The organism is Rhizobium sp. SG_E_25_P2, assembly GCF_029892285.1.
Taxonomy (GTDB): domain Bacteria; phylum Pseudomonadota; class Alphaproteobacteria; order Rhizobiales; family Rhizobiaceae; genus Rhizobium_E.
Map to the genome: position 1 here is coordinate 1 of NZ_JARXVM010000013.1, position 57,026 is coordinate 57,026.

The 57,026-nt window shown below is 59.8% G+C and carries 50 protein-coding genes and 6 pseudogenes (1 of these 56 running past the window's edge); 15 read left to right on the forward strand and 41 right to left on the reverse strand.

Translation table 11 applies throughout. The annotated features are described in order from the left end of the window. Nucleotides 1-102: 102 nt before the first annotated feature. A pseudogene (locus M2360_RS17510) lies at nt 103-252 on the reverse strand (DUF736 family protein); the annotation flags it as partial. 459 nt (nt 253-711) lie between these two features. Between M2360_RS17510 and M2360_RS17515 the strand changes: the two are divergent. Beyond that, nucleotides 712-888 (forward strand): hypothetical protein, encoded by a 177-nt coding sequence (locus M2360_RS17515; protein ID WP_280776557.1) that lies wholly within the window; start codon nt 712-714, stop codon nt 886-888. A gap of 6 nt (nt 889-894) precedes the next feature. Here M2360_RS17515 and M2360_RS17520 read toward each other — a convergent pair whose 3' ends face one another. From M2360_RS17520 to M2360_RS17545, 6 genes are all read right to left on the reverse strand, one after another. Then, nucleotides 895-1,821, reverse strand: coding sequence for a zincin-like metallopeptidase domain-containing protein (locus M2360_RS17520; protein WP_280776688.1), 927 nt, complete (start codon nt 1,819-1,821; stop codon nt 895-897). Nucleotides 1,822-2,123: 302 nt separating this feature from the next. After that, the gene (locus tag M2360_RS17525) at nt 2,124-2,708 is read right to left on the reverse strand and encodes a hypothetical protein (protein ID WP_280776558.1); all 585 of its coding nucleotides are present in this window, start codon (nt 2,706-2,708) and stop codon (nt 2,124-2,126) included. Between the two features lie 389 nt (nt 2,709-3,097). Further along, nucleotides 3,098-3,427, reverse strand: a complete 330-nt coding sequence (locus M2360_RS17530) for a hypothetical protein (RefSeq protein WP_280776559.1) — start codon at nt 3,425-3,427, stop codon at nt 3,098-3,100. Next, a complete protein-coding gene (locus M2360_RS17535; RefSeq protein WP_280776560.1) occupies nt 3,424-4,314 on the reverse strand; it encodes a hypothetical protein in 891 nt (296 codons plus the stop codon). Before M2360_RS17535 ends, M2360_RS17530 begins: the two co-directional genes overlap by 4 nt. After that, nucleotides 4,311-4,787, reverse strand: coding sequence for a hypothetical protein (locus tag M2360_RS17540; RefSeq protein WP_280776561.1), 477 nt, complete (start codon nt 4,785-4,787; stop codon nt 4,311-4,313). Before M2360_RS17540 ends, M2360_RS17535 begins: the two co-directional genes overlap by 4 nt. 89 nt (nt 4,788-4,876) lie before the next feature. Next, complete coding sequence (locus tag M2360_RS17545) at nt 4,877-6,700, reverse strand: ParB N-terminal domain-containing protein (RefSeq protein ID WP_280776562.1); 1,824 nt, start codon at nt 6,698-6,700, stop codon at nt 4,877-4,879. Between the two features lie 481 nt (nt 6,701-7,181). On the opposite strand from M2360_RS17545, the gene M2360_RS17550 reads away from it, so the two are divergent. Continuing rightward, nucleotides 7,182-8,117 (forward strand): hypothetical protein, encoded by a 936-nt coding sequence (locus M2360_RS17550; protein ID WP_280776563.1) that lies wholly within the window; start codon nt 7,182-7,184, stop codon nt 8,115-8,117. A 247-nt stretch (nt 8,118-8,364) separates the two neighbouring features. Here M2360_RS17550 and M2360_RS17555 read toward each other — a convergent pair whose 3' ends face one another. Next, on the reverse strand, nt 8,365-13,086 hold the full coding sequence (locus tag M2360_RS17555) for a DEAD/DEAH box helicase family protein (RefSeq protein ID WP_280776564.1): 4,722 nt from the start codon (nt 13,084-13,086) through the stop codon (nt 8,365-8,367). A gap of 69 nt (nt 13,087-13,155) precedes the next feature. On the opposite strand from M2360_RS17555, the gene M2360_RS17560 reads away from it, so the two are divergent. Further along, on the forward strand, nt 13,156-13,437 hold the full coding sequence (locus tag M2360_RS17560; protein WP_280776565.1) for a hypothetical protein: 282 nt from the start codon (nt 13,156-13,158) through the stop codon (nt 13,435-13,437). 150 nt (nt 13,438-13,587) lie between these two features. Here the strand turns inward: M2360_RS17560 and M2360_RS17565 are convergent, their stop codons facing one another. The 5 genes from M2360_RS17565 to M2360_RS17585 form a co-directional block, all read right to left on the reverse strand. Further along, a complete protein-coding gene (locus M2360_RS17565; RefSeq protein WP_280776566.1) occupies nt 13,588-13,989 on the reverse strand; it encodes a DUF3085 domain-containing protein in 402 nt (133 codons plus the stop codon). 10 nt (nt 13,990-13,999) lie between these two features. Further along, entirely contained in the window at nt 14,000-14,605 is a 606-nt protein-coding gene (locus M2360_RS17570) for a DUF1419 domain-containing protein (RefSeq protein ID WP_280776689.1), read from the reverse strand. A 64-nt stretch (nt 14,606-14,669) separates the two neighbouring features. Further along, nucleotides 14,670-15,698 (reverse strand): DUF3991 and toprim domain-containing protein, encoded by a 1,029-nt coding sequence (locus M2360_RS17575; protein WP_280776567.1) that lies wholly within the window; start codon nt 15,696-15,698, stop codon nt 14,670-14,672. A gap of 195 nt (nt 15,699-15,893) precedes the next feature. Then, complete coding sequence (locus M2360_RS17580; RefSeq protein ID WP_165505568.1) at nt 15,894-16,070, reverse strand: hypothetical protein; 177 nt, start codon at nt 16,068-16,070, stop codon at nt 15,894-15,896. Nucleotides 16,071-16,384: 314 nt separating this feature from the next. After that, a complete protein-coding gene (locus tag M2360_RS17585; protein ID WP_280776568.1) occupies nt 16,385-16,579 on the reverse strand; it encodes a LuxR family transcriptional regulator in 195 nt (64 codons plus the stop codon). 130 nt (nt 16,580-16,709) lie between these two features. Here M2360_RS17585 and M2360_RS17590 point away from each other — a divergent pair. Beyond that, nucleotides 16,710-16,844 (forward strand): annotated as a pseudogene (locus M2360_RS17590) (transposase domain-containing protein); the annotation flags it as partial. 74 nt (nt 16,845-16,918) lie between these two features. Here the strand turns inward: M2360_RS17590 and M2360_RS17595 are convergent. From M2360_RS17595 to M2360_RS17635, 7 genes and pseudogenes are all read right to left on the reverse strand, one after another. Then, complete coding sequence (locus M2360_RS17595) at nt 16,919-19,225, reverse strand: HAMP domain-containing methyl-accepting chemotaxis protein (RefSeq protein WP_280776569.1); 2,307 nt, start codon at nt 19,223-19,225, stop codon at nt 16,919-16,921. A 44-nt stretch (nt 19,226-19,269) separates the two neighbouring features. Then, nucleotides 19,270-21,000 carry a PAS domain-containing methyl-accepting chemotaxis protein gene (locus M2360_RS17600; RefSeq protein ID WP_280776570.1) on the reverse strand — a complete coding sequence of 577 codons (1,731 nt, stop codon included), beginning with the start codon at nt 20,998-21,000 and terminating at the stop codon, nt 19,270-19,272. A 595-nt stretch (nt 21,001-21,595) separates the two neighbouring features. Then, nucleotides 21,596-23,347 (reverse strand): diguanylate cyclase, encoded by a 1,752-nt coding sequence (locus M2360_RS17605; RefSeq protein ID WP_280776571.1) that lies wholly within the window; start codon nt 23,345-23,347, stop codon nt 21,596-21,598. A gap of 64 nt (nt 23,348-23,411) precedes the next feature. Further along, nucleotides 23,412-23,651, reverse strand: a pseudogene (locus M2360_RS17610) (chemotaxis protein CheW); the annotation flags it as partial. A gap of 267 nt (nt 23,652-23,918) precedes the next feature. After that, nucleotides 23,919-24,854: an AraC family transcriptional regulator gene (locus M2360_RS17615; RefSeq protein WP_280776572.1), complete on the reverse strand. Its 936-nt coding sequence runs from the start codon at nt 24,852-24,854 to the stop codon at nt 23,919-23,921. A gap of 342 nt (nt 24,855-25,196) precedes the next feature. After that, nucleotides 25,197-26,626: pseudogene (locus tag M2360_RS26795) on the reverse strand (arabinose isomerase). A gap of 31 nt (nt 26,627-26,657) precedes the next feature. After that, nucleotides 26,658-26,903 (reverse strand): hypothetical protein, encoded by a 246-nt coding sequence (locus M2360_RS17635; RefSeq protein ID WP_280776576.1) that lies wholly within the window; start codon nt 26,901-26,903, stop codon nt 26,658-26,660. A gap of 108 nt (nt 26,904-27,011) precedes the next feature. On the opposite strand from M2360_RS17635, the gene M2360_RS17640 reads away from it, so the two are divergent. Next, entirely contained in the window at nt 27,012-28,736 is a 1,725-nt protein-coding gene (locus tag M2360_RS17640; protein ID WP_280776577.1) for an EAL domain-containing protein, read from the forward strand. Between the two features lie 119 nt (nt 28,737-28,855). Here the strand turns inward: M2360_RS17640 and M2360_RS17645 are convergent, their stop codons facing one another. Continuing rightward, the gene (locus tag M2360_RS17645; RefSeq protein ID WP_280776578.1) at nt 28,856-29,908 is read right to left on the reverse strand and encodes a TIGR03032 family protein; all 1,053 of its coding nucleotides are present in this window, start codon (nt 29,906-29,908) and stop codon (nt 28,856-28,858) included. A 142-nt stretch (nt 29,909-30,050) separates the two neighbouring features. Further along, nucleotides 30,051-33,491, reverse strand: a complete 3,441-nt coding sequence (locus tag M2360_RS17650) for a hypothetical protein (protein ID WP_280776579.1) — start codon at nt 33,489-33,491, stop codon at nt 30,051-30,053. A gap of 410 nt (nt 33,492-33,901) precedes the next feature. On the opposite strand from M2360_RS17650, the gene M2360_RS17655 reads away from it, so the two are divergent. Both M2360_RS17655 and M2360_RS17660 read left to right on the forward strand, forming a co-directional pair. Further along, nucleotides 33,902-35,509 carry a winged helix-turn-helix domain-containing protein gene (locus M2360_RS17655; protein WP_280776580.1) on the forward strand — a complete coding sequence of 536 codons (1,608 nt, stop codon included), beginning with the start codon at nt 33,902-33,904 and terminating at the stop codon, nt 35,507-35,509. A 79-nt stretch (nt 35,510-35,588) separates the two neighbouring features. Continuing rightward, nucleotides 35,589-36,200, forward strand: a pseudogene (locus M2360_RS17660) (IS6 family transposase); the annotation flags it as partial. 125 nt (nt 36,201-36,325) lie between these two features. Here the strand turns inward: M2360_RS17660 and M2360_RS17665 are convergent. From M2360_RS17665 to M2360_RS17710, 10 genes are all read right to left on the reverse strand, one after another. Continuing rightward, the gene (locus M2360_RS17665; protein WP_280776581.1) at nt 36,326-37,051 is read right to left on the reverse strand and encodes an amino acid ABC transporter ATP-binding protein; all 726 of its coding nucleotides are present in this window, start codon (nt 37,049-37,051) and stop codon (nt 36,326-36,328) included. Then, nucleotides 37,029-37,688 (reverse strand): amino acid ABC transporter permease, encoded by a 660-nt coding sequence (locus M2360_RS17670; RefSeq protein ID WP_280776582.1) that lies wholly within the window; start codon nt 37,686-37,688, stop codon nt 37,029-37,031. The genes M2360_RS17665 and M2360_RS17670 overlap by 23 nt, the downstream gene beginning before the upstream one ends. After that, nucleotides 37,685-38,356, reverse strand: a complete 672-nt coding sequence (locus tag M2360_RS17675; RefSeq protein WP_280776583.1) for an amino acid ABC transporter permease — start codon at nt 38,354-38,356, stop codon at nt 37,685-37,687. Before M2360_RS17675 ends, M2360_RS17670 begins: the two co-directional genes overlap by 4 nt. Before the next feature lie 72 nt (nt 38,357-38,428). Then, on the reverse strand, nt 38,429-39,187 hold the full coding sequence (locus tag M2360_RS17680) for a transporter substrate-binding domain-containing protein (protein ID WP_280776690.1): 759 nt from the start codon (nt 39,185-39,187) through the stop codon (nt 38,429-38,431). Between the two features lie 32 nt (nt 39,188-39,219). After that, nucleotides 39,220-39,978, reverse strand: coding sequence for a GntR family transcriptional regulator (locus M2360_RS17685; protein WP_280776691.1), 759 nt, complete (start codon nt 39,976-39,978; stop codon nt 39,220-39,222). 557 nt (nt 39,979-40,535) lie between these two features. After that, nucleotides 40,536-40,826 (reverse strand): CRISPR-associated endonuclease Cas2, encoded by a 291-nt coding sequence (gene cas2, locus M2360_RS17690; RefSeq protein WP_280776584.1) that lies wholly within the window; start codon nt 40,824-40,826, stop codon nt 40,536-40,538. Between the two features lie 9 nt (nt 40,827-40,835). Continuing rightward, entirely contained in the window at nt 40,836-41,870 is a 1,035-nt protein-coding gene (gene cas1c / locus M2360_RS17695) for a type I-C CRISPR-associated endonuclease Cas1c (RefSeq protein WP_280776585.1), read from the reverse strand. After that, entirely contained in the window at nt 41,867-42,184 is a 318-nt protein-coding gene (locus tag M2360_RS17700; RefSeq protein WP_280776586.1) for a Dna2/Cas4 domain-containing protein, read from the reverse strand. Before M2360_RS17700 ends, cas1c begins: the two co-directional genes overlap by 4 nt. 242 nt (nt 42,185-42,426) lie before the next feature. After that, entirely contained in the window at nt 42,427-42,795 is a 369-nt protein-coding gene (locus M2360_RS17705) for a hypothetical protein (protein ID WP_280776587.1), read from the reverse strand. Nucleotides 42,796-43,039: 244 nt separating this feature from the next. Further along, nucleotides 43,040-43,723 (reverse strand): hypothetical protein, encoded by a 684-nt coding sequence (locus M2360_RS17710; RefSeq protein WP_280776588.1) that lies wholly within the window; start codon nt 43,721-43,723, stop codon nt 43,040-43,042. A gap of 307 nt (nt 43,724-44,030) precedes the next feature. Here M2360_RS17710 and M2360_RS17715 point away from each other — a divergent pair, with 307 nt between their 5' ends. The 4 genes from M2360_RS17715 (at nt 44,031) to M2360_RS17730 (ending at nt 47,216) form a co-directional block, all read left to right on the forward strand. Then, nucleotides 44,031-44,786 carry a response regulator transcription factor gene (locus M2360_RS17715; protein WP_280776692.1) on the forward strand — a complete coding sequence of 252 codons (756 nt, stop codon included), beginning with the start codon at nt 44,031-44,033 and terminating at the stop codon, nt 44,784-44,786. After that, on the forward strand, nt 44,783-46,147 hold the full coding sequence (locus M2360_RS17720) for an ATP-binding protein (RefSeq protein WP_280776589.1): 1,365 nt from the start codon (nt 44,783-44,785) through the stop codon (nt 46,145-46,147). Before M2360_RS17715 ends, M2360_RS17720 begins: the two co-directional genes overlap by 4 nt. 114 nt (nt 46,148-46,261) lie before the next feature. After that, the gene (locus tag M2360_RS17725; RefSeq protein WP_280776590.1) at nt 46,262-46,930 is read left to right on the forward strand and encodes a DUF3313 domain-containing protein; all 669 of its coding nucleotides are present in this window, start codon (nt 46,262-46,264) and stop codon (nt 46,928-46,930) included. Continuing rightward, nucleotides 46,902-47,216, forward strand: a complete 315-nt coding sequence (locus M2360_RS17730; RefSeq protein WP_280776591.1) for a nuclear transport factor 2 family protein — start codon at nt 46,902-46,904, stop codon at nt 47,214-47,216. Before M2360_RS17725 ends, M2360_RS17730 begins: the two co-directional genes overlap by 29 nt. 178 nt (nt 47,217-47,394) lie before the next feature. On the opposite strand, the pseudogene M2360_RS17740 reads toward M2360_RS17730, so the two are convergent. After that, nucleotides 47,395-48,306 (reverse strand): annotated as a pseudogene (locus M2360_RS17740) (NADP-dependent oxidoreductase). 119 nt (nt 48,307-48,425) lie between these two features. After that, complete coding sequence (locus tag M2360_RS17745; RefSeq protein WP_280776594.1) at nt 48,426-49,172, reverse strand: glucose 1-dehydrogenase; 747 nt, start codon at nt 49,170-49,172, stop codon at nt 48,426-48,428. Between the two features lie 118 nt (nt 49,173-49,290). Here M2360_RS17745 and M2360_RS17750 point away from each other — a divergent pair, with 118 nt between their 5' ends. Next, nucleotides 49,291-49,650 carry a helix-turn-helix domain-containing protein gene (locus tag M2360_RS17750; protein ID WP_280776595.1) on the forward strand — a complete coding sequence of 120 codons (360 nt, stop codon included), beginning with the start codon at nt 49,291-49,293 and terminating at the stop codon, nt 49,648-49,650. Nucleotides 49,651-49,750: 100 nt separating this feature from the next. Here M2360_RS17750 and M2360_RS17755 read toward each other — a convergent pair whose 3' ends face one another. Beyond that, a complete protein-coding gene (locus M2360_RS17755; RefSeq protein ID WP_280776596.1) occupies nt 49,751-50,155 on the reverse strand; it encodes a helix-turn-helix domain-containing protein in 405 nt (134 codons plus the stop codon). Between the two features lie 149 nt (nt 50,156-50,304). Here M2360_RS17755 and M2360_RS17760 point away from each other — a divergent pair, with 149 nt between their 5' ends. The 3 genes from M2360_RS17760 to M2360_RS17770 all read left to right on the forward strand — a co-directional run bounded on the left by M2360_RS17760 (nt 50,305) and on the right by M2360_RS17770 (nt 52,053). Then, nucleotides 50,305-50,712, forward strand: coding sequence for a DoxX family protein (locus tag M2360_RS17760; RefSeq protein ID WP_280776597.1), 408 nt, complete (start codon nt 50,305-50,307; stop codon nt 50,710-50,712). A 129-nt stretch (nt 50,713-50,841) separates the two neighbouring features. Beyond that, nucleotides 50,842-51,582, forward strand: a complete 741-nt coding sequence (locus M2360_RS17765) for an SDR family oxidoreductase (protein WP_280776693.1) — start codon at nt 50,842-50,844, stop codon at nt 51,580-51,582. A 72-nt stretch (nt 51,583-51,654) separates the two neighbouring features. Next, nucleotides 51,655-52,053: an MAPEG family protein gene (locus tag M2360_RS17770; RefSeq protein ID WP_280776598.1), complete on the forward strand. Its 399-nt coding sequence runs from the start codon at nt 51,655-51,657 to the stop codon at nt 52,051-52,053. A gap of 114 nt (nt 52,054-52,167) precedes the next feature. Here M2360_RS17770 and M2360_RS17775 read toward each other — a convergent pair whose 3' ends face one another. From M2360_RS17775 to M2360_RS17800, 6 genes are all read right to left on the reverse strand, one after another. Further along, nucleotides 52,168-52,587, reverse strand: a complete 420-nt coding sequence (locus M2360_RS17775; RefSeq protein WP_280776599.1) for a type II toxin-antitoxin system VapC family toxin — start codon at nt 52,585-52,587, stop codon at nt 52,168-52,170. Beyond that, the gene (locus M2360_RS17780; protein ID WP_280776600.1) at nt 52,584-52,838 is read right to left on the reverse strand and encodes a plasmid stabilization protein; all 255 of its coding nucleotides are present in this window, start codon (nt 52,836-52,838) and stop codon (nt 52,584-52,586) included. The genes M2360_RS17775 and M2360_RS17780 overlap by 4 nt, the downstream gene beginning before the upstream one ends. 362 nt (nt 52,839-53,200) lie before the next feature. Beyond that, on the reverse strand, nt 53,201-53,896 hold the full coding sequence (locus tag M2360_RS17785) for an aspartate/glutamate racemase family protein (RefSeq protein WP_280776601.1): 696 nt from the start codon (nt 53,894-53,896) through the stop codon (nt 53,201-53,203). Nucleotides 53,897-53,903: 7 nt separating this feature from the next. After that, nucleotides 53,904-54,689, reverse strand: a complete 786-nt coding sequence (locus M2360_RS17790) for an SDR family oxidoreductase (RefSeq protein WP_280776602.1) — start codon at nt 54,687-54,689, stop codon at nt 53,904-53,906. Nucleotides 54,690-54,726: 37 nt separating this feature from the next. Next, a complete protein-coding gene (locus M2360_RS17795; protein ID WP_280776603.1) occupies nt 54,727-56,064 on the reverse strand; it encodes an LLM class flavin-dependent oxidoreductase in 1,338 nt (445 codons plus the stop codon). Next, a protein-coding gene (locus tag M2360_RS17800; protein WP_280776604.1) for a cupin domain-containing protein crosses the window boundary here: on the reverse strand, nt 56,061-57,026 show its 3' portion. 18 nt of this gene lie beyond the right edge of the window; the window shows 966 of its 984 coding nt (coding positions 19-984); its start codon lies beyond the right edge, outside the window; it ends in the stop codon at nt 56,061-56,063. Before M2360_RS17800 ends, M2360_RS17795 begins: the two co-directional genes overlap by 4 nt.

Below are 57,026 nucleotides of genomic sequence, written 5' to 3' on the forward strand. Positions count from 1 at the left end.
TACCCACCAACCCTCGGAATTATGCGGAGTAAAATCCACCGCAAACACCGGCAAAAGCAGGCTTCAGCGGCCAACACTTCGCATAATCCCGCTCTCTGCATAATCGACATTGCCCGCGTAGATGCGGAAGTGCGGGCCCTTGTCGGAGGGGTTGTCGATGCGGGCGATGCGGGCCTTGACGTTGAGGGCCAGTGTGCGGATCGAGCCGGTGAAGCCGTTTTCGGTGGAGGTGAAGGTGCCGATGGTCGCCATGTCCAAGTTCCTTTCGGTTGTTTCGGGCCGCGCCCTTCGCGGCCTCGATGGCTGTCGCACGGATCGGGGACGATCGGACCGCACCCCGAAGGGGCCGAAACGAAGTGGAGGGCGGCAGGGAGCGGCTTTGTTGCTCCGCGAGGAATGCGAACGCAGTTTGCAGGGGAAGAAAGTTGGGACGGCCGTTGCGGGAGAACGATCGAGGCGAAGCCGGTCTCCGATCAGACATGCCTCATCGAGCCCGCGGAGGACGTGGCTTATGACAGCGGCGTGAGGAACTTGGACGTGGCGGCCCTCGTCAGTATGCTCCCTTTGGCGGAACAGCCCGGGCGCGAAGCCGTTCCCCCGTTTCTAAGTCACAACGTCAACTTCGGATGAGAAAAACTCGGCCAGCCGGGGCAGTTGCCTCCGGTTGTCAACGCGATATTGTCGGGCCGCGATTCGTCGCCTGGAGGATCTATGCGTCAGCAGACAAAACCGTTTATCATCGAAATCAAGCAATCCCGAAAGCTGAGAGCCACCGATCGAAAGCCGTCGATCTGGGGGAAGCTGGACCTCACGTCCGATCAGCACGCGCTTGCGGTTAGCGAGCCGAAAGAGCTGTCGGCCGTTGCGGGTGACAACGACCGACCTTGACGTCTCCTACGCAGCCGCTCTCTTGTCGGACTGAATGGGCTGGAGACCGTGCAGGAAGCTGACAGCACGCTGGGCATGGGCTGCCGCCTGAAAAATGGCCCGCTTGTCGTCGGAGAGGACCTTCAGCCACGAGCCGAGGTAAGACGCATGGTCCGGCCGTGGTTCCAGCTCCGGCGCGATTCCGAGATCGGCGCATAGGAAGCAGCTGCCGAGCTCCGCAATCAGTTCTTCGCGAGCTCGCTCGGTCTTGTCCTTCGCATAGCGGCTGAGATCGCGCCCGACACGATCGGCGCGCGCCGTCCAATGGCAACTTTCGTGACTGAGCGTCGCCACGTAAGACGCGGCGTCGCGAAAGGTCTCGAACGGCGGCATCTGGATGTGATCCGTGACCGGCGAATAATAGGCCTGCGCCCCGCCATGCCGGATAACGGCACCCGTGTTGCGGAAGAAGCGATCGGCCTGCTCGACCCGCTCGACCGGATCGAGCACCGGACCCGGTCGGTGATGGTAGTGTTCCGGCAGCCCGTCGATCTGCTCGATGTTGAAGACCGTGTATGCCTTCAGAAACGGGATCTCCCGGTCGACTTCTCCACCATTGCCGTCCGCCTCGGACTTGGTGAAGCGGCTGGCAAAGACGACCGCCGAACCGGTCTCGCCCTTGCGCACCGCCGCTCCCAGTTCGAGTGCCTGCCTGAACGTCATCCACATGGGTGAAGCAAAGCCGCGCGCCATTCCTTCCGACCATAACAGGAGAATGTTCATGCCCGAATAGGGCTGGCCGTTGTATCGCAGCGGCCGGCTAATCCGGCCATCCGTGTTGGCCGCATGCCAGGGTTTCATCCAGGGTTTTACACCCTTTTCCAGATCGGCAACGATCCTGTCCGTGATCCGTGCATAAATGTCGGCGCGTTCGCCCTCGGCTTTCCTGCTCATGTCCTTATTCTCCGTTTTGGAGACCGCGCCCATCGCGGCCCCGTCGCGGAGGTCCGAAGACAGGAGCGATCAGGCGGCCGGCAGCACCGGAACGGCCGCAACGGAGTGAAGGACGGCGAAGCCGTTGCGGCAGGCCGCCGGCTCCTGCAGGACCACCGACCAGGACGGGGCCGCGTGGCGAGCAGGGCCCCTGTTTTTCCTTCTCTTCCTTGGCGCGACATGGAAAAGGGCCAGTCCCAGAGGAACCGGCCCGAGGATCAGTGAGAGGGAAAGGGCGGAGCCGAAGCTCCGCCGGAAACGGCTCAACCGAGAGCCGCCATCTGCGCTGCGGCCGCCTTGCGGTCGAGCGACTGGCCGGGGTTATCGACCGGGCGGTCGAAAGGCTTCCAGGCGTCGCCGATGACGTGGCCGTAAGCTGCGACCGCGCCCTCGGCCGCCATCCGCAGCGCGTGGGACTGTATGCCCATGTCGGCGGCGAATTCACGTTTGCGCTGCGCGGCGCTGTCGTAGCCGACCGGGCCATCGAGATCCTCGTCGCGGGCGTCGTTTGCCGATTTGGCGGTCGCGTCGCGAGCTTCGGAGACTGCGCGGCTGTAGAACTGGCCGGCTCCGTGCGCCGAGCTGACATAGGCTCCGACGATCCGCTGGAGATGGATCTGCATCGCCTTCTCGCCGAGGCCGTCCGAGAGGCCATCGGCGGTCTCAATGATCAGACGCTCGTGGAGTTCACGGATACCGTCGCTGTCGACCACCGCGGTTCCAAAACTCTCGGCGATCAGCATTGCCTGGGCGGTGTCCGGGCAAGTGAGCCTGACCATTTCGAGGGTTGCGCCCTTGCGGAGCGGCACGACGCGAGGCGAGGGTCGATGGGTTGCGGCTTTGGCCATGGGATCTTCCTTTCGTGGTTTGCGTGCGAAGCGGCTCCGGCCCCTGCCGGTCTGCCCTTCGATGCGATCGACAGGAACCGGCTGAGGACGGGCGCTTTCACAGGTCCGGGGCAGCTGGACGAGCGAAACGGGTTTGCGGACAAGCGGGGTAAAACCCTGCGAAGGACGCGGGGCCGTTTTGCGAGGAAGGCTGCACCGGCCGCTTCGCGGCGCGCCAGCGGCCTTGAAACGATCGGCCGCCGGTTCAGACCGCAGCGATAACGAAGGGCGGCCGGCAGGGGTTGGGCTGTGACATCGAAACCCCGGAGGAGAGAACCCCTTGCGAACGACAGCCCGCATTTCTCTGCCAGCGCATCAGCCCGCACCAAAAATGCGCCTCCCGGGCAGGCTCACACCGCCGCACTGTTCGCGTCATCGCCGAGCGTCATGCGCATGGTGGCGATCGCCCGCTCCTGGCGTTGGAGTTTGCGAGCCAGGGCAGCGATTTCCGTTCGCCGCTCGAAGGCGAGCCGCTCGACGTGATCCTGAAACAGCTCTTCGTCGGAGCGCGTCCACCGCGACCCGCCCCGGCGGTGCGAACGGGCTTTCGCCTTCTCGGTGACCGCTATGCGCTCGGCCCGGCCCGTGATCTGCCGCTGAATGCGATCGAGATGATGGCGCGTCTCTCGCCGCGCCGCCTCCATGCGGGACAGAAGGACGCGGGGACTGACCGGATTCATGGACTGGTCACCCGCGCCTGCCAGCCGACGAACGACGAGGGTCCGTCATAGGTAGGGTGCCGTGCCGTATCGATCACGAAGCCAAATTGGCCAACCTCGTACTCGTCGCTTGGCACGAGATGGCGGCGTTCTTCCACATCGGTTGCCCGGACCCCGCCGATCGTGGCGATGACCTCGGTCATGCCGACATGCTGATCCGAACGCAGCGCGGAGATGACGATCCAGTCGCTGGCCTGCTCGCGCTCAAAGGCGCGGCGATCCTTTTCATGAGATTCACCGGGGGCAAGTGGCCGGCCGAAAATGGCTTCCCAGGCCTCTGGCCAGCTATCCCGCACCGTCCTATCGGCGCACTTGCGCTCGTATCCGGTAAAGAGGTTCGGATAGGCAAGGGCAACTGCGGCCCATGCGGCATCTTCTTCGTACCAACCACCGGCGCAATGCAGCATCGGATGGATTTTGACATTACGCTCGTCGGACAACTTGATCCCGCCATGTCCTGCCGTTGTGTGGGAGACGATTCCTTCCGCGTAGACGGTGGCGCCCTGTGACGGTCCCCATGGCGTGGAGCAGTTCATCCGGACAGTTTGCCGGGCGAGCGCCCGGAGGTCTCGGACGTGCTCGGCCTGCTCGATCATCCGTGCCCGAAATTCCGTCTGATCGGCAACGGCGCCATGATGCGAGTAGAAGTCGTCGCGCTTGAGCTCGGAAAGCGGCCGTGATACCCGCCAGGCACTGGCGAGAAAATGCTGGCCATCACGTCCCGACACCATGGCGACAACGAGATCGCCGACACGAGCGACAGGCAGGCCATCGGCGCTGCGGCTGAACTCCAGCCCCGGCAAATCACGGGTGGAGGCTACTTTGGGTTGGACAGCAGGCGTGTTCATGCCGCGACCCTCCCTTCGACATGGGCGGCCGCCACTTCATCGGCAGTGACCTCTTCCAACACGGCATTGGGATAGCCATGCCGGGTCAACCATTCCTCCGCCGATTGGCGACTGGCGGCGAGGTGGACGAGCTCGGCGTTGTCGCCGGCGCGGTCGAAGACCCTGATATGGCCGAGCTGCGGGCGCTCGATCACCTTGAATGTGAGGTTGCTGTCGAGAGAGAACGTCCTGTGGATACGGATAGTGATGTCGCCATTGGCGCCAAAGTCGCCCTCATGCAGCGTAAAATCCGGCGACAGCCAGACATTGCCGATGCCACGCTTGCCCTGCTTTTGGATCAGCCGACCCTTGCTGTTGCGGTTTTCCCAGGCGGCAAGCTTTTTCCTGTGGCGTTCGGGCGGGCGGGGCGTGCCGTCGGACCAGGTAACAATCGCGCCGATCGGGGCGAGGTCATAAATCAAAGACGCGGACATGCGTGTGCTCCTGTTTTGAGGTGTGGAAACAAAGCCGCCGCCGGTGATGGCCGGCGGCGGTATCGATCAGAATGACGTCGTGGAGAGGGTTACTCGGCCGCAATTCCGTAAGCGGTATCGGGATCCTCGGTGCTGGTGTCAGCGGCGGCTTCATCCAGCTCTTCGAGCCCGGTTTCGGCTGGGTTGCCACCGTCCTCGCCTTCCGGAACATGGGGTTTGTCGACCGCGCCGTCTTCGATCGACGGATCAAACTCACCGTCGGCGCCGTCCTCGATGCCGACCATCGGTCCGTCGATGGGTGCATCTTCGTCCTCGCTGCCATGCTCCATGTTCTTGACCAGCCACTCGGCCAGCTTCGCGTCATCGGGTGCAAAGAAGGCTGCCGGATGCACGAAGCGTTCGTCCTTGAAGTGCTCGACAAGGGCAGCGCGGGTGTCCCTGACGCGCGGGCGGGGGGCGACACTCGTGCCACCGCAGGACGCTTCCAGCGCGGGGCGCGAGAGGCACGCGAGGAACTCCTCCGTGCCCATGTTCGGAAGATGGGCGTCGGCGCCGATGGCATCACCGGCGATGCGGGCAACGATGCCGCTGTCCGAGCGATTTGTCCGCGCCGACAGGGCGCCGATCAGGGTCAACCTGGCCACGACGCGAAGCGTATCCATGTCGAACTCCAGCTTGCCGCTTTCGCCGATCAGCCGGACGGCATGCCGGGCGAACCGCCTGGACCCGTAGAGTTGCCCGGAGGCCTCGGCGCCGGAGTCGACCGAGACGTTCTGCCCGGCAAACGCAAGCACCAGCATTGCCAAGAGGGTATCGTCCTCGATCGGCGCCCGGGCCAGCGCCTCATGCAGCGCGTCCGTGCGAAAATCGCCGATCATGTCGACGCCGTTTCGGGTCACGTCCGGCCGCATCTTGGCTGCAACATCGATACCCTCGTTTCCGTCCTCACCGCCGAGCTCGGTCGAACCGGCCTTGCCCTTGGCTTTTCTGACCTCCGGCATCCTGAAGTGAGCAGTCTGCACCTTGCCGTCACGGTCGAGATACATGGCGGTGCAATCGCCCTTGCCGGGCTTGCCATAGATACGCTCCGCCTTCGGCGGCAATTGCGGCTGACCCCAGTTGTTGACCTCGACGATGGCGCCCTTTTTGGGAAGGTTGCTGCTCATCCATTCCTGCTGCGCGCCGAGAAATGCTTCGACGTTGGTGGTATAGCGGTTATCCTCGTCGGCCGGTCCAAACAGGTCTTCGGCCCACTCGATGCCATAGGCCTGGCGAAGATCGTCGCCGAAACTGGCGTCACGCGCGAACATGCGGGTCTTGGTGAGGCCGTTTGCGATCGCCCACCAGGACGCCGTGTCACCCTTCTTTGGCTTGTGGGCCTTCCAGACTTCCTTCTGCTCGTCGAGCGACGCCGCGGAAATCGTGCGAAGCTGCTGCTCGTTCGGCATGTCGCCCTTGGCCATGTGGTCGAGCATCGCTGGCAGGACGTTGGCGAGCAGGCGAAGCTTGCGGATCTGTCTCACTGGCAGGGCCAGCGCAATCGCAATCGCCTCCTCGGTCCAGCCGAGTGCAACGAGGCGCTCGATGCCGCGCCATTGGTCAACCGGATTGAGCGGCTCGCGCGCGATGTTTTCGATCATCGAGCGCATGGCGCCATTGTCGTTGGCCGCCTCGACGACGATGACATCGATTTCCTTGATGCCCGCTGCGATGGCCATGCGGGTGCGCCGGTGTCCGGCTTCAAGGACATAGCCGTTGCCGCCGGCTTCGGCGAAAATGACGGGCGGCTGGATGACGCCTACGGCCTTGATCGTCGCAAGCAGCAAGGCGTCAGCCTGGGGCGTCGATTTCGACTGGCGCGTATTGTCGGGATTGTCCTTCAGCGCGCGCGGATCGACCTTCATCAGTTGCATGGGAGCGTTCCTTTCCGAGATGCGGATCCGGCCTTCTGCCGGTCCTTCCTGTCTTCATTTTTCCCTGAAGACATCTCCCGGACCGCAAAGCGGCCCGACCGTCGCAACTGCGGGCGAGCGGCCCTGCCGCGAAGGACAAGCAGGGCTAACAGCCTTGCAAAGGACGAGTGGCCGGGCTGCGCAGGTGGCGGTTGAGCGACAGCGGCGACGGGAGGACCGATCTGCGACGGATTTCTCCTTCTTCTTTCCCAATTCCTTCCAAGCGCTTCGTGCCTACCCGCGCCGCAACTCACGCAGTTGCAGATGTACTAGAAATCGCCCTAAACTAGTATTCCCGCTGCCCCCGGCAGAAGCACGCGGGATGAGAGCGGCAAGATGCACAACCAGAGGGCGGCTCACTGCTGGCCCTGTCACAACGAGAATATGAGAATGCGTGTAACCTAGATTGGCGATAGCAAGCCGACCACCACGGGAGGGGACTATGGGATTTCTGCAGATTGCGAGCTGGAATATTGAACATCTTAGCGGCGCGCCGCGCGCGGAGCGAAGGCAGAGTGCTTTCGCTCTTGCAGATCACATCGAGATGTCAGGGATTGATGTCATTGCGCTCCAAGAGGTCTACCTGACCCCCACTGACGCGGAAGTTCGGTTGGGGGAAAATCAACCGGTCATACAAAGCCGCGCAAAATCGGATCGCAGGAACGCCGATCTGGATATCGTGTGTTACCTCTTGGAAGAACACCTGGATGATCCTTGGGCATACGAAATCGTCCCCAACCGCCAGGCTGGAGATAAATCGCAGCTGTGTGCTGTGATGTGGAATACACGACGCTTGACCCTCGACAAGATCACGGCTTTGGACGTTAGCCATGAAGATGCAGAGGACGCTCTTTGGGATCGCAAACCTCATCTGTTCAGCTTCAGTTCGGAAATTCTGGTCTGGCGACGCCCAGAAAATGGTGACTGGCAGCAACTTCCGGAGAAAAGAAGGCTTGGTTTGGTGCCGCTGCACATGAAGTCTAACTATGGCGGCGTAACCCAGAACCGAAGGGTTAGGGGGAAAGAAGCTGTCAGCCTCTGCGCGGCAATTGCGAGGGTCCGAGCGGATATCGACCCAACCTTGGTGTTGATCGGTGATACTAACATTCTCAACAACGCCGAGCCCGCAATCGAGGCATTCATCGATGGCGGCTTTATCGATCTCAACAACAATGACAGTGCCACGTATTGGAGCGCACAATACAAGGAAGCGCCGTTCGACAGAGCCTTCGTGGCAGTAGATCGTCCGGAATTTCGATACACAAGACAGTACGTATTGCGGTCATCCGATTTGACGGCTCACGATCGTTTTCTGTCGGATCACTATATGATCAAGATCAGCGTCAAAGACTATCTGGACGATGCCGACCCCAGGTGAGCGCCGGTCGAAATGTGCGTCAGCCCATGGTGGAGCAGGTCGTCGCCGATCAAAAAAATGGGCCGTCGGAAGAACCGAGGCCCATGAAGTGTGAAGGTCAATAACCTCCAGAGGGGAACAGCTGTTGCGGCGGCACTGGGAGGAGACCGCCATGTGCATCAGCTGTGTGCACAATGATGATATTTTGATCAGATGGAAAACATTTATTGTGCAATGCACCTATGTGCATGCTGCACTGCTTCCGAAATCAGCCAGCCTCTCTGGCAGTGGCCCCTGCCTCGCGCGCCTCGGCCGCGAGCTCTGCCTCAACCGCCCGGAGCTGACGACGCATTTCGACCAGCTCACTCGCGAAGGCAAAATCGCCACCCTGACGGGACTGGTAGGAACCGAGACGCCGGCGCGCTTCCTCCAGCCGCTGGCGATAGCGTTGCCGCTCGCCGTCGAAATCATCCAGCGCATGCTCGAGGCGGGAGACAGCGCCGAGCGGCGTCACGGTGACGGCGAGATCGATCTCGTAGTCCGCGCCCGTGCGCTGAAGCATGGTGGTGTAGCGATAACCGTCAGACCTGCCGAACCGCTCGCCGTCATAGACGAGATCGAAGCCACCAATGGAGGCGATGACGATCTCACCCTCATGTTGAAGCTGGACGAGGGTCAGGATTTCCTTCATCAGCGCAAGGCCGGCGTCCTTTCGTGCTTCGTATGAAACGCCCGTGACGGTCATCGTGAAGGCATCTCCCGACGTCGGAACAAGGCGTTCAATATCGCGGCCGATCTCGCCGATCCGCCGGGTCGATACCTCAATGTCGCGTTCGGCGTCCCGAAGCTGCCGGCGCACCGCGAACAGGTCGTCATCATGGGCGGCGCGCAGCCGTTCGAGCCGAGCGATATCGGCTTCGAGCCCGGCCTTCTGCATCAGGCGCTCGTCGCCCGAGGCAATCGCCTTGGCCATGGCGAACTGGTTGGCCTGGCCTTCCCCAAGGTCGTCCAGCCGGCGGATCGAAGTGTCGCCGGAAAGGGCAGCAGTGATGAAGCGAGCCTTGCGCTCGTTGTTCTGCCACATGGAGGCATCCAGTGACCCTTGCGTGGCGTAGGCGAAGATGTCGACGATATCGTGCTGATTGCCCTGGCGGACGATACGGCCCTCGCGCTGCTCGATCTGTGACGGCAGCCACGGCACATCGAGATGATGCAGCGCCTTCAACCTGAGCTGGGCGTTGACGCCGGTGCCCATCATTTCCGAGGAGCCGATCAGGAAGCGCACCTTGCCCGATCGGACGTCACCGAACAGTCGCTGCTTTGCCTCGGTCTTCTTGAAGTCCTGTATATAGGCGATTTGCGACGCGGGCACGCCCAGTCGGATCAATTCGTCACGGATCCAGCGGTAAGCAGAGAAGCCGCGTGTCTTCTCGACATTGATGGTGCCGAGATCGGAGAAGATCATCTGCGCAGCGCCCGGAAGCTCATAGGGTTTGCCGTCCGGCAGGTAGTAGATATTCTCCGACGTTTCCTTCCAGATGCCAAATGCGTTCTCAATGAGGAGATTGAGCTTGTTGCCCGGCTCGTTGTCGTTTGCCGGAATGACCAGGCGCAGGTCGATCGCCGCGTGTCGGCCGTCGGTGATGACGGATAGCAGGATATCGTCGCCGGGCTGGACCGGCCCCTCGCGCATCTCGATAGCCTTGATGCGGCTGTCGAGGACTTGCTGATAGAGTTTGAAGTCCGCCGTTGGCTGCGCCGTCAGGATCTGCCGACGGCCGGTCGAGAGGTCCGGAACCTTCACATATTGCTTCAGGTCCTCCGGCATCACCACATCGGCGAACGAGCGGAACATGGCGATCAGCTCCGGCACGTTGACGAAGCTCGCGAACCGGCTCACCGGCTTGTATTTGCCGGACGGCTGGATTTCGAGTTCGGTCGTCGTGTCGCCGAAGGTCGAGGCCCAGGCGTCGAACTCGTGAAGCCCGCGTTCACGGAGCGCCTCGTGGCCGAGCAGGCGCTGGATCGAAAACATCTCACCGAGCGTGTTGGTGATTGGCGTGCCGGAGGCAAGCACGAGGGCGCGGCTAGGATTCTTGGTCTCGATATAGCGGGACTTGACATAGAGGTCCCAGGCCCGCTGCGATCCGTTCGGGTCAATGCCTTTCAGCGTCGACATGTTGGTCGCAAAAGAGAGTTTGCGGAATTCCTGCGCCTCGTCGACGATGATCTGGTCGGCGCCGATTTCCGACATCGAAAGAAGGTCGTCCTTGCGGGTGGAGAGCGCTTTCAACCGCTCTTGCAAACCTTCTTTCAGGCGCTCGAGCCGCTTGCGCGACACCCGATCCTCGCTGTCCACCTTCGTCAGAAGATCCTCGTAGAGCTCGAGCTCGTCCTGGATCATCTGGCTCTCGAACGCCGACGGCACAGCAATGAACCTGAAGGCCGAATGGGTGATGATAACAGCATCCCAAGTGGCCGTGGCGGCGCGCGACAGGAAACGTGCCCGCTTGTCCTTGGTGAAATTCGTCTCGTCGGCGACGAGGATACGAGCGTTCGGATAGAGGGCGAGGAACTCACGCGCCGCCTGTGCGAGGCAATGGCCTGGCACGACCAGCATCGCCTTGGCGATCAGGCCGAGACGGCGCTGTTCCATGATGGCGGCCGCCATGGTCATCGTCTTGCCGGCGCCGACGGCGTGCGCAAGATAGGTCGAGCCGGAAGAGATTATCCTCCAGATTCCGCGCTTCTGGTGCGCGTAAAGCTGGAAGGTACCGCTGGCGCCGGGTAATTGCAGGTGCGAGCCGTTGAAGTTTCGAGGCGCGATGTTGTTGAAGCGGTCATTGTAGACTCGTGCCAGCCGGTCGGTCCGATCAGGATCGGTCCAGACCCAGTTCTGAAAAGCTTGCCTGATCTTTTGCAGCTTGTCGCGGGCTGCTTCGGTATCGACGACATTCAGGACACGGCGTTCGCCGCCAACATCCTTGAAGACGTCGAAGATTTGCGGAACCCGGCTGTTCAGGGCATCGGCCAGCAGTTCGCCGGCATGGCGGCGCGCCGTGCCCCATTCGGAGGTGCCAGTGGCGTTGTAACCAAGCTGCCGTGCCTCGACGGTCCATGACCCGAGCTCCGGCATGTGGTGGATCCGGATGTCGGCATCCATCGTCTCGTGCACGAAGGCGACGACATCGGCAGCCGGGATCCATGGCGCGCCGAGACGGGCGGTGATGTCTGAGGGACGGAGGTCCGCGGGCTGGACATCCTGCAACGCGCGGACATTGCGCTCGTATAACGGATCGAGCGTGGCCGCCGCTTCGGCGACCGTTAGCTTCGTGCGGACCGGGCCTGAAAGGTAAGCGTCAGAGGTCTGCCAGGAGCCATCGACGGGATCGCGGAAAATAGCGTCACCGAGTTCGCCGATCACAGCGTCGGGGTCGCGATGCAAAAGCTCGGCAATATGTTCGGGATCGACGCGGCCGCGCTCGTTGAGAACGACGGCGAGCGCATCGGCAGCACTGGTGATGACGGGTGGTGCCGGAGGAGAGATGACCCGCTCCGAGAAGATCGGGCCGGGTTTTGCCGTATCCGTTTCGAGGTCATAGTCTTCGATCGAGGCGACCAACCAGCAATCCGGGTCGTCCAGGAACGGCTGAATATTCGGACGACGATGGATCTCGCGGACCTCGCCGCTGTCCTCATCCTCCGAGATCGAAACCGTCGTGTGGTTGATCGGCCCGAAGTCTCGGACGAAGCTCGACCAGGCGATGCGCAGCCGAATCTGTAGATCCCGCCACGGCTGATCGCGTTCCTGCGCTTTCAGCACCTCGCGCACGGCGTCGCGGATCGGGATCAGCTTCTTGATGATCCGGACATGCTTTTCGGACAGGCCGTCGCCTGACCTCCCTTTCCGCACCGAAACCGCTACCGGTGCACCGTCGATCATTTGCATGAGACCGTGTCGGTTATTGATGAAGAAGCTGCCTTCGCGGACCTTGTCGTTGCCGGAGCGGAGTTCGACGGTCTCGCCCAGTTCCTCTTCCGGATCGATGTCGATCCGCGTCGGCTCACCGTCATACAGATCCTCCGGAAGAAGAGCGATCACGGCCTTCAGTGCCGTTTCGAGATCTTCACCGGCCCGTGGCTGGCACGTATAGGTCTCGCCGAACGGGCCAGACGTCAGGGCGTGCTCACCGAGTACGAAGTCCGGATGCTGGGCGAACCAGCGGTTCACGCGGATTGCACCCTCGTCGGATGTGGCCGGGCACACCTCTTCCAGATCGAGCCACGACAGATCACCCTCCGGCTCGCCGCCCTTGCGCTTGCGAAAGAACAGGATGTCCACGATCACATCCGTGCCAGCGTCTCGGCGGAAGCTGCCCTCGGGGAGGCGGGCGGCTGCGACCAGATCGGCGGACCTGGCGATATGCTCTCGAGCTGTGCTGTCCGCCTTGTCCATCGTGCCGCTGCTTGTCACGAACGCGGCGAGTGCACCGGGCTTCAAGAGATCGATCGAGCGGGCGATAAAGTAGTCGTGCAGCCGCAGACCAAGCGGACGGTACCGCCGATCCGACCGAACAGTTCGGTCGGAGAAGGGTGGATTGCCGATTGCGAGATCATAGATCGCATTGAGATCGGTGCGCGCGAAGTCGGCGTTGATGATCCGCGCCGTCGGCTGAAGCAGCCGGGCAATCCGTGCCGTCACTGGATCGAGTTCGATGCCGGTGACATGGCTTGTTTCTCTGAGCACCTTTGGCATCAGCGCCGGAAACAGGCCCGTGCCGACCCCCGGCTCAAGCACGCGGCCCCCGCGCCAGCCGAGTCGCCGCAGGCCCGCCCAGACCGCCCGAACGATGAACTCGGGAGTGAAGTGAGCATACTGGGTACAGCGCGCGAGCGAGGCATAGTCGGCATCGGTGACGGCGCTTTCCAGCGAACTGCCGAGGTCGTCCCAGTCTCCCCGGAAATCGATTTCGCCTGGACGCCGGAACATGCCGTTTGCGAGTTCCGATGCGCCAAAACCGGTGAAGCGGATCAGCCTCGCCTGCTCGTCACGGGTGGCGTGTCGATCCTGCCTCTCGATTTCGCCGGCGACGAGGATAGCTCCGACATTCGCCTTCGCCCGTTCCTTCCAGGTCGCGGCCAAGCCGCGATCGTCGCCGTCGTCGAGATGGAAGTTGGCCCGCGCGCCTTGTCTCCGCGTCGCCGGCTGCTTGGCAACTGGTGGAGGCAATGCCGGCGTAGGGGAGGGCGGCGGCGGATCGGGATCGTCGTCATTGGCGGCGAAACCACCGAACGTGGTGGCGCCCAGACCAAGGCCAGACGACAATGCAGTGCTGCCTGATATATCGAGGGTGAAGGGATCTTGGGACATGGAAGCTCCTTTTCGAGGATGTGCGCCATCGCCCACGGGACAGGTCCCGCGGCCGCGAAGGCGGATGAAAATGAGATGCGGGAATTTGGGCCTGGTTCGTCCGGCTGCAGCGATCGCCAGCTACGAGCGCGAAAGTACGGAGAGCTGCATCGTTTCCGTCGCAAACTCCGCCCGCAGATGCGTGGCTTCCGGATGTGTGGACAGCATGGCTTCCAGGCTGTCAGCGTCGATGAAGACGACGCCGTCGTCTCCCCCGAAACACCGGCGCTTGTAATGCCAGTAGTCCGGATTGATCTTCGGATCGCACTCCTCGGCATAGACCACGAGTGCTTTCTGGCCATCCGCCAATTTGCCGTTGGAAAGCAGATAGACGCCTTCGTCGCCGACGATCCACAGGCCAGGCCCTTCGTCCTTACCCGGGAGAAGTCCATAGTGGGGATTGCGGAAACCGCCATTGGCTGCGGCGTCGATGAGTCCGCGCGCGATTACCGCACGGACCTCGATCACACTGAAAGTGAACATGGCCTCTTCCTCACGCGGCGATCGGGGAGGGAAGGTGGCGAAGATGCACCGGAAGCTTCGCAGCGACCTCCTCCTCGGTGAGTTCGTAAAGCAGCTTCAGGAAAGTGCCCTCGTTGCCGCCATAGAGCATCACGGTGCGCTTGCCGCGGGCGGACTGCGGCCACTTGTCTCCGGCATAACCGCGGTAATCGTCGGCAGTCGTGCTCCAGATATGCTCGAGCCGCTCTTGCCGCGTCATGGCCCGGACCGGACGGCTTTCGCGCTCGATGATGGCGACGCGCATCGTTTCAACGGATGCCTTGTCGGAAAGATCGCAATAGCCATGGAAATAGCGGATCGCCTCGTCGATCCTGAGTTCGAAGAACACTGATGTCACAGATCCGGTCATGAATTCGCGCATTGCGAACATGGAACCCCGGATCCAGAGCGGCGGCAGGATCTCGAACATGTAATCATGCTCGGTCTCGCCGATCTCGAACCATTCGCCCGAGTAGAGCGGCGCGGCATCATCGTCCCAACGGTCAGGGCGCTGGGCGTGACGGTCGAACATGCGGAACATCTGCTGGCGGCTTGCGACGCCCTGAAAAACCTTGGCGGTTGCGGGAGAGGGGATCATCTGCGGCTCCTTGCGCGTTTTCGGACCGAAGTGCGGCGCCGTCATTTCGACCTCGCCATCCCCTTCAATCCTTCATGACCTCTTCCGAGCCGCCGGCATCGTGTCCGGCCGGGTCAAGGGCCGGCTCAGCCGGGCGAAGCCTCCCTTGACGCGGGCGGCGGGAATGCGGCACGCGTCCTTCCCTTTTTTCCCGTTTTTCCATTTGCCTGATCTTCAGGGTCTCGTTCCAGTCCTCCTCGGGCGGCCGCAGCCGCGTCCAGTCGCAGCCGGCATCTTCGGCGAGCGCCCGCAACCGCGCGGCAAACAGATCGCCCTGGGAGTTAGCGTCGGTCGCCGCGACCAGCTGGGCGTCTGGTCTGGAGACCAATTCCCTCAGCGCGGCTTGCGTGGCTGGCGACCAACCGCCGCCCGTACTGAGATAGAGCGTTCCGTCACGCAACCCTTCGATTGCCGCGAGACTCATGGCGTCGATCGCCGCTTCCGTGACCGCCAGGCGCAACGCAGTAGGTGGCCCGATACGGAAGAGGACCTTCGTTCCTCCAGAGGCGAACCCCCGGTATTGCGGGCCTCGTGCCTCCCAGCCGGTCACGACGCCGACATCGTCCGTATGAGCTGCCCACATGCTGCCATGCGGACCTTCCCGCAGAACGTCTTTTTTGAGCGCCGCGCGGAGCAAAGGCGCCGGCAGCCAGCGCTCGCTATTGAGGTAACGCCATGTCGAGGATCCGGGCCATGGTCTGCGGCGCGCCTGCCAACGCTCAACGAGAGAGGGGTGGAATCCTCCATCATGCATCACAGGCTTCCACTCCGGTTCCGTGATCTCGAAACCAACCAGGTCAGCGACCCGCTCGACGCACTCGAGAAAACCGACATGGTCGAGATGCTCGACAAGCCCGAAGACGTCGCCTTTCGCATCGCTGAGCGGATCGAACCACCCGCGCCCCTCATGCGTGACGATGATTATTTCATGGTCGCGGCGAAATTTGATCGCCCGCCGGGTGCTTTCCTTGACGTCGATGGCGAACCGCGCCTGTTCAAGAACAGCTGCGCAGCTTACCCGTTCACGCAGCGCTTCTATGTCTCTTCTCTTCATTCTATTTCCGATCGCCCGTCGATCGGCCTCCGTTGCCTTCCTTGCCCGTCATTTCGCGGGCACCTTCGGCCAGCCGCGAAGAGCAAAGGCGGCAAGGGCGCGGCTGGCAATTGTTGGATCATGCAATGCCGACCGCGGCGAAGCCTCCCTTGCGGCGTGCTGCTCGCTAGGGGCACGCCAAAGGCAAAGGCCGGCTCAATGCGCCGGCCAGGGGAAAAATTCGTGCACGATCGCAAGATCGTCATCGGCGTCGATCTCGTCAGAGGGCAGGACGCCGTACTCGCCGTCGACTTCGAAGACGGTGACCGGGACCATCAGGTCGCGGGAGAGCTGGAAGGCGTGGGACTGTGCAAGGGAAAGATCGTGCGACATTTGAGAGGCTCCATCCGGGAGCGGGCCAATTCCCGCTCGATGGCTCCTCAAAAGGCCTGGGTCCGGGCGCGATCACCGCGACGGCGAAGCCGGTGCGGCCGCAGCTTGCTAGCGGACCCTTTACGGGTTGATCGTGGAAGATCCGGAACCGGGCCAGGACGCCATCACAGACAAGCGGGATTGTCATGCTTCGGCGGTGACGCAGGTTTGCGCACGGCTTTCACACCTGTGCACTTTGCTTTCCGCCGCTTTCGGCAGCAAGCTCGGTTCCGTTTTCAAGCCGGCGGCAAGAGCGCCTGTAGAAATCTATCAAGTCATTCACTGAGGTCGGCTTTCTGGAGCGCCTCCTTTATCGATTTTGCCTTCAATGCGGCCAACGCATTTTCCAGGCAGCTCTCGATATCGGCGACGTTTTTGCCCTCAATGAAAGCGATTTCGGCGACGGTTCTGCCTCGAGATATCCACCGAAGGCAGGCCTTTTCAAACGGCGAAAGTCTCCATTCCTTCATGACGAAAATCGCACTCCGTTGCGCAGAGGTCGGCGGCAGGTCTGGTACCGGGCGCCAGTATTGAAGTCTCGGCAGGAGCCAAGACGGCGATGCCGCCGAGACCTGTGTGACGGCAGCCGACGCGCCCGCCAAGTTCAACGGCGTCGATCCGTACGCCTACTTCGCCGACGCGATCACCCGCATCGTCACCGACCACCCGCAAAGCCTTCTTCAAGGCCTGCTGCCCTGGGCCTATGCCCCAATGCCACTCAGGGCATTGGCCTGAAAACAGCGGTTACGGTCGCCAGAACGGCCATTGGTGACTTCCAATCCACGATCCGCTCCAAGACGGCACTCCATTTAGTCAGACCAACTGCCAGTGTTCGCAAAACGCCTTGCTGAGGGTGTGACAGCCGCACGGCGCATGTCGATGGCCGTCCTTCTAAGTTGTTCTGCGTGATTATCGAGGTGATGGCTGAGCTTGAACTCGGCAATCAGGTTCCGCAAGCGATTGGCTTCGTCTGCTAGAGTGGATGCGGATGCATTGGTTTCCTCTACCATGGCTGCGTTCTGTTGCGTGACCTGATCCATCTGGTTGACGGCAGTGTTCACTTCCGACATGCCCACAGACTGCTCTTGTGCGGCCGTGGCAATTGCGTCCATATGCGTATCGATCGTATGGATATAGCCTTCAATAATCTTCAAAACTTGCCCGGTTTCACTGACTAGCTTCACGCCGCTCTGTACTTCCTTGCTGGAATTGCCAATCAGCTCCTTGATTTCCTTCGCAGCCTTTGCCGATCGCTGGGCGAGTTCGCGCACCTCCTGCGCAACGACGGCAAAACCCTTGCCCGCATCGCCCGCTCTCGCTGCCTCGACACCTGCATTCAAGGCGAGAAGATTGGTCTGGAAGGCGATCTCGTCGATAACGCCGATAATGTTGGTAACCTGGTTAGACGACTGTTCGATTTTTTGCATGGCGCTAACCGCGTCGGCAACCACCTTGCCCGACATCGTTGCCCGCTCACTGGCCTCCTTGGTCGCAACGCGTGCCTCTTGAGCCCGCTTCGATGAACTTGTCACATTCACTGTGATCTCATCGAGTGCGGCGGCCGTTTCTTCAAGGGCTGCAGCCTGCTGTTCCGTTCGCCTTGACAGGTGATCGGATGCATTGCTGATCTCGCTTGATCCGCTGCCAACTGCCTCTGCTGCGGTTGAAACGCTCCCAAGCGCTTCGTCCAGCTTTTCGAGTGCGCTATTGAAGTTTTCCTTGATCGACTGAAACGCGATGGAGACTTGCCCCGTGACGCGCGTGCGCATATCGCCGTTCGCCAACTTTTCGAGCGACATGGCAAGATTTTCAAGGAAGGCCGCCTGATCGCGATTGGCTTCTGTAAAGGCCGATTCCGTTTCCTTCAATTTTCGGTCCAACTGATCCTGGAATACCTTTGCTTCCTGCTCCAGCCGTCCGCGCTGAACGGCATTCTCCTTGAACACAAGTACGGCTGACGCCATGTCCCCCATTTCATCCCCTCGATCCGTGCACGGCACTTCACAATCGAGGCGGCCATCGGCGATAGCCTTGACGGTGGTGGTCATGGCGCTCAAAGGTCCAAAGAGGCGCTTTCTTAAGACGACGTAGCTTGCTGCTAATACAATAAGGATCACTAGGGCTACGACGCCAGAAATGACGGCTTGGCGAAAGGCCGCCTGGCGGCCAAGGTCAGCGACCTCAACGGCTGAAATCATCGAGACGGTCGCGATGTTTGTTGTGGCGTTGATCGCCGGAATCAACTTGTTCAGCCAATCGGTGAATGCCATCTCCGGCATCTGCCCAGCCTGCACTGCGGAAACGATTCCACGCCGCAAAGTACCGAACTCACCTTCGAAGTACCCATCTTTCGCTTCGGATACGGCCCTGCGAACTGCGTCGCCGATGGCAGGATCACTTGCGCCGAGCTCGACCATGTCCCAATATGTCTGCGTCCGGCCTTCGGTCACATCAAGACGCTTCTTCTGTTCGGCATTCAGTGTCGGTCCGCCGGTATACGGAATATGGGCGATTTCCCAAACAGAGCCGCCGACGTTGCGAACGTTCCAGGCGTTATTTTTTAGAGCGGCAAGCTTGCCCATGACGGGATCGATGGATGCCATGTCGTCCTCAATCAGTGCAGCAAGCTGCACGATCTGATCCATCAATCGATTTCCTGTTTGCGCGAAGCGCTCACCAAGCGCGGTGTTGCGCTGGGTAATTGGCAGGGAAAGGGTATTATCGAGATCGGTACGCAAGCCTTTCAAGTCAGTCACGCTCTGTAAAAGCTGATCACGCAGGCTTTTCAGCTTTTCGTCGCCGAGGCTTTCCAGGTATGGCGCAGCAGCGGCAACGCCAGCATCCACCGTGTGCCTGTTCCCGGTCATCAGCTTTCTGGCGCCGTCAAGTGACGAACCTTCCATCCGCAACAAATTGGGGCTGTCAGCTTTCTCAGACAGCAATCCCATCTGAATTGTCAGAAGATCTTTGTCGAGATTTGCAAATGCCGCCGCTCTATTGGCATTGCTCATAGTAAGCAATGATGTCTTTAGATTTTCCAACGTCAGCATGATTGCGATCGCTCCGATCAGCAAAAACAATGCGCCGACAATTTTTTTGATAGTAAAGTGGCGCAAGATCGCCTCCATTGGTTAGCAGTCAGTTGTGATAGGGACTTTAGTTATTTACGAATGGATTCAAGCCGCGGCCGCCGAGAGATCCCAGCCACAGACGCATAGCCAGTCGCTGGGGTGCTGCGGCCTTCCTCTTCGCGCATTTCTCCGACGTTAAACCGAGACAGCAACTCGAAAAGCTGTCCTGCTTCCTTCGCAAGTTGGCTAGCTGCAGCGCTCGTTTCCTCGACCATGGCCGCATTCTGTTGCGTAGCCTGGTCCATGGTGTGGACGGCAGTGCTGATTTCTTTCAGCCCCGTTGCCTGTTCCGAAGATGCCAGGACAATCGCACCGACATTGTGATCGACCTGAACGACCTGCTCGACAATCTCCTGTAAAGAGGTACCGGTTGTTCCAACCAAAGCCACGCCGGTCTTGACGAAACCGCTCGACTTGGCGATCAGATCCTTGATCTCCTTGGCGGCTACTGCCGACCGTTGGGCTAGTTCCCGAACTTCCTGTGCGACAACGGCGAAGCCCTTGCCAGCGTCGCCAGCACGGGCCGCTTCGACACCCGCATTCAGCGCCAGCAAGTTGGTTTGGAAGGCAATCCCGTCGATGACACCGATGATGGTGGCAATTTCCGACGATGAACGTTCGATATCCCCCATGGCTGCAACCGCCTGCGTCACCACCAACCCCGATTGCTCGGCACTGCCTTTGGTACTGCGAACCAGTAGCCCCGCTTCCCTGGCACGGTGGCTGGAGTCGGCAACCGTTGTCGTGATCTGCTCAAGAGCGGCGGCCGTTTCCTCAACGGAAGCGGCCTGCTGCTCAGTGCGTCTCGCCAAATCATTCGACGCAGACTGAATTTCCTGAGAAGCCGAAGCAATAGCAGCGGCGTTCTGGGATACAGTCCGCATGGCGGAACAGAGACCGGAAGAGGTCTCGTTGAAGTCACCGCGAAGCTGATCAAGGGACGGAAGAAATGGTACGCTTATGGACTGCGTCAGATCACCCCGCGACAGCGCCTTGAGTGCAAGGCCTAGCTGCTCGACATTGTTTACCCGCGCCGTAATGTCGGTTGCGAACTTGACGACCTTGAAGACTTTGCCGTTCATGTCGAAGATGGGATTGTACGAGGCCTGAATATGAACCTTCCTGCCGCCTTTTCCAACCCGCATGAACTCTTCAGCAATAAACTCGCCTGCAGCAAGGCGCGTCCAAAAATTCTGGTAGTCGACACTGGCAACGTAGGTAGGTTCACAGAACATCGCGTGCTGCCGTCCGACAATCTCAGCGGCCGTATAGCCCAGCGTCGTTAGAAAGTTCTCGTTCGCTGAAAGAACCTGACCCTGTGGCGTGAATTCGATAACGGCTTGGGCTCGGGAAATCGCCGCGATTTTGCCTGCATCTTCCGCGGCTTGTAGCTTTTGCTGGGTTACATCAGTCGCGAATTTTACAACCTTGACCGGTCGACCGTGGTGGAACACCGGATTGTAGGAGGCTTCGATCCAGACCTCCTTGCCGCCCTTGCCGATCCGCTTGTACTGACGCTGATCGAACTCCCCTCGGGCGAGCTTTGCCCAGAACGCCCGATACTCCGGAGATGCCACCTCAAGGGGATCAACGAAGATGCTATGGTGCTTTCCAACAATTTCGGAGAGCTGGTAACCCAGTGCCTTACAGAAGTTGGCGTTAGCCGTGACGATGGTCCCGTCGATCTTGAATTCAATAATTGCCTGAGAACGTTCAAGCGCGGCTAGGACTGCACCTGCGCCAAACTTCACACCAAACATGCATCTCTCCATCCGGTCTTGCAACACGGGCATCCGGCAGGATCTGCTTACGGACAAGCGTGCTTTCACCTAGAAGGAGCGCAAAAAATTAGGAATATGTAAATCATAGCGCTGGCTAGTTGATATATGCGGACTGTTTATCTCTCCTGCGTATCGGTGATCTTTTAATTCCCCGCACCGTTCATGTCCCTCGCTTGAACAGTTCGCCTGGCTTCTCTCAAACTCCGCGTAGAAGTGCCGCGCGAATTCGCCTGACGAACGAAAACCCCATTTCTGACCAATCACTGAGACACTCGATCCGCATCCAGTCTTGAGGTCATTGTAGGCACGCTGGACTTGCTTCGGAGAAGTGGAGAGGCATTTTCAGATCATGCCGCGAGATTGTGGTCGTAGCTATCGTGCTTCGGCTTCTCGGACTGGTGCAGTCAACGAAACCAATGCCCTTTATGTCAAATGGCCGATATCGCCGAGAGCCACTGATGCTCACTTGAGGCGGACATATATGAAATCGGCGGCGAAGGGAGGAGCTGGCAAGCTACGTCGTTCAGCTTGCGTTCCTCACTTGGCCAAAACCACAGCTTCGGGCCGACTGGGCCTATTGCGTCGCGTCGACGAAGAATTCGAAGCGGCTCCGCCCCTTGTTCTTGGCCACATAGAGCGCGATGTCGGCGTTGCGCTGCACTTGAAGTAGGTCGATGTCCTCGCCGCGGCCGACGGCGATGCCGATGCTGCAGCCAACTTGGCATTCAATCTGATTGATCCGGATCGGCTGGCAAATGGTCGTAATGATGCGGTCGGCAAGTGAGGACAGGTCGTCAGGGTCTGTCAGGCCCGGGGCGTAGAGAACGAACTCATCGCCACCGATTCGCACGACGAAGTCGCCCGACCTTGTGTTGTCGCGCAGGACGCTTGCCGCCTGCTTCAACACTCTGTCGCCAACATCGTGACCGAAGGTGTCGTTGATCTGCTTGAAACGGTCGAGATCGATATGCAGCACGGCCATACCCTCCGAGACCGTGTCCGGATCCAGCTTCATGCGGACGAGCTGGTTGTCGAGATAGCGCCGGTTTGGCAGGCCGGTGAGCGGATCCAGGAGCGCCATGCGCTCGATCTCGGCCTTGGCGTTTTCGAGGTCCCGATTGCGGGCTTCGGCCACGCGGCGGGCGTCTTCGAGCGCGCGACGCAGGTTGCGGTCGTCGCTGACGTCCCAGTTGACACCGATCATGCGGCGGTGACCGTCGGCATCGACGAAGGGTAAAGCATTCATTCGGATGTCGCGCACATCGCCGCCCTCGAGGATCACCCTGTAATCGTCGGAGAATGGCATTAGGCTGGCGACATGATGGTCGACACGGGCGAGTATCCGCGCCTTGTCGTCCGGGTGGAGCGTCGCCTCCCAAAACCCGCTCACTTCCACGTCCTTCGTCTCCTCCAGTCGGTAGACGCGGAACATGCCCGCATCCCATTGGCACAGTCCAGTTTCGAAATCGAACTCGAACACCCCGATGCCCGACGCCTCCAGGGCGATGGAGAGCCGCCGCGACAAGCGTTCCAGAGCTTCCTCCGAGCGCTTTCGGTCGGTGATGTCGATGTCGGTGCCGACGATGAAGAGCGGATCGCCGTTGGATCCCCATTCGACGGCGGACGTGCGGCACTCGATCCAGAGCCAACTGCCGTCCGGCCGACGCAGGCGGTAGTCGTAGACGTTGCAGCTCTGATCACCGTCGCGCTGGCGCAGCACCATGTCCAACACCCGGTCGCGGTCATCGGGATGGATGGCGACCATGATTTCATCAAGGGACGCCGGCAAACTGTCACCCGGGCCGAGCCCGCGCAGCGTCTTCCAAGAGTCTGCGTAGGCCTGCTGGCCGCTGCGCAGATCGAACTCCCAGATGCCGGTCTTGGCGCTTGCAAGGGCGAGGTTCCACCGCGATTTCGATCGGACATGCTCCGCCTCCCGGGCGGTGATGTCCGTGAGATCCTGGATCTGCAGAAGCAGCGCGTCCGGCTCGCCGCCGGCTCGCATCGTCTTGAGGTGGACGCGGCAATGGGCGAGCCGCCCTCCGGCTTGCACGGAGACCTCTATGGCTTCAACCCGGTCCGGCGCCGTCAGGAGCCCGGTGAGCAGCGCCTTGGGTAGGGGGCCGTCAACGGTCTCGAAGAACGTTCCAGGAGAGAGACCGTCCCGTGCGCCCGGGCCGAAGAAGTCGATCGCCAACCGATTGGAAGCCAGGACTTGCCCCGCTCCGTTCAACAGAAGGGACGGCAGCGGCAAATCGTCGAACCACGCCGGCGCCCGCGGGTGCTGCCCTGTTGTTCCGACGGTCGGGCCGGTCTCTCGCTGCATGAATGTATCCACCGACGTCCTTTAAGCCCTGGGATTTCCAGTTCGACCGGGATGTTTCGTTTTTCTACTCCGGGTTGTCGCTATCCGACGCAACCAGAACTTTGGCATTAAAATCGCCGAACAAATTTGCCAAATTTAGCAAGCAAAAGATGTTGCTTTCCTGAGCGACCATACCGTCCGAAAAGGATTTGTCGAAAGACGTGGTGATCTCAGGAAGTGGTTGAATCTGATCGCTTCTGATTGTTAGAATGTCAGATACCCGATCAACCAACATACCGATAACCGCGTTGTGAACGTCGGCAACTGGTCCCGTCGATCTTGAATTCAATAATTGCCTGAGAACGTTCAAGCGCGGCTAGGACTGCACCTGCGCCAAACTTCACACCAAACATGCGTCTCTCCATCCGGTTTTGCAACGCGGGCATCCGGCAGGATCTGCTCACGGACAAGCGCGCTTTCACCTAGAAGGAGCGCAAAGAATTAGGAATATGTAAATCTTAGCGCTGGCAAGTCGATATATGCGGACCGTTTATCGTTCGTGCGAATCAGTGATCTTTGATCCTCTCAGCGCTCATGTCCCTCGCTTGAACAGTTCTCCTGGCTTCTCTCCAAACTCCGCGTAGAAGAGCCGCGCGAATTCGCCGGACGAACGAAAGCCCCATTTCTGACCAATCACTGCGACACTCGGTCCGCATCCAGTCTTGAGGTCATTGTAGGCACGCTGCAGCCGTACCTTTCTGATATAGAGTTGTGGGGTGGTCTCCAGTTGTTCACGGAAAGTCAATTGCAGTGACCGAATACTGAGCCCTGAGGCGACTGCCACTTCTGCGGGTGTTATCGGCAGATGTGCGTTGGCGTGGATGTACTCAAGCGCATTGCGAAGAAGCCGGGGCAACTCGACCGAACCATGCCGGAGCGCGGCAGAGTAGGAGTGCCGGGAGCCGTACAGGATGGTATTGATAAGGGCATCCTGAAGATTGGCAACGGCCAGCGGGTTGCCAACCAGCCCACCATGTTCGGCAAGCCCTCTTTGCAAAGTGTCGCAGATGCTTTCGCAGGCGAGGTGAATGGGAAGGGGCATACCGTCCGGCTCGAATGCAATACGAGCAACATGTTCATGTCCGAGCCGGTCGGACAGTGCTTTTTTCAGGGTACGTGCCTCGATGATCATCCCTTTTTGAGACGACATCGGCTCTATAAATTTTCCCTCCGAGGCCCTCCGGTCGACAAGAATCGTGGTCGGTACTCTGTCGGCGGAAATCGGCGAGGATTCTTCAAGATCTAACGTTTTGCGTTGAACAGCAAAGACAAAATCATCCAGAGCACCGATGCATCGTGCGTGGTATCCGGTAGCCGACGCGGAGGCAAAGATCAGCAACTTGTCAGCTTGAAGGGACCTGCCGCGAAAGTGGAATTTTTGCTTGTCGGTATTCAGTACGACAGGAGTTTCCAAGTCACTGGTGAACTCGTTCGCTTCATCAATATCGGAAAATTCCATATGCCACATGCCGGAACCCCTCAATTCAGCAACAGGCAATAGAGGCATCCTCATATTGTAACGCAGTAGGCCCTGTCGTAATACATGAGTAATATATTTTTTGGGCTTCGATAATCCGTTCGTTTAAATTTTGGAATTTAGCCTGACCTTCTTCGATGAACGGCGTTCAGCCTTTGCGCCCGAACATAGGTGGCAACAGCGATCTGACGGCAAGCAGTTCGAAGGTTTCGACATTTAGATGCACGGCGGTGTCCGTTCCTAGTCTTTGTAAATGGCCAACTTTTGCAGGCCATTGCGCATTGGCGTCTAGAAGATTGCAGACGCTTCTCTCATATCTACACTCGTTTTAGGTCAGCAGACTTTCACGACCTCAAGGTCGAGCAGTTTCGCGAGTTTCTCGATGCGCCCGGCAATATGCCCGACGCCGACGGCGCAGTGGTGGGCCGGTCCTTGCGCATTCCACGCCTCGACGAACCGGCGGGCGCCGAGCGGGAACTGATACCGGCTGTTGGTATTGCCGATTTCGAGGATCGGACCGGCGACGGAGGCGCCTTCCGCGCAGAGCAGCTTAACCTTGCCGGCACTCTCGATGACGGAAAGCAGCGTCACCGGTCCATGCCTCACCGACATCTCGACGCTGACGCCGGAGCCGACCTTGCCGTGGAAAACCTGCAGCGGCCGGATCTTGGTGCGCCCTTCGGCAATTTTGGTATGACCCGGCCCGTCATGCCCCATCAGCACGACGTCGGCCGCAAAATCCATAGCATAATACTCGGTGAACGAGCCGCCGACACCGAAGCTGTCCATAATCTTCATGGCCTGGGCGTTCTTGATCTCGTACTCACCGGCCACCGGCACGCCATCGGCCGTCAGCATGGAGCAACCGACGATGATCGAGGTGATGATATCCTCGTATTCGTGGCCGGGCTGGGACTCGTAATAATAGGCCAGCGACCCGAGCGACTTCTTGTTCACCAGCTTACGCAGCGCCACGGCGGTTTTTGCCGCCCGCGCCAGTTCCTTCGGGTCGCAATCCGGCTGCACATCGAATTCCGCTTCGATCGTCGCCAGACAGGCGGAGATTATCCGCCTCGCTGACATCCTCCCGCAGCCGCGCCAGTTCATCAATTTCCAGCACTTCAATATGGGTGCCGAAGGCAGCGGCCTGCGCGGTCAGATCGGAATAGATATCGAGCATGCCGTTGTAGTAGCGGCCCATGACGCCGAGCCGGTTATGCGCCATCAAATGCGCGACGCGCGCGGCCTCGATCCAGTCGTTGATTTCCTCCTCGACGATCGGATCATCGGTGAGAACACCTGTCACCTGATGAAAGCTGATGCCTGCCCGATGGAAGACATTGGCGATTTTGGGGACGGGGCAGGCAGAGCAATGCGCCAGCCAGTCGCCGGTCATCGCGGTTCGATCACCGAGTGCGTTGAAGGTGGCATAGTCGATGGCCACGGTCGGCTGCAGGTTGAGGATGATCACCGGGACCTTTGCCCGGCGTACCACCGGCAGAACGGTCGAAGACAAGGCATAGGTGGTGATGTAGAAAAAAATGATATCGACGTCCGCCTGGCGAAACTGATGCCCAGCCTCGAGCGCCTTTTCGGGTATATCGATCAGCCCGAGGTTAACGACCTCGACGCAGGGGGCGCGCAAGCTTTTCCTCGACAGTATCGACATAGCCGCGCAGCCGTGTTTCCAGACCTTTGAACTGCGGCCAGTAGGCCTCCAGACCGATGCCGAAAAGGCCGGCCTTCAAGGGGCGTTCAGTCATTTCTGTTTCTCCGATGCAATAGTGAAAAGCGTCAGCTCTGCAGGCGCACGCGCAGCTGATCGAGGCCGACCGCCATCAAAAGGACGATGCCGCAGGTGACGTCCTGCCAGAAGGACGACACGTTCATCAGCGTCAGGCCGTTGTTCAGCGTGCCGAGAATAAGGACTGCGATCAGCGTACCCCAGACGCTGCCGAGTCCGCCGAACAGACTGGTGCCACCAAGGATGATGGCCGCAATGATGGTCAGCAGATGCTGTCCTGCACTGAAGACCAGCAACTCTTCTCAAGCTGATTAAATCAAACTTCACTCATGTAGTACAGCATCATACAGCGCTATCGCCGCACGCAAGTCCTGAACAAAGCTTACCTGGGGCCATTCGCACCAATGCCGGAAACACATCTCTCAAAAGCAAACAGGCACCTAGCTTTCACCGTCGCACAGTTTGCAGAGGCGACGAACCTGTCTCTGGTGTCGATCGACAGCAAGGGAAACATAGAGTTCGTCAACCCATCTGCATGCAAGTTGTTCGGCTACACCAAGGCCGAGATGATCGGGCAGCCGATCATGATCATCATCCCTGAGCGGATGCGGGGCGCGCATATGGCAGGGCTGCAGCGAGTAGCAGGGGGACAGGCTCCTCATTTCGGCGGACGGCCGGTCGAAGTTTGTGCCCTGAAGAAGGACGGTACAGAGTTTCCCATCGAAATCATCCTTTCTGTATGGAGTGGCAAGCAAGGGTTTTGCGCAGGCGCCGTCATTACCGATATCAGCGATCGACGAGAACGGGAAAGCAAGCTGCTTCGGCTGGCCAGTCAGGATACATTGACCGGACTTTCAAATCGCCACAGGTTTTCCACGCTCCTTTCGGAATGTTTTGATTCGGGAAGTGCGGCTTCCATCATTCTCCTAGATCTGGACGGGTTCAAGGAGGTGAACGATACGCACGGACATCTGGTCGGTGACTGCCTTCTGCAGGCGATCGGCGTGCGCCTCCCCTACCTGCTCGGCCGAAATGCAGAGGTTGCTCGCATCGGCGGGGATGAGTTCGCCGTGCTCTTGAACGGGACCAACGACCCTCTTAAAGCCCACGCTCAGTCACAAGCGATCCTTGAAGCATTCCGCAAGCCTTTCGACGTAGGAGGGCACGTGCTGGAGCTTGGAACCAGTATCGGGATAGCGCTTGCTCCCGCTCACGGAAATGACGCTGAAGAACTGATCGCCAGTGCGGACTTCGCGTTGTACAGGGCTAAAGCCGAAGGCGGAAATGTCATTCGAATTTACGATGCGACAATGCGCAGCGAAACTGCCGCACGCCGAGAACTTCGCGATGAGCTTCTTCGAGCGCTCCGTGGCGGCGAACTTGAATTGTTCTATCAGCCGCAAGTCGATCTTCTCGACAGGCGGATTGTCGGGCTCGAAGCGCTGTTGCGTTGGAACCATCCACAACGGGGCTTGCTTGCTCCGGGTGCCTTTCTGCCAGCGTTGGACCAAAGTGCTCTGGCTCTGGAAATCGGCTGGTGGACACTCGATCAAGCCGCCGCGCGCGCCGGCGACTTGCAGGCGTCGGGGCATGACATCAAGGTGAGCGTCAACCTCTTTCCAGGTCAGCTGCGCGCTATCAATCTCATTCATAGAGTCGCCGATGCCCTTCAGCGTCATTCCCTGAAACCGGAGCGGCTCGAACTGGAGGTGACGGAAACCATTGCGCTCGCCGATGATGACCGCTCCTTCGACGCCATGACCGCTATTCGAGAACTGGGAGTGGGCATTGCATTTGACGATTTTGGTACGGGCTACGCTTCGCTCAGCTCGTTGCAGCGTTATCCGCTGACGACGCTGAAAATCGATCGAGGTTTCGTGCAACACATCAACTGCAAGCCATCGGACCTTGCAATTACTCGCGCACTGGTGGTTCTAAGTAGCGAGATGGGGCTCAAAACGATCGCTGAAGGGATTGAGACCGAGGAGCAGGAACGGGCGCTCATCGAACTGGGATGCCTGTTCGGCCAGGGATACCGCTATTGTAAGCCGGTTCCGTTTCGGACCATCCTGGATCTCCTTGCGCATACCGCCAGTCCGACGCAGCAAATCTGTTCAATCGCCAGCTAGGTGCTCTCAGGTTTTTCTACGACATCACGCTTTGCCAGAATGATGTGCCCGAGCGGATAGCCAAACTTCGGCGCGAACAGTGGGACCACGAGCAATACGGAAGATTCTGTTAGATTTAACTAACATTCTAGCGAAATCACCCGGCGGATTTCGTCGGACTTGAAGCCAATCATTGATGGCGAGCGGCGTCCGGGAAGCGCGATGACATCGTAGAGCTCGGTCACAACGCCCTCGATCGCCAGCCAATGCGCCACGTCGCCAGTGCGGAGATCCACCACCTGCAATCCACAGCGGGGCTTCATGGCCTGCGCATCGAGACGGTCCTGCAAGGGCAGGCCCTCGAATGTGCGATTGGAGCGCGGGGCCGATAAGCCGATGACGGCGTAATGGCCGGAAAAAGTGAGGCCGCGCGCATAGCCCGGCAGGAAAGCGATCGGCTCAAACGCGCCGGAGGCGAGATCGACCCTGCCGAACTCGCCCCTGCCTGAATTCAGCACATAGAGCTGGCCGTGGTGCCAGCGTGGAGAGTGCGGCATTGAGAGGCCAGAGCAGACGATCGCGTTGGTCTCGACATCCACCACGACGCCGCCGGCGACACGCGCGTCGCGCCAGCTATCGGCCACATCGCCCTTGCCGACCGCCGTTATGAAGGCAGGCCGGCCATCCTTCATCGCCAGCCCGTTGAGATGACAGCGATCCTCCGCCGCCAACCTCGAGACGAACGACGGCTTCCAGATCGGCCTGAAGGAATGGGTCTCGGAAATTTGGCCAATGCAAGAGAACAGCGTGTTGGCGAACACCAGCTTGCCATCGGCGGCATAGCCCATGTCGTGGACATCGAGATCGCCGGTAAAATGGCTCATCTGCGGCACATAGACGGCGTCCGCGCCATTGGCCGTCTCGCCGTTTCCCAGGGCGTCGACGAATGTGTAGATCTGATAGAGCGAGGCAATCGCCAGCCTGTCGCCGCTAACCGCCATGCCCATGGGACGCTCAAGCGTGCGTTCGAACACGGACAACTTGTCGGTCTGGGCATTCGCGCCGACGAACAGGACCTTGCCGGATTGATAGGTCGAAAGCGCGATCGATCCGCCCGTTTCCCGGAGCCAGGACACGAACTGGCGCGACGTCAGGAGTTCGAGCTTGGGGGCGCTTGCAGGCATGCTGGTCATGGGTTCATTTATTTCGGGTTTGAAGGCTGGTTAAGTCCAACGGCCTTGGACCTTTGCATTTTCCTTCATTCGGGTCATGGCGCAATTTCTTTTAGCAACAGGCACAGCGGGCGCAACCAGCGCCCGCCGGGCCGGAACCCGCTTACAGCATCAGCGTTACGTCGTGATCGACCGCGATCGAGGCCAGAACTCTGTGGCTGTCATTGTCGACCAGATTGACGAAAGTATAGTCGCCGCCAGCTGTGCCGTCGAGATTGCGGTTGAGCTCGGTCGACACCCAGTCGGCATCCCCCGCGCCGGTGTCGAACAATTTCAGCCTGTCGCCGCGATTGCCCGCAACCACGAGATTGTTGTGGCTGTCTGCGCCGGTGAACAGGCTGTTTCCCACATTGGAAAAGTGGAACACATCGACGGCGGCGAGGATAAGCGTGTTCTTGCCCGTGGTGAGATCGAAGCCCTCTATCCCGGTGATCTCGGCATTGGAGAAATTGCGGGCGTCGAGCGTAAAGCCGGAGCCGGCAAAGGCGATGATATCCTGTTTGCCGCCGCCCGCGTCGATCAGCCGGAAGCCGGCGTCGGAGGTCACGATCCGGTCATTGCCGGCGCCGGAGCGATAGATGTCAGCGCCGCCCTTGCCTTCAAGCGTATCGCCACCGGCGCCACCCATCAGAATTTCCGCCGCTGCGGCGCCCGTAAGATTGATCGACTTCGTGCTGACGCCAAATGTGCCGCCATAGAGGACGTAGGCGTGGCCGTCATAGACGCTTCCATAGACCCCCGGCCCGCCGACAATCAGATCGTCGAAGCCATCGCCATTGATATCGCCGGCAGAGGAAACGGACGAGCCGACGGCTTCAAGAGGGGTTCCGCCTTGAATGATGAAGCCCTGGCTGGCTGTTATCACGCCGATGTCAATGACCTGGCGACCCTCGACATTGCTGCCGAAGCCAGAGGCTGTGCCGAAGACCACAACGGCCCCGCCAGCCAGCTTTCCGCCATAGCCGGAACCGTAGCCGCCGACGAGCAGGTCATCGAAGCCGTCGCCATTGATATCGCCTGCCGACGACACGGAATTTCCGTAGGAACGGTTTTTAATGATGAAGCCTTGATCCGCTGTGAGTGTGTGGAGGTCGACGACTTGCCGGCCTGACACGTCAACGCCGAATCCGGAGGCCGAGCCGAAGATCACATAGGCGCTTCTGGTGTAAAGCGTGCCGACGATGAGATCGTCGAAACCGTCACCGTTGACATCTCCGGCCGACGACACCGATGCGCCGGCAAAGTCGCCTGCGGCATCAGCCTGAATGATGAAGCCCTGGCTTGCAGTGAGATCACTTATGGCTACCACCTGCCGACCAAACACGTTGGTGCCGAATCCGGAGCCTGTGCCGAAAATTACATAGGCCTCTCCGGATTCATTAAAATATTCAACGCCTTGATAAGTGAAGCTGCCGCCTGCGTCTGACCCGCCCGGCGCACCGACGATGAGATCGTCGAAGCCATCACCGTTCACATCACCTGCTGACGATACCGAAAAGCCGGCCGCCTCGTTTGCTTGATCGCCCACGATGATGAAGCCTTGGTCGGGTGTGAGAACGGCGAGGTGGACCACCTTTCGGCCCGAAACGTCGATGCCGAAGCCGGAGGCCGCACCGAAAATCACATAAGCTTGGCCAGCAGCGGTATCGTAGTCGCCTCCCCCTGTTGCACCGACGACGAGATCGTCGAAGCCGTCACCGTTGACATCTCCGGCCGACGACACCGACCCACCAGCGTTGTCATTTTCTGCGTCGCCCTGGATAACGAAGCCTTGGCTGGCGGTGAGCGTGGTGAGATCGAGCGCGCGACGTCCGCCGACAAGGCTGCCGAAGCCGGCGTCCGCGCCAAAAATCACATAGGCTTCGCCCGCATTGGAACCGCCGTCGTCGCCCCGTTTTGCAGCAACGATTAAATCGTCGAAGCCGTCACCGTTGACATCTCCGGCCGACGACACGGACATGCCCAAGGCGTCGTACATGGCGTCCCCCTGGATGAAGAAGCCCTGGGTGGCGGTAAGCGTGGTGAGGTCGAGCACGCGACGACCGCCGACAAGGGCGCCAAACCCAGAGGCCTTGCCGAAGATCACATAGGCGCCGCCCGCAAAGTCGCCCCCTCTATCATCGCCGATCGCGCCAACGATCATGTCATCGAAGCCATCGCCGTTGACATCGCCCGCCGAGGAGACGGAAAAACCGACAAAATCTCCGGCGATAGTCTGGAAAACGAAGCCATGGCTGGCTGTGAGTGTGGTGAGATCGATATTGTCGACGGTGCTTTCGACGGTGAATGTCGCGCCAGCGCCAGCGCCTGCAACTGCGGGCAGGCCTTCGCCGTAGCTTGCCGATACTGAAAACAAATGCTCGCCATTCGAAAGCGCGACACTGGAATGGTCGAAGATCCAGCGGCCATCAGCGCCTGCGACGGCAATGCCGATCTGGACGTCGCCATCATAGACGACGATCCGCGCAAATGGATCGGCTGTGCCGTTGAGGAAAAGCGTTGCGTCGCTCGTGGTGGCGCCTGGCGATATGTCGCCATCGACTGCGGTCGCCGAGATGATGACCGGCGCGCCCGGTTGACGACGGTCGATGACGACATCACCGAATTGCAGCAGTTCGACCGTATTGTCGATTTGCGATGAACTGCCTGACTTGAAAATGGTTAAGCGCCCGTCGGCATCGTAGGATGCAACGTATCCCACCGCGTTGCCGGCAAACACCGCCGTGTCGACACCGCTGCCGCCGGAAACCATGTTCTCGCCGGCGCCGCCGTTCAGCGTATCATTGCCCGAGCCGCCTTTCAGCGTATCATTGCCGGCGCCGCCAATCAGCGTGTCATTGCCGGCGCCAGCTATGATCTGCACGCGGTTGGCGGATTTGGTCACGCCAGACGCATCGATCATGTCGCTACCGGAGCCGCCCGTTACCTTCAGCACATCGCCGTTGGCCGAACCAACCAGAGCATTGGTGACGGTCAGGCTATTGCCTCCATTGGCCAGAACGATCTGCTCAACGCCGGACACCTTGGCGAAGTCGGAGGCTGCAATCGCGCCCGCTGTTGAGAAGACCAGCTGGTCCACGGCGCCGCCCTCACCGCCAACGACCTTGTCGCTGCCGGTCAGGTGCTTGGCCGCAAAGCTGAAACTGTCGGCCCCGCCGCCGCCGGTGAGCGCGTCATTGCCGGCGCCGGCGATGATCTGGATCCGATTGGCGGTCGTCGTCACGCCTGAGGCATTGACGACGTCGTTGCCGGAACCGCCGGTCACCTTCAGCATGTCGTCGGCGGCCGACCCGACCAGCGCATTGGTCACGGTCAGGTTATTGCCGCCATTGGCCAGCCGGATATGCTCGATGCCTGATACTTTGGCGAAGCTCGCAGCTATGATCACGCCGCCGCTGGTGAAGCGCAGTTCGTCAGTGCTTTTGCCGCCTCCGCCCGATATCTTGTCGTTGGAGCTGAAGGTCTGCGGCGTGAATTGGAAGATGTCGGCGACGCCCGTCTTTCCGACAAAAGAGTCCGCCTTGCCAGTCCCTGTAAACTTCACCACAGCGTCCTTCCATATCCATATTCAATAATTTCGTTAAATGGCGATGCGACACGTCCGACGCGCGCGACACGTCAATCCTGCAGTGAAGCCGACCTCGTGACTGAGAGTTATCAATCAATTGTTTGCAGAAAATTTGAGAATCGGAAATTTGTTCGCGCCGATGCAGCCGGGCCTACAACTGCCCCCAGGGCGGCTCTAGCAATCAAGCGCCTGATCTGAGCGCCAGTGCGCATTCAGTGAAACGGATCATACCAACGGCCATTTCTGCAGCCTGTCGCAATAGACCGCGCGTCAAATCTGACGCGCTGTGTGACGTCATGCTGGACGCGCCAGCCATGGCCGCATAGTTTACCCAGATGTGCTCCGACCGACTCGGCGCCATTCATCTTCAGGCAATGGAAGTAGAAATGGATCTGGTCTCATCCGGGGAGAAGACGCAGGGGCTCGATTTCGGACAACTTCAAATCGATCCTGAATGCATGTTTGTGCATCGCAATGGGCGCACAGTGCGATTCACCCGCAGCGAACGGGCCCTGCTGCTGGCGTTGATCGGCAATCCGCGCCGCCTCATGAGTCGGAGCCGACTGCTGGACGAGATCGCCACGAGAATTTCCGAGCCATCCGACCGCAATATCGACTTTCTCGTCAATCGCCTGCGGTCCAAGCTGGGGGACAATGCGAAGGCGCCTGCATTCATTGCGACTCAGTATGGCGAAGGCTACCTCTGGATCGCAACGCCAGCGCCTCCCCCGCCGCTCGATGCCTTCCTGGTCATCGACCTGACATCCGAGCTTGATGGCCATCCCTTCCGCCGGCAGGCTTCGGTGCTGATGGATCGGCTTCAGGATGCCCTGTCCGCCGGCATTGGTCCGGTGCGCAAGGTTGCCAATCTCGACAAGCTTCTGCGGGTTGTCCCTGAAAAATCGCGCTACTCCCTGCAAGTGAGCTTTCACGCGGATCATGGGCGGCTGAGCAGCGCCGCCGCTTTGCGCGAAATGCCATCCAAGCGCATCATGAAGACATTCCGGTTGCAACTCGACGTCGAGGATGACGCGTCATTTGCAGCCGAGGCGCTCCGGGTTTCCGCTGGCGTCGTCGACGCTCTGGAGCAAGCGCAGAAAGAAGCCTCGAGCGGCTTGGGCATATCCGAGGACGACGCGATCGAGGCGCGCTTTGAAAGCGCCTCAAAGCTGCTGTCTGCCGACAATCCGAAATGGCTGGCGAAGGGCGATCTGCTCGGTAAAATCCGCCAACAGAATCCGCAGGATTCCGATGCCGCGCTTCAATGGTGCCTGCATCTGTTCTCAAAGCTTGTCCTGACCGAGCCATTCGCCGGAATGAGGCTGGAGGAGCGCGACAGAACCGAGACGGAAATCGAGAGCACGGTGCTTGATTGCCTGCCCGGCATCGGGAGCAATCCCCTGCTGATGCTGGCGGCGGCCAAGCTACTCTATTTCATCAACCGCGGCCATCTTGACCTCGCAGAGGAAATTGCCGAGCGCGCCTTCCCTCCGACACAGGATTTTACGGCCGCCCTGCCCATTCTCGGTCAATTGAAATATGCGCGCGGACGGTATGACGAAGCGGTCAAGCTGTTCGACCGGGGCATCGATCTGGCCACGCCCGGCTCGGAATTTCACTGGCATATGCGGGTGCTGAAATGCCTTGCTCTGGTGGCCGCAGGCCATAGCGGCGCCTCGGCGGCGCAGGCCACGGACATCGGCAATTTCGGCGCTGGCAGTCTTCGCGAAATCAATCTGATGCTGGGATGGATGACCGCGTCTCCAGATCTGCCCTTGCCGCCCGCATCGGAAACGGCCCTGAAAGAGCTGGGCGCTGCGGGCGCTGCCCGTGGGCTTGAATATCTATATTTTAGCTCCGCCCGCCACATCACCCTTGAAACGGGTCGCTCCAATGTAATGCGGGCTATGATCGCGCATGTCTCGCGCCTGCATGGCAGGCAGGCCATTCCCGACCTGGTTCTGCGCGGCGTCGGGGCCGCGCCATCATCCTGAGCGAATTTCAGATTGTGTTTCGGCGCAAGCCTTGATGACGTAGACGCCCGAGACGACCCCAGTGTGTGGCAAATTGTGATTGTTTGCAGAGCGCGGCTTCGAGGTCGATCATAGCACGATCAACCGCTGGGTATTGGCTTTTGCGCCGATGATCGAAAAACGGCTGCGGCAGTTTCGGCGACACCATTGCGGCTCGATCCGGATCGATGAGACTTACGTCAAGATCCGCGGCAAATGGCGCTATCTGTACCGAGCCATTGATAAACACGACAATCCTGTGGATTTCCTGTTGACCGCTAAGCGCGATCTCGACGCCGCCAAGCGGGTCTTTCGCAAGATGCTCAAAGACGAACCCTTGTTGTCGCCGAACAGGATCGGGACGGACGTGGCCAACACCTTCCCGTCAACGATCAAAACGTCGGTTGGTGATGGGCTTCTCCATCCGGACCCCGTGCATTATGTCTCCAAGCATCTCCAGCAAGGTATTGAAAGCGACCATTTCCGGGTAGAGAAGAACATGCCAAAAATCGGTGGCTTCCAATCCTTCAACACGGCGCGGCGAACCATCGCGGGTTTCGAGGCGATGCTGTGGTTGAGGAAAGGCTTTGGCTTTTCCGGCGGCTGGACTGTCAACGATCAGAACGATTTGCTTGCGCGCCTCTTCGGACTGCAAAAGGTTAACAAAGCATGAAAATGAAGATACGCACGGGATAATCGCGCGCTCCGAAAATGTTTGCGACAGGCCCTCCTAGTTTGACTTTGTTTCGCCTGCCAATAGTACATGGAAAATCTCGACACGTGGATCCACCCGATCACTCAATGAAAACCGATGAATTGTTTCAGTTCAGGCGTTTTCGGCGCTGTGAAGACCTCTTCAGGGCGGCCGATTTCGTGGACGCGCCCCTGGTGCATGAAGACGACGCGTGAGCAGACGTCTCGGGCAAATTTCATCTCGTGGGTCACCATCATCAACGTCATGCCTTCTGCCGCAAGCTCGCGCACCACGGCGAGGACTTCGGCCACCAGTTCAGGGTCGAGAGCCGAAGTGATCTCGTCGCAAAGCAGCGCGATTGGCTGCATGGCGAGCGCCCGGGCGATCGCGACGCGCTGCTGCTGGCCTCCGGACAGCTCATCGGGATAGGCGTTGAACTTGTGGTCAAGACCAACCCGTTCCAGCATCTTGCGCGCCATCACCTCGGCATCCGCTTTCGGCGTCTTCTTCACCACCATCTGCGACAGCATGACATTGCCGCCGGCGGTCAGATGCGGAAACAGGTTGAACTGCTGAAAGATCATGCCGACCTTGAGCCTGAGCGCCTTCAGATGCAGTTCGTCGGGCAGCAATTGCGCGCCGGCCACCGCGATCGAGCCGCTATTGATCGTCTCCAGGCCGTTGATGCAGCGCAGCAGCGTCGATTTTCCGGATCCGCTCTTGCCGATGATCGCGATCACCTCGCCGGGCTGCACGTTGATATTGATGCCCTTCAACACCTCGTTTGCGCCAAAGCTCTTGCGGACTTCAGTGATTTCGATGAGCGACATTGAGCTTCCTTTCGAGGATCTGGCTGCTTTTCGACAGGGGCCAGCAAAGGGCGAAATAGATGAGGGCAACGAGGCCGTAGACGGTGAAGGGCATGAAGGTGGCGTTGGTCACCATGGTGCCGGCCTTGGACAGTTCGATGAAGCCGATGATCGAGGTCAGCGACGTACCCTTCACCACCTGCACGGAAAAACCAACCGTCGGTGGAATAGCGATTTTCAGCGCCTGTGGCAGGATGACGTAGCGCATCTGTTCAAGGTAGCCCATGCCCAGGCTGGCGGAGGCCTCCCATTGCCCCTTGGTGATTGATTCCACGCAGCCACGCCAGATTTCAGTCAGAAAGGCGGCAGACCAGAGGATCAGCGCCACGCCAGCGGCAAGCCAGGCCGGAACGTCGATGCCGACGAGGCCAAGCCCGAAAAAGGCGAGGAACAGTTGCATCAGGAGCGGCGTTCCCTGAAACAGCTCGACATAATATTTCGAGACGATCCGAAGCGCGCGGCTGCGGCCGATCCGCATGAACAACAGGATCCCGCCGACCAGGCCACCGCCGACGAAAGAGACTATCGACAGCAGGATCGTCCAGCGGGTGGCGAGCAGGAGGTTGCGCAGGATATCCCAAGTGGTGAATTCGATCATCGCTGCGCTCTCCTCGGAAAGATCATCGTGCCGGCCAGCAGCAGCACCTGCCGCAGCAGGATGGCCAGCAGCAGATAGACAAGGGTCGAGACAAAATAGGCCTCAAAGGCGCGGAAGGTGCGCGACTGGATGAAATTGGCCGCGAAGGTCAGGTCTTCGGCGGCGATCTGCGAGACGACGGCAGATCCCAGCATGACGATGATGACCTGGGAGGAGAGCGCCGGCCAGATGCGCTGCAGGGAGGGCACCAGCACGACATGGCGGAAGGTCTCGAACGGCGTCATCGCCAGGCTGGAGCCCGCCTCGAACTGGCCTTTGGGCGTCGCCTGAATGCCGGCGCGGATGATCTCACAGCTATAGGCGCCGAGGTTGATGATCATGGCGAGGTTGGCGGCCGACAATTCACCCATCTGCACGCCGAGGGACGGCAGGCCGAAGAAAATGAAAAACAGCTGGATCAGGAAGGGGGTGTTGCGGATCATCTCGACATAGGCCCCGACCACCGGCTTGATCCAGGAGGGGCCAAGCGCGCGCGCCCAGGCGCAGGCGATGCCGAGCGCAATACCGAAAATACCGCCGATGGCGATCAGCTCCAGCGTGATCAATATGCCCTTGACCAGAACGGGATAATATTCGGCAAGCCAGGAAAAATCGAAAACATATGTCATGGATGCGGAGCCTCTCTGAAGGAGCTTGGGAGGAGATCGGGCCGATCTTTCGACCGGCCCACATCAGAGGGATCAAAGGTCAGCGGGAAGGCTGGCGCCCAGCCATTTCTGTGCGATGGCCTCGAGCGAGCCGTCCGTCTTGGCTGTGGCAACGATGGTGTTGACCTTCTCCAGAAGCGCCGGCTCATTCTTGTTGAGGCCGATATAGCAGGGCGAATTCTTGATCAGGAACTTCATCTCCGGGCGCTTCGGCGGGTTGCGGGCAAGGATCGCGGCAGCGACGACGTTGCCGGTGGCGACGACGTCTACCTGACCGGACAGGAAGGCGGAGATCGTGCCGTTATTGTCCTCGTAGCGCTTGATCGTGGCATCGGCCGGGGCAATCTTGGTCAGTTCAAGATCCTCGACGGCGCCACGGGTCACGCCGATGCTCTTGCCGGACAGGTCTTCGGCCTTGGCCACGGCCACGTCGGCCGGTGCGAAGACACCGTTGAAGAATGGCGCGTAGGCCTTGGAGAAGTCGATCACGGCCTCGCGCTCGGCATTCTTGCCGAGGCTAGAGATCACCAGATCAACCTTGTTGGTCTGCAGATAGGGAATGCGGTTGGCGCTGGTGACCGGCACGATCTCGACCTTGACGCCCAGCTTGTCGGCAATCAACTTGGCCATGTCGACATCGTATCCCTGAGGAGCCATGTCGGCGCCGACGCTGCCGAAAGGCGGGAAGTCCTGGGGAACGGCAACGCGCAGGGCGCCGCGGGTGGTGATGTCGGCCAGCGCATCGGCATAGGCGGTCTGCGGCGCGGTTGTCAGCGTCAGGGTGGCGAGCATTGCCGAGGCGGCGATAATCAGGTTTCTGCGGTTCAGCATTCAGTTGTTCTCCTGGTTGTTGTTGGGAAGGTCGTTCCGGATGCGTCTGGATTGACGTTCCGTGAGGTCGGCATGGAAAGGGAATGGCGAAGATCGGCCAGCGGGTCGGGGCGCACGGTCAGGTCCAGCCCGGCTTCCACTTCGTCGAGATGTTCGATCGAGAGCTCGGCCGCCCGGGTAAAATCGCCGGCGACCAGCGCTGCGGCAATGCCGCAATGGCCCTTATGGGATTGGCGGGCGTGATAGTCCGACTGGTATTGCAGCGATATCAGCATGGTGCGGGCCGTCAGATCGCGCAGGATGTCAACCAGAACGGTGTTGCCCGAAAGCTCGGCAATGCGAATGTGAAAATCGCCCATGAGATAGGTCAGGCGCTGGCGGTCGCCCGAGGCGATGGCGGCCCGCTCCTGATCGAGATGCGTTTCCAGAATGGCGGCGCCATCGGGCGGCAGGGCCGTCAGTGAGCGCACCAGGCCCGATTCCAGCGCCCGGCGCGCGCCATAGACCATCATCGCTTCCTCGGCCGATGGCTCGATCACGTACCAGCCGCGGCGTGGGCTGACCTGCACGATGCACCGCGCCTCAAGCCGCATCAGCGCCTCGCGCACACGGGTTCTGGAAACGGAAAATACAGTCGCCAACTGGCTTTCGCCGAGCCGCGTTCCGGGTTTTATGCGGCCGGACAGGATCCCTGAAACGATGGCTTCCTCTATTCCGGCTCTCTTGTCGCTGCTGATGTCGCTGTCTTGCATACAAGATGGGAATGCAAGTGTTGTGCCAAGATCAAATGTAAAAGTATACCAGAGGTCTAAGCGACAATTCTCGCTGCCGCTGCACGCCTGGTTGCAAAAATTATCTTGAATTGCCCATTTTGCGAGCATGGCAGCGAGCGTCAGGAGCTCCTCGATCGGAAAGATGCGCCGCCAGCAGGTGAACCTCTCTCTGATCGACGACGGGAGGATCATCATCGGTCGTATCTCCGTCAAGATCTTGACCACGCCTCCGCGAGGGAAGCGGCACCGTCGTCAAGGACACCGACAATCCGAATCGCGTGTTTCGATCCACACCTCCGCGAGAGAGGCGACTGTCTGGGTGCAAAGCACGGATATTGCTCACTTGCAAAGAGCCGATGCGCGAAACAGGGCGGCCGGGCGGCGAAACGCTGTCGGAGATATGACGCCGCGCAGTAAACAATTCACGATTTCAAAGAGCTGGCGCCGGTGCGAACCTGCCGGGCTTTTGCGGCGCGCTTGGGGTTCGCGCCGGAAATTGTCACCAGGCGGGACGCCTGGGGAAACGGCCTGGCGTCTCAGATGATCAGCGGCGCGTTGAGGTCGGCGGCGGGCTTGGCGCCGACATGCTCCACCCGCCGCTGCCAATTGGCGCCGAGATAGTAATAGCGCAGGCTGTCCACCTCCGGTTTGATGATGCCTTCGAGCCGCGCCTTCAGCTTAACCCATTGCGCGGGATCGACCTCGATCTCGAAGACGGAGAACTGCACCCGTTGGCCATAATCGCGACAGGCCTTGGCGACGGCCCGCAGCCGCGCCTGTCCATTGCCTTCAAGCGTGCGGACGTCATAGGTGACCAGGACCAGCATGGCGCCCCCTCATTTCCAGAACCATGGCGGATAGGCGTCGAGATCGCCGCGCAGATGTCGGGCCAGCATCTGCGCCTGCAGATAGGGCACAAGGCCGAGCGGGGCCTTTTCGTCGAGAAAGGCGTGCATGCGCTCCTCCCGCTTGCGCTCCTGCCAGGCCGTGAGCACGGTCTTTCGCGCCTCGTCCGTCATCAGCACGGCGCCGCCCTCCTGCCGTTCGAAATCGCCGGCGCGTAGTTGGCGGCGGTTGATCAGCGACAGCGCCAGCCGGTCGGCCAGCACCGGGCGGAGTTCTTCCATGAGGTCGAGCGCAAGGCTCGGCCGGCCGGGTCGATCGCGGTGAAGGAAGCCGGCGGCGGGATCGAGCCCCACGCTTTCCAGCGCCGAGCGGCAATCATGGGTCAGCAGCGTGTAGAGAAAGGACAGGAGCGCGTTGACCGGATCAAGCGGCGGCCGCCGCGACCGCACGGTCCAGCGCAGTTCGGGATCGGGCGAGCGGATGAGGAGATCGAAGACGCCGAAATAGAGATTGGCCGCCTCCCCTTCCGAACCCCGTAGCCGGTCCAGCGTGTCGTCGGCGCGCTCGACGCGCCGGAGGATCTGCGCCAGCCGCTCGGTGGCCGTCTCGATGCGTTGCCGATCCTCGGGTCGATGGTCGTCGCCGTAATCGCGCAGCGACCGCATCAGGACGGCGCGCTGATTGGCGATCTTGCCGATGAGGAAGGAGCGCACCACCTCTTCGGGCGCGTCGCACACCCGGTATTGCGCCCGCCGCAGCAGGATATTGCCGGTGACCGGGCCTTCGAGCCGCGCCTGAAAACGGCCGTTTCGATCCAGAAAGGTGAGCGTGATGCCCGCCGCCGCCAAGGCGCCCATCAGCGGTGGCGACACATGGATGGCCCCGAACACGACCACCGCGGACAGCATGTGCAACGGCACGCGGCTGCGCTCAACGCCCTCGATCTCCGCGACGAGATTTTCAACTTCCTTACGCAGCGCCGCGCCCTCGGTGGTCACATAAACAGTGTTGAGCAGCTTCTTCATGGGGCGCTTTCGGTCGCGAGGCTGCTCTCCACCATGCGCGACCGCCAGGTTCGCACCGGCCGCTGCACGGCGTCGGGCCGGCAGTGTTCGAGAAGGGAGCAGGCGCGACAGCGCTCGCGCCGCGTGGTGGGCGGCGGAGTGCGCCCGGAGGAGACGATTTCGGCAAGCGCGTGAACGGCCTCTTCCGTCACCCGGCGCAGGTCTGCATCGAAAGGCACGGCGACGCGACGCTTGGTCTCGCCCGATACGTGGGCAATGATGGCTTTTTTCGCGGGTCGCCGTTGATCTGCTATCAGGCGCTCGCTTTTGGCCACAGTGTATTTGAATGCCGCAAATGCCTAATGAAGACCGTCGGCAGAAAATACCCAACCAGAAGGTTTGTGTTTCGGCGTGGGGGTTGACCCTACAGTAGGCGTTGAACGTTGACCCCAGTCGTTCCGCAGAAAAATCAAGTGGCGCGTCATGTTAGGTTACGCCGTCTGGGCGTGCAGAACCAAACTCGCCCACTCCACCGCGAACAAGTGCATAACCCGGCGAGGCAGACACGTCTTTCCCATCAGCACGCAGCGCCAGCAGCGTGGGCGCAATGATCCGTCAAACTTGAGCGGGATCTGGTCAGGAATTGCACTCGCTCCAGGAATGCTTTTGTGTCGAAATGTCTCGCGGCGCTGTTTGAACTGCTGGAATGAAAGAAAATCTCTAGATTGAGGACAGGTATAGCGCGGATTCTGCGTATCATATCGATATAGGCGCGCGTCGTAATAGCAAATGATACGTCCTCGGAGCGCAGAGCATCAAATGCATCAGGCGCCGTCGGCGCCACATGTGCCGTATATCCGCTATCCGCGAGCTTTTTGGAAATCTTTCCCGCAATCGTCTCAGGCAAGAAGATGACTATTCTTGCATAGCTTGAATCTTTATTCATTGAACAACCTTTGCGGGCATAAGGTGGCGCTTAATGTGACGCGCGGGGATTTCTTCCGCACGTCACGTTTGCATGCGTCATCATAGATCGGTTTGAAACGCGCCCTGCATCAGGAGGCTGTTTTGTCAAAGCGCGAGGCGAGTCGCGTTTTGGCGCGACGGCAGACGCGATTGCGCCTGTCGAGGACATCCATAGCAAAAGCCGTTGCCACGGCAGGGAAAAGCGAGCGATTGGCCGTCGCCCCTCAGAAAATGAAGTCGGATGCGTTGATCGCGGCGGCCTTCTCATCGTGAAGAATGATCCTGTCGCTGCCTGCAAGATCGAGGATTACGCTGGATCCGGAGCGATGCACGTCCAGATCCGAAAAGCTGTTCACGGATGTGTAGCCGCTGAGGTCAATGAGGTCATGCGAGGACGAATGGTCGCTCGCGTTGAAATCGGTGATAACATCAACGCCGGAACCTTTGGCGAAAACGAAAGTGTCCGATCCCGCGCCGCCAGTCAGAATATCGCGCCCGCGCCCGCCAGTAATCACATCATGCCCGGCATAGCCATTCAGTTCATCGGCATAGCGTGATCCATTGATCACATCAGCCCCTGCGAAGATCTTCTTCGTTAGCGCCTTGTCATCGCTCAGGTCAGTCAGGCTCTTTGCCGCTTCCCCAAGCTCCGACGCTGAGACAGAAAGGCCCGTAATCGTTACCACCGCGCCGTCATCGTCGGAAACACGCTCATATCCGGTAATCGTCCCTCCCTTCGGGACGCCGAGCCAGCTGTAGCTCAAATTCGTTCCCGTAAAAATCTCTTTATAATCAACATAGTCAGCGACATATTGGCTTGATTTTTCAGTATGGTCTTCAGCGAGCAGCAGCGTCGAGAAATCAAAAAAGCTCACGCTCGTTGAGTATTTTGCGTTTATGGTCGCCATGAAGAAATCTCCGAGATGTGAAAAGCTTGCTGATATTGAGCCTGGGCAACCCGATGGGTCAAATGAAGTGATGTTCTGAAATGTTGCGGATTATGCGCAACGATCCCGGGCGCACATGAAAATGTGAGAAGAAACAGGCCTTCGATCGTCGTATCAACGCTGCAGCCGGTTGCCGCAACATTTTGCAATATTTCTGAACATAGTTTTGCATGGGATCGGTTAGATATCGAATGACGCGCGGCAAAACTGCGCCTTTCATCAAATCGGACAGGCCGATAGGCCAAGAGTTTTAGAGATGGCAATGTCTATGCAGCAGCCTGGAAATACAGCGCCACTCAAACCTGCTGCAACAGCACACACTCGTATATTGATTGTCGAGGACGATGGCGATATCGCAAGCATGCTTGTCGATCTCGTGAAAGGCAGCGGTTTCGAGGCAGCTTCTGTCGGAAATGGTATCGAGATGGACAGGATGCTGGCCCGCCACGAGTTCGATCTCGTGCTCCTTGACGGGATGCTTCCCGGCGAAGACGGCTTTAGCATTTGCAGGCGACTGCGCTCCTCCGGAAAGACGCCAATTCTGATGTTGACGGCTCTTCGAGAAGATATAGACCGGATTCTCGGGCTGGAACTGGGCGCTGACGACTATGTCACCAAGCCTTTCAACTCCAGAGAACTGATGGCGCGCATCAAAAACATCCTGCGCAGGGCCTCTGACCGTGATGGTGTGGCAGACGACCGTGAAGCCCTTGTGTTCTCAGGATGGCGGATTGACCCCAGAAGCCGGGAGTTGTTCGACGCTGAGGGCGCTCAGGTTTCCATGACCACTGCAGAGTTCGATTTGCTTTGGGCGTTTTGTCGCCATCCCAACAAGGTTCTGACGCGCGAACAGCTTCTGATGATGACGCATGCAGGCGCGGCGGGGCCCGTCGAACGCAGCATCGACGCCCACATCAGCCGGCTTCGCCAGAAGATCGAGCCGAACCTCAAGGATCCGACATTCATCAAGACGGTGCGACTGGGCGGCTATCTCTTCGCCTCGAAGGTTGAGCCGTTGAGATGAGCGCATTGCGTATCGCCTCCATCCGCACGCAACTCCTGTTCCTCGCCATCTTATTGGTCGTCTTCGTCTCGGCGGCGGCGGCCATAACGGAGCCATTTATTTATGGCCGCCACGACAAAGGCATCGAGATCGGTTTGTTCGCTGGCCGCGTGCAGATGGTGCTTGAACAATTTGCCGAACGTCAAACCCGGGAGAAGGAAGACGCAGTGCTTCAGTTCGCCCGTCGCCTTGGCGCATCCGTAGACCGGGCTGAGCCCAATCTTGCTTCCTTCGTCTACACGCCTGGGGCGCCGAACGCCGAAATTCTCAAACAGATCAAGGAACTGATCAATGACGGTATTTTGACGGCGCTCCGTAACGCCGTTTCATCCAACAGCGAACCACCTGCGCTCATCGTTAAAGTCGATGAGACTCGGGCATTATCCTTCACGATGCCGCAGTTTCCGAGCAGCGTCTGGTTGGCGCCCGCTATGGCGAGCGGCATCCTGAAAATCGTCATTCCACTGATACTTCTGGCATATCTCGGCAGCTGGCTGGTCACCGAACCGCTCATCCGCTTCGCGGCGGCCGCCCAGCGCGTCAGCATGGACGACCATTCCGAAGAGCCGTTCAAGGCGGAAGGCGCATCTGAAATCAGAAGCCTGGCTGCGTCCCTGAACATCATGCAAAGCCGAATTCAGACGATGCTTCGCGAGCGAACCCGCGTGCTACGCGCCATCAGCCACGACCTCAGGACGCCGCTTACGAGGCTGCGCATGCGCATCGACCGATCGAATGAACCTGCGCTCAAGGAAATGATGCTTGCGGACATCACGATGCTGTCCTCCCTGATCGACACCAGCCTCAGCTTTCTGGACAATAGGTTCGAGCCCGTGCGCAAGGTGGATTTGTCGAGCTTATTGCAAACGATTGCCGACGACTTCTCAGATACCGGCGTCATGACGCGGTTTGTCGGACCAAGACGCCTGACATGCCTGTGCATGCCGCAAGGATTGATGCGGGCCATTTCCAATCTGGTGGACAATGCGTCCAGATATGGCGAAAATATCGAGATCTCATTGAAAGACCAGGGCGACCGCATCGTTGTCCTAGTGTCAGACGATGGCCCCGGCCTCTCGGATCATATGAAGAAAAAAGTCCTTGAGCCGTTTTTCAAAGTTGACGAGTCCCGGCAGACTAGCGCCAAAGGCAGTGGGTTTGGACTGGGTCTCGCGATCGCGCATGGAATTGTGGTGATTGGCCACAAGGGGTCAATGAGCTTGCTCGACCGATTGCCAAATGGCCTCATCGTGGAGATTGTCTTGCCAAAAGGCCAGCTTGTTCAGGCTTCGAACTTGCCAGACCTGACGCCCGCCGCCTGAACTTGCGCCAGCGCGAACATCTCCAAACATAAATGAAGACACCGCAATGTCTTCAGCAGCTATTTAAGCGTCAGCCGCAATCGCCGCATGGCGCAAAAAAGCAGGCTGGAGTCTATGCTATTGAAAACAAAGTCCATTGCGAGCGTCTGCCTCATCGTTGCAAGCGGGGCGCTTACGAGCTGCGCCACTGCAGATCCCTCAGCCTATGCGGGTCTTGCCTCTGCCCAACAGCTTAAACCCGACCCGAACGACAGGACTGGTCGCATCCCGTACCGTTACGATGGCGGGGCGAATTGGAGCGAGTATGACAAGGTCATCATAGACCCGGTCACAATCTACCAGGGGCGGGACAATCAATTTGTGAAAGTCAGCGAGCAGGAGAAGACGGCGCTAGCCGACTACATGCAAAAAAAAATCACACAGACGCTGCAGACGCAATTTTCGGTCGTCAATTCGCCCGCGCCCGGAACCCTTCGTGTCCACCTGACGCTCACAGGCGCACGCAAAACCACACCGTTCCTTGGGCCGGCCTCACATCTTGATGTTGGCGGCGGCGTCTACAATGCTGTTCAGGCCGCACGTGGCAAGGAAGGCTCGATGACCGGCTCGGCAAACTACGCCGTGGAAATCTACGACGCGACGACCAATGCTCTGCTGCTGGCCTATGTCAGCAAGCAATACCCCAACGCAATGAATGTCGGCGCAAGCTTCGGCGCTTTGAAGGCGTCTGAGGTGGCCATAGACAAGGGCGCCGATGCACTGGCGGCGCAACTGCGCCCCTGATTTGAGAGTCTTTCCAGCCGACGCAGAAATTTCCATTCTGGATCTTCCCCGTTACACGCAGGCACAGCTCGCGAATGGCATTCAAGAAAACGGCTATTCCGAAACTGTCGGCAAAAGAAATATTCGAATATTGGGCGACGTGGCAGTTGCCGAACAATACTTGACGATGAATTTTCCAAGTGGCGCGCAAAACGCCGCGATAGACTTTTTTTCTTTGGTTAGAACCCAAGATCGCTGGAGGATTGTCTCAGTTGTAAGTGACAACGTCGGGCCGGGAGAAAATTGATTTCACGAGAGTTGACCACATTTACCCGCAACCCTGGCGCGTGGACACTCTTGACGGTATCGGCATTCGGACGTCACCATAGCGACTTTCGTAGGGCGGATAGTGCATCATTGCATGACAGTTTCAATAACCGGCATTTTTGCCCTGTTCCGCAAATGCAGAACTATCAACAATTTTATTAGGGAAGGGTGATGACGAGCTTTCCGGCAACTCTTCCGCTCGCGCTACGCCGCTGCGCATCCGCGACCTTCTCAAGCGAAAAGACCTGCTCGATTGGGAGGTCAAACGCGCCCGTGGAATAGAGCGCGGCGACATGCCTGAGGGCGATTTCAGGATGGCTGTCCTGAGACATCGTGACCTGCGCACCGTGTTTGGGTGCATCGATGTCCGCGATCGACAGAACACGGGCAGGATCGCCCACCATCTCGATGAGACCGGGGATGACGCCTGCCCCGGCTAGGGTCAAGTGCTGCATCAACCCCCTGCGGTGCAAGGGCGCGGACGCGGGCTGGCAGCCCGTGTCCGTACGTCGTCGGAACCGCGCCGAGCTTGCGAAGATAATCGTGCTTTGCTTCGCTTGCCGCGCCGATCACTTTGACGCCGCGTTGGCGCGCCACCTGGACGACCGCGCTGCCCACCCCGCCCGAGGCGCCGACCACCACCAGCGTCTCTCCGGCTTTGCTACCAACCAGATCAAGGATGCGCGTCGCCGTCTCGCTGACAATCGCAAGGCCGCCTGCCACCTCGAACGACATGCCGTCCGGAATGTGTGCCCAACTGGTCAGCACCGCATGTTGGGCCATGGCGGTCCGGCGAACGGTGATACCGAATACACGATTACCGACCGCGACATTGGACACGCCGTCGCCCACTTCGTCGACGATACCGACCGCCTCGGCGCCAACGCCGCTGGGGAGATCTATCGGCATGAAATCACGGTAGATTCCCGACCTTAGCTTCCAGTCCAGAGGGTTGACGCCTGCCGCCCGAACCGCGATGCGGATCTGGCCGGCGCCGGCGTGCGGCGCAGCGATGTCGACAATCTGCACACGTCGGGTTCGCCATAACTTTCGTATTGAACGGCTCTCATGGATCTTTCCTTTTCATTTTGAGTAAGGTGCAAAGCGATTGAGGTCTCGCTGCCTGCGTTTCATCAGCGTGGCGCTGGGCAGCCGGCCTATCACCGGCCAGCCGCCCAGCGCCGACGCATCAACGCAAGCCGCCGCTGGCCAGGATGTTCTCGCCGGTCACGAAGCTCGCATCGTCGGATGCGAGGAATGCAACCACGCGGGCAATGTCGTCCGGCTCTCCGGCTCGACCGAGCGGCGTTTGCGATACGATGCCAGCCTCCATCTCAGATCCTGCGATGCCGGCGGCCTTAGTTCCTTCCGTTGCAACGAAGCCGGGGCTGACGACGTTGACCCTGATCTTGCGCGGCGCGAGTTCCTTGACCAACACGTCGGAGATCGCGTTCACCGCTGCCTTGCTCGCGGTATAAAGCGATGTGCCCGGCGATCGCAGCGTCGTGATCGACGAGGAGATATTGATGACGCTGCCGCCTTCCTGAAGGTGCTTGATCGCAGCCTGGGTCGTCAGCAGCACGCCGAGCACGTTGACATCGAAGACATGCCGATACTGATCCTCGGTGAACAGTTCGACCGGTCCAGCCTCCCAGACGCCCGAGTTGTTGACGAGGATATCGAGCCGACCGAACTCGGACACCGCCGCCTCGATCAGCGCCTGTGCCTCGGCGGCGACGGACACGTTGCCCTGGACGGCGATGGCCTTACCTCCGGAGGCCTTGATGGTGTCAACGACGGCGTCTGCACCTTCCCTGCTGGACGCGTAGTTGACGACCACGGCCGCGCCATCCTTTGCCAAAGCTTTGGCGATGCCCGCACCGATACCTTTCGACGCCCCGGTTACGACGGCGACCTTGCCTTCGAGTCTGTTCATTTGCGTTACCTTTTTTGCTAAGCGAAATTCAGCCACCATCGGATTGAGGCGCGTCAGTTCTACAGTTCGGAAATATAGAACTGTTGAACTGTGTGTCAAGCTGCGATATGGAAAAGCCATGAGACCTATAGTTCACCCAGCAATCGAGAATGTTCAGCCGGAAATGATCCTTCATGCCCTGTCGGATCCCGACCGGGCGGCAATTCTCGTCAACATCATGGAAGAGGGCGGCATCAAGGCCTGCTCAACAGTCTCGGCGCTGGGTGACAGGGTCATCCCGAAATCGTCGCTCTCCAATCATTTCAAGATCTTGCGGGAGGCCGGGTTGATCCGGAGCGAGCGCCAAGGCAAGCAGATGAGAAACCACCTGCGTCTTGCCGAGGTGAACGCACGTTTCCCCGGCTTGCTGGGGGCGATCATGAACGCGTACGCGTCCAGTAATTCCGGCGACGAGACGTCGGGCGTGGGCGCCGGATGACCGGCGCATCTCCACTCGGGTTCAGCGCGGATCAACCAACGGCCTGTTCGGCCGCGCAGGCGCGGTAAGGCGAGGCTGCGTGGTTTCAACCGCTTGACGCCTAGCGGGCAGTCTTCCGGGTGGTGGTGACGCTGCCCGCCTTGCGGCCACGCGTTGCCGGCTTGGCTGGAACGTCGGTCCCATATTCCCGCCACCAGGCAGCCAAGGCCTCCATCGTCGGCTGGAGACCGCGGGCCTTGGCCGTTATCTCATAATCCACACGCGGCGGAACCTCGGCAAATATCGTACGAGAGATCAGGCCGTCGGCTTCGAGCTCCCGAAGTTGTGCCGTCAGCATGTGCTGCGTGATACCCGGGATCGCCTTTCGCAATTCACCGAAGCGATAGATCCGCTGGTTGAGCAGCCACATGATCTCAAGCTTCCACTTGCCCGAGAGCAGCGTGAACGCCCGGCGCATCTCGTCCTGCATGGTCGCGACACGATCGCCATTGGTCTGGTTTTCCATACTTACCACCAAGAATTCATCCTACTTGCGCTTCCCGCTCATAGGCTACATTTTCAATACACGCTCCACCGCATCATGGAAATGCGCCAGCGCCCAAACAAGCCATTTTATCGAGGACCTCACCGGGCCACTGGTGGGCAGGAACCCCTATGACCGAAACCAATTTATACTGGATAGCGACAGCGATGCTGTCGTTGCTCTACCTCTCATCCGCTCTGCTTTATCTGACGAGAAGCGAGCAAGTCCGGCAGATCATCGTCAAGCTGGGCTATCCCGGTTACCTTGTCCAAGTCCTGATCATCATCAAGCTTCTCGCCGTGGCGGCGATCCTTTCGCGCTTCAGCGTAGGGCTCAGCGATCTCGCCTATGCCGGGATGTTCTATCACCTGGCCCTCGCCGTTCTCGCCCATCTGGGCGTGCGCGATATCAAGGCCGCACTACCGGCGGCAGTCGGTCTTGTGCTGATCGCCGGATCATTTTTCACCCAGAATGCCGCGCGCGAAATGCCTTCGCCCTACGCTCCCTTCGGAGCCGAGACGATCGGGGATGCGCGATGAGGGTGCGGCCCCTTGGAGCAACCAGCTCAAATCACTGACCGGCGCTGGATCCGCCATGCGCCAGTCATCAGCAACGGGCAACGCCACGGCGTAACCCACATCTCAGCCCAGTATTCACAGGAGACAAACATGGGTCGACTCAACGGAAAAATCGCGATTGTCACAGGCGCGGGTCGAGGTATCGGACGGGCGACCGCCAAGTTATTCGCAGCGGAAGGCGCGAAGGTCGCGGTGCTCTCAATCACACCCGCCAATGTGGAAGCGGTCGTCGCGGACATCGAGGCCGCCGGCGGAACGGCGCTCGGGGTGCCCTGTGATGTGAGCAGCGCCGATCAGATCACGGCGGCTGTGGACATGGTGGTCGCAGCCTATGGCGGGGTCGATATTCTGGTGAACAACGCCTTCGATCCCTCGGCTGTCATGTCGTCAATCATGGAGTTGTCGGTCGAGCAGTTGCAGCGCAACTTTGATACAGGTCCGATCGCGACCCTGCGCACGATGCAAGCCTGCTATCCTTATCTCAAAGCGAGCGGAGAAGGTCGCGTCATCAACTTCGGTTCGCCGGCGGCGCTTCTCGGGATGCTGCCCTATGCACCCTACAACATGGCCAAGGAGGCGACCCGCGCTTTGACGCGAACCGCCGCACGAGAGTGGGGACCTGACAAGATCACCGTGAACAACATTCAGCCGGTGGCCGAGACCTGGGGCGATATCGAGGTGCCGCCGGCAAACAACGCGCTGCAACGCTATGGCTCGCCGGAGAACGACATCGCGCCTGTCCTTCTGTTCCTGGCGAGCAAGGATGCACAGTTCCTGACCGGCTACACCCTCTCGCCGGATGGCGGCATGGTCATCGACGGCGCGCGCTGACGCGCGCTTCGCCAGATCGCTGCGGGGACCCAGGCCCCGCAGTTATCCGCCCGACACATGGAAGAACTCACAATGATCCACGTTCCCATCACTTCACTCTTTGCCGCGGCGTTCGCCGTCGCCCTTGTCATGCTGTCGATCCCTGTCACCTTGCGGCGCATTAAGGTTGGCGATCTGGTGGGGGATAGTCGTGACGAGAAGCTCCAACACCGCATCCGGGCACAGGGTAATTTCATCGAGTATGTGCCGCTGGGCGTCATAACGCTCGGCCTGGTCGAGGCGCAGGGTGCGGCAGCCTGGCTGGTCTTTGCGATCGGTGGAACCTTAGGCCTTGGAAGGCTGCTTCACGCGGTCGGCATGCTGCGCGCGAATGCTCCGCTTCGCGGCTTCGGAATGATCTTCACCTACCTGGCATTGATTGCAGCGGCAGCTTGCCTCATTTCACTTGTGCTGGATATCGCCCCCTTTTGATGCTTTCGCCGGTAAACCCGTCCCAAAGGAGCACTTTGGTCGTGAACGCGTCTCGCAACCAGAGTATGGGCTCTTGATGGGATACGGACTCACCACACCACATACATTCTGTCGTTATCTGGACCAGGGGTTTATAACTTTTAGCCCAGCAGCCTCAAAAGGGCGCGTGTCGCGAGTTGCGATCGCAAGGCCGTTTGCTGCCGCGGTGGCTGCAATATAACCATCAGCAGTGCCGATCGCTTTCCCAGATATTCGAGCACGCGCCATTAGTTCGGAATAAGACTGAGAAGCAGCCAGATCGAAAGACAAGATTCGCTCGGAAAAGTGGGCCAGCACTTCGCCCTCAAGGCGATCGCGAAGGACAGTTTGCCGTTTCCCTAACGGCATGGCAGCGACCCCGAAGCGAAGTTCAGCGATTGTTATTGCGGAGAGGAACAGCGTTTCAATAGCTTGATCGTCCAACCAGGCGATTACTGCCTGATCAGGAACTGGCTTCCAAGGCTCGGATATAAGATTGGTGTCCAGCAAGATCATTCGAATGTCATCGGTTCAACAGGTGTCTTGCCGCGGCTTTTCTGCAGGGTTTCAATGTCGCTATCGGAAAGCTCAGCGTCCCGACCAATAGCCGTCAGCAACGAACCGAGCTTAACTCGTTCATGAGGACGAACAGCGGCTTCAATAATGTCACGGATTTCGGCCTCGGTGCTCCGGCCATGATGAGCCGCTCGCACCCGCAGAGCACGATGTGTTTCGTCAGACAGGTTTCGAATGGTGACTGCCGGCATTGATATCACCTCTATATAAATGATGTCTTCGATATCAAAATACGCAAAGTGCCGACAAAATTCAAGAGGCTCATGAACTAGGTAGGGCATCCAGTCTGTTTAGATATCAGTGCCTTGAAGGATATCGAACCGTCGGCCCTGCAGCAACGCTACGCCTGCTGCGACCGAAGGGACCTGGTCCAGGTCCACAACGATACCTGTCTCGATCGTTCCACGAGGATCACACCAGCGTTCGAAAAATTCACCCGTGATGTTTGAGCGTCCCGATGATCCTCAGTGAGGCATTGAAGGAGCAATGCATATTCGTTGTTACGCGCTACCAGGACCTGGCACACTGAGCCCTACGGTCGGGCATCTTCGCTTCATGAACCGGTCTTGTGCAGCAATCCAAGGCTATGTTCAATGGCGACGCGGACGGAGTCGAGCACGGGAATACCGAGTTGCCTTTCCAGTGGCGCGGCAACCGTCGCGCCAGCAAGATTGGTGCAAAGGATGAGGATCGCATCGACCGGCTCCCGCGCGACCTCATGGGCCATGGCCGCGATTTCGTCGGGCGGAATGGCGGCATAGTCGGTGTTATGGGTCAGGTTCAGGCGAACCGCGGAGGTAATCTCGATGCCGATCATCGCATAATTTTGAATGATACGCGCCTCGAGCTCCGCCACATAGGGCGTGACGAGACCGATGCGCCGGGCGCCGTGCCGCCGCAAGGCATCGTTGAGGGCCATCGTCGCCGTCGTCGCGGGAATGCCGGTATGCGCTGTAATCACGTGCGTCAAAGCGATGTCCCGCTCGAAGCCGAGCCAGCCTGCAGCCGTTCCGTTCCACAGGATGAGATCGACCTCCGCGTCTGCCAACAGCCAGGCCGCCGCCAGCATACTGTCGCGCTCGAACTGCCGTAGCGAAGCATCGTCCGCCGAAATCGTCACTACGCCGATGCGCGACACATGCGCGGTCACGGATCCGTCGGCGGGCAGAAGCTTAGCAGTCTGCGGTTCGACGACGGTGTTCGACGAGGGGATGAGCATTCCGAGACGTTTCGGGCGGAGGAGCACCATGCCCGCCTCAGACGATCGAACGCCGCGAGGCGATGCCGCCATCGACGGTCAGGATCGTGCCGGAGGTATAGCCTGAGCGGAAAGACGCCAGGAAGACGATGAGGTCGGTCACCTCGTGGATATGGGCCGGGCGGCCCAGCGGATAGGTCTGGGCGAGTTCACCATAGCGCTCCTCGTCGCCATACACGTCCTTCGCGCGCTTCTTCAGCATGTTGTAGATCCGGTCTGTGTCGACCGGGCCCGGATTGACGCCGACCACGCGGATATTGTCATTGAGGCTCGATCCGCCGAGCGCCCGGGTGAAGGCCATCAGACTGGCATTGCCGACGGCGCCGGCGATGTAGCGCGGATCGGCGATTTCGCCGCCATTGCCGATATTGTTGATGATGACGCCACCACCGGTCGCCTTCATACGTGGATAGTAGAGACGGCAGAGGTTGATATAACCATAGACCTTCAGTTCCCAGCCCGCGCGCCATTTCGCTTCGTCGATATCGAACAGCGAGCCCGACGGGATAACGCCGGCATTGTTGACCAGAATATCGACATCGCCGACCGCATCCGCCAGGAGCTCGGCCGCGCCCGGCTCGGTGAGATCGCTCGGGAACAGCGATACGGAGGCGCCCGGAAAGGCCTGTTCGATGTCTGCCTTGAGAGCCGTCAGTTTGTCTGTACTGCGGGCCGTCAGGCGAACCGCGCAGCCTTCCTCGGCAAAGGCTCTCGCAAGGCCGGCGCCGATGCCTTGCGACGCGCCGGTGATCAGAACCGTCTTGCCGGTCAAACGCAAATCCATGGAAGTCTCCTGTGTTATTCTCTGCGACGATGTTTCGTTAGGAGAGCGCCGTCGTGTCGGTCTGACCGCGATCCACTCGAAGCGGCGCCGGCCGGTCGAGGCCGAGATGATCGCGCAGCGTCGCGCCGGTATAGTCCGTGCGGAAGAGCCCGCGCTCCTGTAGGATGGGTACGACGAGATCGACGAAATCGTCGAACCCCTCCGGGAAATATGGCGGCATGATGTTGAAACCGTCGGCGGCGCCGTTCTCGAACCAGTGCTGCAGCGTATCGGCTATGTGCTCGGCGGAGCCGCAAAGCACCCAGTGCCCACGCGCGGCCGCCATCAGGTTGTAGACGTCGCGCAAGGTCATACTCTCGCGCCTCGCCTTGGCCAGCATGACACCAACAAAGGAATGGTAGCTGTCGGGAAGGGCAATATCGGGGACCGGTCCGTCGAGATCATATCCGGCCATATCCATTCCGAAGCGGTCTGACAGCAGAGACAGTGCATTGGTCTCTGACACGAAGCTCTGGAGAACTTTGAGCTTGTCGAAGGCCTCGCGCGCGGTGCGCCCGACGACGGGCATGACGCCCGGCAGCAGCGTCACGTCCTCGGCGCGCCTGCCGAATTCGGGCAGCAGCGCCTTGAAGGTCTTATACTGCGCCTGCGCCTCCGTGAAATCCTGCACCACGGAAAAGACGACGTCGGCGGTGCGGGCCGCAAGACGTTGACCGGGACCAGAGCCGCCCGCCTGGAGAATGACCGGCCTGCCCTGCGGCGCGCGGCCGATGTTCAGTGGGCCTTTGACGGCGAAGAAGGGGCCGACATGATCGAGTGCATGGACTCTTTCAGGGTCGATATAAAGCCCACTCGACCGGTCGGCGACGATGGCATCGTCGTCCCAGCAGTCCCACAAACCGCGCACCACGTCGATGAATTCCTCGGCGATCGCATAGCGCTGGCCGTGATCCGGATGCGCGCGGCCGAAATTGGCGCCTGAAACCGTGTTCGCGGTCGTCACCGCGTTCCAGGCGGCGCGACCGGCGCTGATGTGGTCGAGCGAGGCGAAGGCGCGCGCCGTGGAAAAAGGATCGCCATAGGTGGTAGAGGTCGTGGCGCCAAGACCGATGCGCGAGGTTGCGGCCGCGATGGCAGACAGCATCGTCAATGGCTCGAGCCGCACGGTATAGGACGGGTGGGCGGCCGGATCGGCATAGAGATTGTCGCCCATGAAGATCATATCGAACTTGCCGCGCTCGGCGCAGGACGCGATCGCCTGGATGGAGGCGATGTCCTGGAAGCTGCCGAAAGCGCCGGGATAGCGCCAGCCAGCCACATGGCTGCCGGTTCCCAGAATGAAAAGGCCGAGATGGATCTGCCTGCGGCCCGTCATGCGCCGTCATCCGTTTTTGGGCCATTCGCTTCAAGAAACGTGAACCCCATGGTGCGCGCATGAGAATGCAGACCGCCGTCCTGCACGATCAGGAACAAGGCCCGCTCGTCGCCGTCATTGTGGTGGGAGTGCGGGTCGCCTGGCGGCGTCACCAGCGTGGCGAAGGGCGACCAGTCGCAACGCGTGCCGCCCACCTTGGAGTAAGCATTGTCGCCGCGCAAGATGAGGGTGATTGCTGCGGAATTGTGCCGGTGCGGCCGCTGCTGCTCGCCGGCCGGTACGGTATTGAGGGACAGGGTCAGCGACGGCATGATGTTGCGGCTGGCTTCGTGCCGGGCTGACGAGAAGATCAGCGCCATCCCCGACGTCGTCTCATTTGCCGAGGCGTCGACGACACGCTGCAATTGCGCGGCGATTTCCGCAGCCGGATAGTGCACGGTCTCGATGGCCGCCTCCGGACCCGTCGAGGGATGAAGCCCGTCGAAGCTCAACTGCGGCTCGTTGGACACAAGCCAGAGGACGGCGCCATTCGGTCCGGCTGATAACGTGGTGTCGACTCCACCCGGCGTCACGAACACGTCGCCGGTAGCCCAGTCGAAGCTGTCGCTGCCGATCACGGCCGTGCCGCTGCCTCCGATCACGTACCAGATGATGCCGGTCGCAACGAGGTTCACGACCATCGCATCGTCGGCCGCGATGGTCGCATAGCGGGCCAGCATCAGGGGCGTCGTCGCGGCAAAGGACGTGCCGATGGCTGCCGACTGGTCGCAGGCGATCAGGCTGGTCGTCTTGGCATCGACTGCACGTACAGACTCATCAAGGAAGATTGCCGCCGGGATGGCGGGAAGTTTGATGTTGAAGGCATTGCCTGAATTGAAGAAGCGGGCGCGGTCTTGCGCGGGGCTGGCGGGAGCGTCCGGACGCTGCACGGGCATGGACGCCATGTCGATCCTCGGGGATGC

What these genes read in the sequence shown, in the direction of transcription:
- M2360_RS17515 (WP_280776557.1), top strand. Translation starts at nt 712, where the DNA reads ATGCGTCAGCAGACAAAACCGTTTATCATCGAAATCAAGCAATCCCGA.
- M2360_RS17520 (WP_280776688.1), bottom strand. Translation starts at nt 1,821, where the DNA reads ATGAGCAGGAAAGCCGAGGGCGAACGCGCCGACATTTATGCACGGATC.
- M2360_RS17525 (WP_280776558.1), bottom strand. Translation starts at nt 2,708, where the DNA reads ATGGCCAAAGCCGCAACCCATCGACCCTCGCCTCGCGTCGTGCCGCTC.
- M2360_RS17530 (WP_280776559.1), bottom strand. Translation starts at nt 3,427, where the DNA reads ATGAATCCGGTCAGTCCCCGCGTCCTTCTGTCCCGCATGGAGGCGGCG.
- M2360_RS17535 (WP_280776560.1), bottom strand. Translation starts at nt 4,314, where the DNA reads ATGAACACGCCTGCTGTCCAACCCAAAGTAGCCTCCACCCGTGATTTG.
- M2360_RS17540 (WP_280776561.1), bottom strand. Translation starts at nt 4,787, where the DNA reads ATGTCCGCGTCTTTGATTTATGACCTCGCCCCGATCGGCGCGATTGTT.
- M2360_RS17545 (WP_280776562.1), bottom strand. Translation starts at nt 6,700, where the DNA reads ATGCAACTGATGAAGGTCGATCCGCGCGCGCTGAAGGACAATCCCGAC.
- M2360_RS17550 (WP_280776563.1), top strand. Translation starts at nt 7,182, where the DNA reads ATGGGATTTCTGCAGATTGCGAGCTGGAATATTGAACATCTTAGCGGC.
- M2360_RS17555 (WP_280776564.1), bottom strand. Translation starts at nt 13,086, where the DNA reads ATGTTCCGGCGTCCAGGCGAAATCGATTTCCGGGGAGACTGGGACGAC.
- M2360_RS17565 (WP_280776566.1), bottom strand. Translation starts at nt 13,989, where the DNA reads ATGTTCACTTTCAGTGTGATCGAGGTCCGTGCGGTAATCGCGCGCGGA.
- M2360_RS17570 (WP_280776689.1), bottom strand. Translation starts at nt 14,605, where the DNA reads ATGATCCCCTCTCCCGCAACCGCCAAGGTTTTTCAGGGCGTCGCAAGC.
- M2360_RS17575 (WP_280776567.1), bottom strand. Translation starts at nt 15,698, where the DNA reads ATGAAGAGAAGAGACATAGAAGCGCTGCGTGAACGGGTAAGCTGCGCA.
- M2360_RS17580 (WP_165505568.1), bottom strand. Translation starts at nt 16,070, where the DNA reads ATGTCGCACGATCTTTCCCTTGCACAGTCCCACGCCTTCCAGCTCTCC.
- M2360_RS17585 (WP_280776568.1), bottom strand. Translation starts at nt 16,579, where the DNA reads ATGAAGGAATGGAGACTTTCGCCGTTTGAAAAGGCCTGCCTTCGGTGG.
- M2360_RS17600 (WP_280776570.1), bottom strand. Translation starts at nt 21,000, where the DNA reads ATGTTTGGTGTGAAGTTTGGCGCAGGTGCAGTCCTAGCCGCGCTTGAA.
- M2360_RS17605 (WP_280776571.1), bottom strand. Translation starts at nt 23,347, where the DNA reads ATGCAGCGAGAGACCGGCCCGACCGTCGGAACAACAGGGCAGCACCCG.
- M2360_RS17615 (WP_280776572.1), bottom strand. Translation starts at nt 24,854, where the DNA reads ATGTGGCATATGGAATTTTCCGATATTGATGAAGCGAACGAGTTCACC.
- M2360_RS17640 (WP_280776577.1), top strand. Translation starts at nt 27,012, where the DNA reads ATGCCGGAAACACATCTCTCAAAAGCAAACAGGCACCTAGCTTTCACC.
- M2360_RS17645 (WP_280776578.1), bottom strand. Translation starts at nt 29,908, where the DNA reads ATGACCAGCATGCCTGCAAGCGCCCCCAAGCTCGAACTCCTGACGTCG.
- M2360_RS17655 (WP_280776580.1), top strand. Translation starts at nt 33,902, where the DNA reads ATGGATCTGGTCTCATCCGGGGAGAAGACGCAGGGGCTCGATTTCGGA.
- M2360_RS17665 (WP_280776581.1), bottom strand. Translation starts at nt 37,051, where the DNA reads ATGTCGCTCATCGAAATCACTGAAGTCCGCAAGAGCTTTGGCGCAAAC.
- M2360_RS17670 (WP_280776582.1), bottom strand. Translation starts at nt 37,688, where the DNA reads ATGATCGAATTCACCACTTGGGATATCCTGCGCAACCTCCTGCTCGCC.
- M2360_RS17675 (WP_280776583.1), bottom strand. Translation starts at nt 38,356, where the DNA reads ATGACATATGTTTTCGATTTTTCCTGGCTTGCCGAATATTATCCCGTT.
- M2360_RS17680 (WP_280776690.1), bottom strand. Translation starts at nt 39,187, where the DNA reads ATGCTCGCCACCCTGACGCTGACAACCGCGCCGCAGACCGCCTATGCC.
- M2360_RS17685 (WP_280776691.1), bottom strand. Translation starts at nt 39,978, where the DNA reads ATGCAAGACAGCGACATCAGCAGCGACAAGAGAGCCGGAATAGAGGAA.
- cas2 (WP_280776584.1), bottom strand. Translation starts at nt 40,826, where the DNA reads ATGCTGGTCCTGGTCACCTATGACGTCCGCACGCTTGAAGGCAATGGA.
- cas1c (WP_280776585.1), bottom strand. Translation starts at nt 41,870, where the DNA reads ATGAAGAAGCTGCTCAACACTGTTTATGTGACCACCGAGGGCGCGGCG.
- M2360_RS17705 (WP_280776587.1), bottom strand. Translation starts at nt 42,795, where the DNA reads ATGAATAAAGATTCAAGCTATGCAAGAATAGTCATCTTCTTGCCTGAG.
- M2360_RS17710 (WP_280776588.1), bottom strand. Translation starts at nt 43,723, where the DNA reads ATGGCGACCATAAACGCAAAATACTCAACGAGCGTGAGCTTTTTTGAT.
- M2360_RS17715 (WP_280776692.1), top strand. Translation starts at nt 44,031, where the DNA reads ATGCAGCAGCCTGGAAATACAGCGCCACTCAAACCTGCTGCAACAGCA.
- M2360_RS17720 (WP_280776589.1), top strand. Translation starts at nt 44,783, where the DNA reads ATGAGCGCATTGCGTATCGCCTCCATCCGCACGCAACTCCTGTTCCTC.
- M2360_RS17725 (WP_280776590.1), top strand. Translation starts at nt 46,262, where the DNA reads ATGCTATTGAAAACAAAGTCCATTGCGAGCGTCTGCCTCATCGTTGCA.
- M2360_RS17730 (WP_280776591.1), top strand. Translation starts at nt 46,902, where the DNA reads ATGCACTGGCGGCGCAACTGCGCCCCTGATTTGAGAGTCTTTCCAGCC.
- M2360_RS17745 (WP_280776594.1), bottom strand. Translation starts at nt 49,172, where the DNA reads ATGAACAGACTCGAAGGCAAGGTCGCCGTCGTAACCGGGGCGTCGAAA.
- M2360_RS17750 (WP_280776595.1), top strand. Translation starts at nt 49,291, where the DNA reads ATGAGACCTATAGTTCACCCAGCAATCGAGAATGTTCAGCCGGAAATG.
- M2360_RS17755 (WP_280776596.1), bottom strand. Translation starts at nt 50,155, where the DNA reads ATGGAAAACCAGACCAATGGCGATCGTGTCGCGACCATGCAGGACGAG.
- M2360_RS17760 (WP_280776597.1), top strand. Translation starts at nt 50,305, where the DNA reads ATGACCGAAACCAATTTATACTGGATAGCGACAGCGATGCTGTCGTTG.
- M2360_RS17765 (WP_280776693.1), top strand. Translation starts at nt 50,842, where the DNA reads ATGGGTCGACTCAACGGAAAAATCGCGATTGTCACAGGCGCGGGTCGA.
- M2360_RS17770 (WP_280776598.1), top strand. Translation starts at nt 51,655, where the DNA reads ATGATCCACGTTCCCATCACTTCACTCTTTGCCGCGGCGTTCGCCGTC.
- M2360_RS17775 (WP_280776599.1), bottom strand. Translation starts at nt 52,587, where the DNA reads ATGATCTTGCTGGACACCAATCTTATATCCGAGCCTTGGAAGCCAGTT.
- M2360_RS17780 (WP_280776600.1), bottom strand. Translation starts at nt 52,838, where the DNA reads ATGCCGGCAGTCACCATTCGAAACCTGTCTGACGAAACACATCGTGCT.
- M2360_RS17785 (WP_280776601.1), bottom strand. Translation starts at nt 53,896, where the DNA reads ATGGTGCTCCTCCGCCCGAAACGTCTCGGAATGCTCATCCCCTCGTCG.
- M2360_RS17790 (WP_280776602.1), bottom strand. Translation starts at nt 54,689, where the DNA reads ATGGATTTGCGTTTGACCGGCAAGACGGTTCTGATCACCGGCGCGTCG.
- M2360_RS17795 (WP_280776603.1), bottom strand. Translation starts at nt 56,064, where the DNA reads ATGACGGGCCGCAGGCAGATCCATCTCGGCCTTTTCATTCTGGGAACC.